The sequence below is a fragment of the Dietzia papillomatosis NBRC 105045 genome, from assembly GCF_001570845.1.
In the GTDB taxonomy this organism is placed as follows: Bacteria; Actinomycetota; Actinomycetes; order Mycobacteriales; family Mycobacteriaceae; genus Dietzia; species Dietzia cinnamea.
The window spans coordinates 1-57,148 of the sequence record NZ_BCSL01000020.1; the positions used below are offsets into that span (position 1 = coordinate 1).

The 57,148-nt window shown below is 71.8% G+C and carries 53 protein-coding genes (1 of these 53 cut by a window edge); 42 read left to right on the top strand and 11 right to left on the bottom strand.

All coding sequences use genetic code 11. From position 1 onward, the window contains the following. Positions 1-3: 3 nt before the first annotated feature. Positions 4-408 carry a ferritin-like domain-containing protein gene (locus DPA01S_RS08730; protein WP_061227738.1) on the bottom strand — a complete coding sequence of 135 codons (405 nt, stop codon included), beginning with the start codon at positions 406-408 and terminating at the stop codon, positions 4-6. Further along, positions 405-878, bottom strand: coding sequence for a hypothetical protein (locus tag DPA01S_RS08735; RefSeq protein ID WP_063935039.1), 474 nt, complete (start codon positions 876-878; stop codon positions 405-407). The genes DPA01S_RS08730 and DPA01S_RS08735 overlap by 4 nt, the downstream gene beginning before the upstream one ends. Before the next feature lie 104 nt (positions 879-982). Here DPA01S_RS08735 and rimP point away from each other — a divergent pair, with 104 nt between their 5' ends. The 22 genes from rimP (at position 983) to DPA01S_RS08845 (ending at position 26,379) form a co-directional block, all read left to right on the top strand. Beyond that, positions 983-1,525 (top strand): ribosome maturation factor RimP, encoded by a 543-nt coding sequence (rimP, locus tag DPA01S_RS08740; RefSeq protein WP_061227736.1) that lies wholly within the window; start codon positions 983-985, stop codon positions 1,523-1,525. Next, positions 1,522-2,508: a transcription termination factor NusA gene (gene nusA, locus DPA01S_RS08745; RefSeq protein ID WP_007632933.1), complete on the top strand. Its 987-nt coding sequence runs from the start codon at positions 1,522-1,524 to the stop codon at positions 2,506-2,508. The genes rimP and nusA overlap by 4 nt, the downstream gene beginning before the upstream one ends. A gap of 140 nt (positions 2,509-2,648) precedes the next feature. Further along, positions 2,649-3,032, top strand: coding sequence for a YlxR family protein (locus tag DPA01S_RS08750; RefSeq protein ID WP_082767599.1), 384 nt, complete (start codon positions 2,649-2,651; stop codon positions 3,030-3,032). Positions 3,033-3,114: 82 nt separating this feature from the next. Next, the gene (gene infB / locus DPA01S_RS16325; protein WP_082767598.1) at positions 3,115-5,961 is read left to right on the top strand and encodes a translation initiation factor IF-2; all 2,847 of its coding nucleotides are present in this window, start codon (positions 3,115-3,117) and stop codon (positions 5,959-5,961) included. Between the two features lie 111 nt (positions 5,962-6,072). Then, entirely contained in the window at positions 6,073-6,531 is a 459-nt protein-coding gene (rbfA, locus tag DPA01S_RS08760; RefSeq protein WP_007632708.1) for a 30S ribosome-binding factor RbfA, read from the top strand. Further along, the gene (locus DPA01S_RS08765; protein ID WP_061227735.1) at positions 6,528-7,505 is read left to right on the top strand and encodes a DHH family phosphoesterase; all 978 of its coding nucleotides are present in this window, start codon (positions 6,528-6,530) and stop codon (positions 7,503-7,505) included. The genes rbfA and DPA01S_RS08765 overlap by 4 nt, the downstream gene beginning before the upstream one ends. Next, a complete protein-coding gene (locus tag DPA01S_RS08770; protein ID WP_232303084.1) occupies positions 7,489-8,922 on the top strand; it encodes an MATE family efflux transporter in 1,434 nt (477 codons plus the stop codon). Before DPA01S_RS08765 ends, DPA01S_RS08770 begins: the two co-directional genes overlap by 17 nt. Then, positions 8,919-9,863 (top strand): metallophosphoesterase family protein, encoded by a 945-nt coding sequence (locus DPA01S_RS08775; RefSeq protein ID WP_061227734.1) that lies wholly within the window; start codon positions 8,919-8,921, stop codon positions 9,861-9,863. Before DPA01S_RS08770 ends, DPA01S_RS08775 begins: the two co-directional genes overlap by 4 nt. A 68-nt stretch (positions 9,864-9,931) precedes the next feature. Further along, a complete protein-coding gene (locus tag DPA01S_RS08780) occupies positions 9,932-10,594 on the top strand; it encodes a 4'-phosphopantetheinyl transferase family protein (protein ID WP_061227798.1) in 663 nt (220 codons plus the stop codon). Beyond that, positions 10,591-11,502: a tRNA pseudouridine(55) synthase TruB gene (gene truB, locus DPA01S_RS08785; protein WP_061227733.1), complete on the top strand. Its 912-nt coding sequence runs from the start codon at positions 10,591-10,593 to the stop codon at positions 11,500-11,502. The genes DPA01S_RS08780 and truB overlap by 4 nt, the downstream gene beginning before the upstream one ends. Positions 11,503-11,525: 23 nt before the next feature. Then, on the top strand, positions 11,526-12,488 hold the full coding sequence (locus DPA01S_RS08790) for a bifunctional riboflavin kinase/FAD synthetase (RefSeq protein ID WP_174521505.1): 963 nt from the start codon (positions 11,526-11,528) through the stop codon (positions 12,486-12,488). Between the two features lie 115 nt (positions 12,489-12,603). Continuing rightward, a complete protein-coding gene (rpsO, locus tag DPA01S_RS08795) occupies positions 12,604-12,873 on the top strand; it encodes a 30S ribosomal protein S15 (RefSeq protein ID WP_007632724.1) in 270 nt (89 codons plus the stop codon). Positions 12,874-13,250: 377 nt separating this feature from the next. After that, positions 13,251-15,512, top strand: a complete 2,262-nt coding sequence (locus DPA01S_RS08800; RefSeq protein ID WP_061227731.1) for a polyribonucleotide nucleotidyltransferase — start codon at positions 13,251-13,253, stop codon at positions 15,510-15,512. A gap of 112 nt (positions 15,513-15,624) precedes the next feature. Further along, positions 15,625-16,971: a M16 family metallopeptidase gene (locus DPA01S_RS08805; RefSeq protein ID WP_061227730.1), complete on the top strand. Its 1,347-nt coding sequence runs from the start codon at positions 15,625-15,627 to the stop codon at positions 16,969-16,971. Between the two features lie 34 nt (positions 16,972-17,005). Continuing rightward, positions 17,006-17,755 carry a 4-hydroxy-tetrahydrodipicolinate reductase gene (gene dapB, locus DPA01S_RS08810; protein WP_061227797.1) on the top strand — a complete coding sequence of 250 codons (750 nt, stop codon included), beginning with the start codon at positions 17,006-17,008 and terminating at the stop codon, positions 17,753-17,755. A gap of 10 nt (positions 17,756-17,765) precedes the next feature. Next, complete coding sequence (locus tag DPA01S_RS08815) at positions 17,766-18,245, top strand: hypothetical protein (RefSeq protein WP_061227729.1); 480 nt, start codon at positions 17,766-17,768, stop codon at positions 18,243-18,245. Next, positions 18,242-18,694, top strand: a complete 453-nt coding sequence (locus DPA01S_RS08820) for a flavodoxin family protein (protein WP_007629933.1) — start codon at positions 18,242-18,244, stop codon at positions 18,692-18,694. The genes DPA01S_RS08815 and DPA01S_RS08820 overlap by 4 nt, the downstream gene beginning before the upstream one ends. Positions 18,695-18,732: 38 nt before the next feature. Further along, positions 18,733-19,485: an FAD-dependent thymidylate synthase gene (gene thyX / locus DPA01S_RS08825; protein ID WP_007629931.1), complete on the top strand. Its 753-nt coding sequence runs from the start codon at positions 18,733-18,735 to the stop codon at positions 19,483-19,485. A 58-nt stretch (positions 19,486-19,543) separates the two neighbouring features. Further along, the gene (gene dapA, locus DPA01S_RS08830) at positions 19,544-20,491 is read left to right on the top strand and encodes a 4-hydroxy-tetrahydrodipicolinate synthase (protein ID WP_043567479.1); all 948 of its coding nucleotides are present in this window, start codon (positions 19,544-19,546) and stop codon (positions 20,489-20,491) included. Continuing rightward, on the top strand, positions 20,488-22,737 hold the full coding sequence (locus DPA01S_RS08835) for a ribonuclease J (RefSeq protein ID WP_061915537.1): 2,250 nt from the start codon (positions 20,488-20,490) through the stop codon (positions 22,735-22,737). The genes dapA and DPA01S_RS08835 overlap by 4 nt, the downstream gene beginning before the upstream one ends. Positions 22,738-22,741: 4 nt before the next feature. Next, positions 22,742-23,398 carry a TIGR03085 family metal-binding protein gene (locus DPA01S_RS08840; RefSeq protein ID WP_083324192.1) on the top strand — a complete coding sequence of 219 codons (657 nt, stop codon included), beginning with the start codon at positions 22,742-22,744 and terminating at the stop codon, positions 23,396-23,398. Between the two features lie 62 nt (positions 23,399-23,460). After that, positions 23,461-26,379: a DNA translocase FtsK gene (locus DPA01S_RS08845; RefSeq protein WP_084374731.1), complete on the top strand. Its 2,919-nt coding sequence runs from the start codon at positions 23,461-23,463 to the stop codon at positions 26,377-26,379. A 3-nt stretch (positions 26,380-26,382) separates the two neighbouring features. On the opposite strand, the gene DPA01S_RS08850 is transcribed toward DPA01S_RS08845, so the two are convergent. After that, positions 26,383-26,664, bottom strand: a complete 282-nt coding sequence (locus DPA01S_RS08850) for a YciI family protein (protein WP_061227727.1) — start codon at positions 26,662-26,664, stop codon at positions 26,383-26,385. A gap of 88 nt (positions 26,665-26,752) precedes the next feature. Here DPA01S_RS08850 and pgsA point away from each other — a divergent pair, with 88 nt between their 5' ends. From pgsA to DPA01S_RS08895, 9 genes are all read left to right on the top strand, one after another. Next, entirely contained in the window at positions 26,753-27,340 is a 588-nt protein-coding gene (gene pgsA / locus DPA01S_RS08855) for a CDP-diacylglycerol--glycerol-3-phosphate 3-phosphatidyltransferase (protein ID WP_061227726.1), read from the top strand. A 7-nt stretch (positions 27,341-27,347) separates the two neighbouring features. Continuing rightward, positions 27,348-27,899, top strand: coding sequence for a nicotinamide-nucleotide amidohydrolase family protein (locus DPA01S_RS08860; RefSeq protein ID WP_061227725.1), 552 nt, complete (start codon positions 27,348-27,350; stop codon positions 27,897-27,899). Positions 27,900-27,930: 31 nt separating this feature from the next. Then, complete coding sequence (locus DPA01S_RS08865) at positions 27,931-28,230, top strand: helix-turn-helix domain-containing protein (RefSeq protein ID WP_371412126.1); 300 nt, start codon at positions 27,931-27,933, stop codon at positions 28,228-28,230. 96 nt (positions 28,231-28,326) lie between these two features. Then, complete coding sequence (locus tag DPA01S_RS08870) at positions 28,327-29,154, top strand: PspA/IM30 family protein (RefSeq protein WP_061227723.1); 828 nt, start codon at positions 28,327-28,329, stop codon at positions 29,152-29,154. A 67-nt stretch (positions 29,155-29,221) separates the two neighbouring features. Next, on the top strand, positions 29,222-29,416 hold the full coding sequence (locus DPA01S_RS08875) for a DUF3046 domain-containing protein (protein WP_061227722.1): 195 nt from the start codon (positions 29,222-29,224) through the stop codon (positions 29,414-29,416). Between the two features lie 235 nt (positions 29,417-29,651). Then, entirely contained in the window at positions 29,652-30,755 is a 1,104-nt protein-coding gene (gene recA / locus DPA01S_RS08880; protein ID WP_007627535.1) for a recombinase RecA, read from the top strand. Continuing rightward, entirely contained in the window at positions 30,755-31,381 is a 627-nt protein-coding gene (locus tag DPA01S_RS08885; protein ID WP_061227721.1) for a regulatory protein RecX, read from the top strand. Before recA ends, DPA01S_RS08885 begins: the two co-directional genes overlap by 1 nt. A 26-nt stretch (positions 31,382-31,407) precedes the next feature. Then, entirely contained in the window at positions 31,408-32,976 is a 1,569-nt protein-coding gene (gene miaB, locus DPA01S_RS08890) for a tRNA (N6-isopentenyl adenosine(37)-C2)-methylthiotransferase MiaB (protein ID WP_083961574.1), read from the top strand. After that, positions 32,964-33,548 (top strand): Rv2732c family membrane protein, encoded by a 585-nt coding sequence (locus DPA01S_RS08895; protein WP_061227719.1) that lies wholly within the window; start codon positions 32,964-32,966, stop codon positions 33,546-33,548. The genes miaB and DPA01S_RS08895 overlap by 13 nt, the downstream gene beginning before the upstream one ends. Before the next feature lie 72 nt (positions 33,549-33,620). On the opposite strand, the gene DPA01S_RS08900 is transcribed toward DPA01S_RS08895, so the two are convergent. Beyond that, the gene (locus DPA01S_RS08900) at positions 33,621-35,006 is read right to left on the bottom strand and encodes a DUF349 domain-containing protein (RefSeq protein WP_061915547.1); all 1,386 of its coding nucleotides are present in this window, start codon (positions 35,004-35,006) and stop codon (positions 33,621-33,623) included. A 222-nt stretch (positions 35,007-35,228) separates the two neighbouring features. On the opposite strand from DPA01S_RS08900, the gene DPA01S_RS08905 reads away from it, so the two are divergent. The 3 genes from DPA01S_RS08905 to DPA01S_RS08915 are packed head-to-tail and all read left to right on the top strand — an operon-like array spanning position 35,229 to position 37,578. After that, a complete protein-coding gene (locus DPA01S_RS08905) occupies positions 35,229-35,885 on the top strand; it encodes a class III extradiol ring-cleavage dioxygenase family protein (protein WP_061227717.1) in 657 nt (218 codons plus the stop codon). Continuing rightward, entirely contained in the window at positions 35,882-36,835 is a 954-nt protein-coding gene (gene miaA / locus DPA01S_RS08910; protein WP_061227794.1) for a tRNA (adenosine(37)-N6)-dimethylallyltransferase MiaA, read from the top strand. The genes DPA01S_RS08905 and miaA overlap by 4 nt, the downstream gene beginning before the upstream one ends. Then, positions 36,832-37,578: an IclR family transcriptional regulator gene (locus DPA01S_RS08915; RefSeq protein WP_061227716.1), complete on the top strand. Its 747-nt coding sequence runs from the start codon at positions 36,832-36,834 to the stop codon at positions 37,576-37,578. Before miaA ends, DPA01S_RS08915 begins: the two co-directional genes overlap by 4 nt. A 116-nt stretch (positions 37,579-37,694) precedes the next feature. On the opposite strand, the gene DPA01S_RS08920 is transcribed toward DPA01S_RS08915, so the two are convergent. Further along, a complete protein-coding gene (locus DPA01S_RS08920; protein ID WP_061915550.1) occupies positions 37,695-39,875 on the bottom strand; it encodes a malate synthase G in 2,181 nt (726 codons plus the stop codon). Positions 39,876-39,993: 118 nt separating this feature from the next. Here DPA01S_RS08920 and dapF point away from each other — a divergent pair, with 118 nt between their 5' ends. Together dapF and hflX are read left to right on the top strand one after the other, a co-directional pair. Beyond that, positions 39,994-40,926: a diaminopimelate epimerase gene (gene dapF / locus DPA01S_RS08925; protein ID WP_061915553.1), complete on the top strand. Its 933-nt coding sequence runs from the start codon at positions 39,994-39,996 to the stop codon at positions 40,924-40,926. A 14-nt stretch (positions 40,927-40,940) separates the two neighbouring features. Further along, the gene (hflX, locus tag DPA01S_RS08930; RefSeq protein WP_061915556.1) at positions 40,941-42,392 is read left to right on the top strand and encodes a GTPase HflX; all 1,452 of its coding nucleotides are present in this window, start codon (positions 40,941-40,943) and stop codon (positions 42,390-42,392) included. Positions 42,393-42,464: 72 nt separating this feature from the next. Here hflX and lexA read toward each other — a convergent pair whose 3' ends face one another. Continuing rightward, the gene (gene lexA / locus DPA01S_RS08935) at positions 42,465-43,133 is read right to left on the bottom strand and encodes a transcriptional repressor LexA (protein WP_061915590.1); all 669 of its coding nucleotides are present in this window, start codon (positions 43,131-43,133) and stop codon (positions 42,465-42,467) included. A 228-nt stretch (positions 43,134-43,361) separates the two neighbouring features. Here lexA and DPA01S_RS08940 point away from each other — a divergent pair, with 228 nt between their 5' ends. Beyond that, positions 43,362-43,811, top strand: a complete 450-nt coding sequence (locus tag DPA01S_RS08940) for a hypothetical protein (protein WP_153038663.1) — start codon at positions 43,362-43,364, stop codon at positions 43,809-43,811. Between the two features lie 111 nt (positions 43,812-43,922). After that, positions 43,923-44,378: a transcriptional regulator NrdR gene (gene nrdR, locus DPA01S_RS08945; RefSeq protein ID WP_007626979.1), complete on the top strand. Its 456-nt coding sequence runs from the start codon at positions 43,923-43,925 to the stop codon at positions 44,376-44,378. Positions 44,379-44,410: 32 nt separating this feature from the next. On the opposite strand, the gene hrpA is transcribed toward nrdR, so the two are convergent. Then, positions 44,411-48,325 (bottom strand): ATP-dependent RNA helicase HrpA, encoded by a 3,915-nt coding sequence (gene hrpA, locus DPA01S_RS08950; RefSeq protein ID WP_061915562.1) that lies wholly within the window; start codon positions 48,323-48,325, stop codon positions 44,411-44,413. A 50-nt stretch (positions 48,326-48,375) separates the two neighbouring features. Next, entirely contained in the window at positions 48,376-48,564 is a 189-nt protein-coding gene (locus tag DPA01S_RS08955) for a hypothetical protein (RefSeq protein WP_061227711.1), read from the bottom strand. A 49-nt stretch (positions 48,565-48,613) separates the two neighbouring features. Here DPA01S_RS08955 and DPA01S_RS08960 point away from each other — a divergent pair, with 49 nt between their 5' ends. Next, positions 48,614-49,375: a hypothetical protein gene (locus DPA01S_RS08960; RefSeq protein WP_061227710.1), complete on the top strand. Its 762-nt coding sequence runs from the start codon at positions 48,614-48,616 to the stop codon at positions 49,373-49,375. Here DPA01S_RS08960 and DPA01S_RS08965 read toward each other — a convergent pair. Both DPA01S_RS08965 and DPA01S_RS08970 read right to left on the bottom strand, forming a co-directional pair. Continuing rightward, entirely contained in the window at positions 49,350-50,009 is a 660-nt protein-coding gene (locus DPA01S_RS08965; protein WP_061227793.1) for a potassium channel family protein, read from the bottom strand. The two genes, DPA01S_RS08960 and DPA01S_RS08965, sit on opposite strands and share 26 nt — an antisense overlap. 88 nt (positions 50,010-50,097) lie before the next feature. Then, positions 50,098-50,760 (bottom strand): potassium channel family protein, encoded by a 663-nt coding sequence (locus DPA01S_RS08970; protein WP_061227709.1) that lies wholly within the window; start codon positions 50,758-50,760, stop codon positions 50,098-50,100. 65 nt (positions 50,761-50,825) lie between these two features. Between DPA01S_RS08970 and DPA01S_RS08975 the strand changes: the two genes are divergently transcribed. The 3 genes from DPA01S_RS08975 to dxs all read left to right on the top strand — a co-directional run bounded on the left by DPA01S_RS08975 (position 50,826) and on the right by dxs (position 56,210). Continuing rightward, positions 50,826-52,865, top strand: a complete 2,040-nt coding sequence (locus DPA01S_RS08975; RefSeq protein ID WP_153038662.1) for an APC family permease — start codon at positions 50,826-50,828, stop codon at positions 52,863-52,865. Then, positions 52,862-54,214: a class I SAM-dependent RNA methyltransferase gene (locus tag DPA01S_RS08980; RefSeq protein WP_061227708.1), complete on the top strand. Its 1,353-nt coding sequence runs from the start codon at positions 52,862-52,864 to the stop codon at positions 54,212-54,214. Before DPA01S_RS08975 ends, DPA01S_RS08980 begins: the two co-directional genes overlap by 4 nt. 118 nt (positions 54,215-54,332) lie before the next feature. Continuing rightward, a complete protein-coding gene (dxs, locus tag DPA01S_RS08985; RefSeq protein ID WP_061227707.1) occupies positions 54,333-56,210 on the top strand; it encodes a 1-deoxy-D-xylulose-5-phosphate synthase in 1,878 nt (625 codons plus the stop codon). 24 nt (positions 56,211-56,234) lie between these two features. Here dxs and DPA01S_RS08990 read toward each other — a convergent pair whose 3' ends face one another. Beyond that, positions 56,235-57,148 carry the 3' portion of an HRDC domain-containing protein gene (locus DPA01S_RS08990; RefSeq protein WP_061915565.1) on the bottom strand. 325 nt of this gene lie beyond the right edge of the window, so 914 of the gene's 1,239 nt are visible here — the last part of the coding sequence; its start codon lies off the right edge, out of view; it ends in the stop codon at positions 56,235-56,237.

Genomic DNA, 57,148 nt, shown 5'->3' on the forward strand with positions numbered 1-57,148 from the left:
CCGTCAGGCGGAGGGCGGGAACCCGGGCAACGCCTCGAAGGGGGCGCCCGGGACCAACGTCCTCCACCGCGCGAGCTGCACCGCCGCCGCGCTGAGGGCGTCCACGCAGAACCGGCGCATCTCCGGCGAGTCCGAACGGCCGAGCTCCACCCGCCACGCGTCACAGCAGTCCGACTCCAGTCGGATGGCCAGGAGGACCGGGGAGGACGGGGTCTCCGGTCCCACGAGGTACCCCACCGGCGCCGGCGGGGCTCCCGGCCACAGTCGTTCCGCTTCGTCGCGGCGGGCACGGTGGGCGGCCAGTTCGCGCCGGACGGCCGCGCGGATACTCGCGTCGGCGCGGGAGAGGACGAGTCCGTACCCGTAGACCGCGGCGTCCTCCGCCGCCAGTCCCACGGCCCGGCTCATGCGAGCACCACCTCGGCGGCGGCCGTGCACGCCGCGGAGACGGCACCGGCGATCTCGGCGCGGGCCCCGTCGATCTCCGCCGCGACGTCCGCGGCCAGCGCCGCGTCCGCACGCAACCTGGCCCGAACCTCGTCGACGGGCGGGCACACCGGAGGCGGGGCCGGTGTCGCCGGCTGCTCCTCGCCCTCGCCCTCGTCCGCGGTGTCCGCCAGTCCCGCGAGCGCGTCGGCGTGCATCCGACGGGCGTCGGCGATCCGGCGCAACGCGCCGACGCGGTCCCCGTGGGTGGCGTCCGCAGCCGCCAACTCGCGGGCGTCGCGGGTGGCAGCGTCGATCAACGGGATCAGCGGGTCCGGACGGTCGACGACCGCGGGCAGCGCGCAGCCGCCGGCGACCGCGAACCCGGTGACGCAGACGGCCGCGCCCACGAATCGACGGCGGGAGAGGACCACGGGGGCGGAATGGGGCACTCCGACATCCTGCCAGGGCTCGGAGGTGGGGGCGTCGAGGCGGTACAGTGATGCGGCCCGTCCGCGTCCCGGACGGGTTCCCCGGCCCGCACTCCAGGAGCACAGTGATCGTCCCCGAGCCCGACAGGGCCCACATTCTCAGAGCGGTATCCGACCGCGGCCTCGATCTCGAGGACATCCGGGAGGACGCCCGCTCGTCCGCCTGGCGCGTGACGATCGTCGTGGACGGGGACGCCGGGGTCTCACTCGACGACCTGGCCGATCTGTCGACCGACCTCGATCCCCTCGCCGAGGGATGGGGCGGGCCCGACCGACCGGTGACCCTCGAGGTGACCAGCCGTGGGGTCGACGCACCCCTCGAGCAGCCGAGGCACTGGCGTCGGGCCCGTGGGCGCCAGGTGGATATCACCTACGTACAGGGCGCGAAGGGCCCGGCCCGCGCACGGGTCGGCGACCTGGACGAGGGCGCGGGAGTGGTCCGTCTCGTGTCCGGAGCGCGGGAGAAGAAGGTGGAGCCGGTGGCGTTGGACCAGGTGGCCCACGCCGTGATCCGGGTCGAGTTCCGGCCCGCCCCGGAGGACGAGCTGGACCTGCTGTCGGAGCCGGGGGGCCCCGGTCGTGGCGCGCGAGAAGGAGAAGACCGTTGAACATCGACATGGCAGCGCTCAACATGCTGTCCCTGGAGCGCGAGATCCCGCTGGATGATCTGGTGCAGACGCTGGAAAACGCGCTTCTCACCGCCTACAAGCGAACCGACGGAGCGCACCGCGTGGCCCGGATCGCGCTGGACCGCAAGGCCGGCACCGTCGCCGTGTTGGCAGCAGAGGTCGACGAGGACGGCAACCGCATCGGCGAGTTCGACGTCACCCCCTCCGACTTCGGGCGGGTCGCGGCCGCGACCGCGCGGCAGATCATCCTGCAGCGCCTGCGTGAAGCGGAGACCGATCGCATCTACGGTGATCTCGTCACGCGCGAGGGTGAGGTCGTCAGCGGCGTCATCCAGTCCGATTCGCGGGCCAACGCCCGGGGCATCGTGGTGGTCCACATCGGTCCGGAGAACGGCGGCACCGAGGGCACGATCGCCCCGGCCGAGCAGGTGCCCGGCGAGAGCTACCGGCACGGCGACCGCATCAAGTGTCACGTGGTGGGTGTCCACAAGGGTCCGCACGGGGCCTCCGTGTCACTGTCCCGGACACACCCGGATCTCGTCCGTGGGCTCTTCGCCCTCGAGGTTCCCGAGATCGGCGACGGTTCGGTGCGTATCGCGGCGATCGCGAGGGAGGCCGGGCACCGCACGAAGATCGCGGTCGAGTCCACCGTCTCGGGTCTCAACGCCAAGGGCGCGTGCATCGGCCCGAACGGTGCCCGGGTCCGTGCCGTGATGGCGGAGCTGAACGGCGAGAAGATCGACATCGTCGACTACGACGACGACCCGACGGTGTTCGTCGGGAACGCCTTGTCGCCGGCCAAGGTGATCTCGGTCACCGTCGCCGACGAGCAGGCGAGGGCGGCCCGGGTGGTCGTGCCCGACTACCAGCTCTCGCTCGCGATCGGCAAGGAGGGGCAGAACGCCCGCCTCGCCCACCGCCTCACCCAGTGGCGGATCGACATCCACAGCGACGCGGAGTGAGGCCCGTCGGCCGCCGGTGCCACGCGGTCGGGCGCGCCGTTCGTGTCGACACGCCATCTTCTGTAGACTGATCAGTTGTCACAGTGACTTCACGTCCACCCGTCCCCACGGGTCGGGCGGCGAGAGACCGAGGTGGCCGTATGCCGGGTCGTCAAGACCAGCGGATCGATGCCGCCGAGGACGAGGGTCCCATTCGGACCTGCGTCGGTTGCCGTCGTCGGGATAACGACTCCCGGCTGCTGCGGATCGTCCACGATCCGCAGACGGCGTCGCTCTCGCCCGATCCGCGTAGGCGGGCGGTGGGACGAGGAGCCTGGGTGCACCACGATGAGCGGTGCATCGCGACAGCACTCGACCGCAAGGCCTTCATCAGGTCGCTGCGAGTCGCCGGGAACGTGTCCCAGGACGCGGTCTCGGAGGTGCTCGAGGCCCTGCGCCCCGCGCACGACACCACCCGTCGGCCGTTCGGCCCGGCGGGGGAGCACGAGAAAAGGAACGGACCAGACACGATGAGCACACCGTGAAGCTCCAGCGATGAACGTCCATCGAATGTAGACCGAGGTCGCGCGGCCAGCCCTGCCGTGAGACCTCGCAGTGAGGAGAGCAGTGGCAGGCAAGCCCCGGGTACACGAACTGGCCAAAGAGTTCGGTATCACCAGTAAAGAACTTCTGACGAAGCTCCGCGATCAGGGAGAATTCGTCAAGTCCGCGTCGTCGACGCTGGAGGCACCGGTCGTCCGGCGCCTGCGCGAGGCGCACGCACCGGCCGGAGGTGGCGACAACGCCGCACCGGCGTCCAAGTCCGGCGGTGGGCCCGCGCCCAAGCCGGGCGCACCGACCAAGCCCGCCCCGGGCCCGCGTCCGGGTGCGACCCCGCGGTCCGCGGCGCCCGACGCGGCGCCGAAGCCGTCGGCCGCGCCCACCCCGGGTGCCAAGCCCGCGGCGCCGGCCCCCAAGCCCGCCGCGGGACCGACGCCGGGCGCCAGGCCCGCCGCGGGACCCACGCCGGGTGCCAAGCCCGCCGCACCGGGTCCGAAGCCCGGCTCGCAGCGTCCCGCCCAGGGTGCGACCCCGGGCGCAGCGGCGGCGGCGTCCCGCCCGGCTCCCGGCCCCCGTCCGGCCGGCCCGAAGCCCGGGCCCAAGACGCCGCGCGTGGGTAACAACCCGTACTCTAGCGGCACCACGCCCGCCCCGCGCCCGCAGGGCGGCCCCCGCCCGGGTCCCGGGCAGGCCGGTCCGCGTCCGGGTGGCGCACGTCCGGCACCGGGCCAGGGTGGTCCCCGTCCCCCGCAGCGCCAGGGTGCTCCGGGCCAGGGCGGCCCCCGTCCCAGCCCCGGCAACATGCCGCCTCGTCCCAACCCCGGTCAGATGCCGGGGCAGGTCGCACGGCCCGCAGCGGGCCGCGGTCGGCCCGGTGGTCCCGGCGGACGTCCCGGCGGCGGCGGCTTCCGCCCCGGCGGTGGCGGCGGCGCCCCGGCAGCGGGCGGCGGTGGCTTCCGCGGTCGGCCCGGTGGCGGCGGTCGCGGTCGCGGCGGTGCCGCGGGCGCGTTCGGACGTCCCGGCGGTGCCCCGCGCAGGGGTCGCAAGTCGAAGCGGCAGAAGCGTCAGGAATACGATTCGATGCGGGCACCGGAGGTCGGCGGCGTCCGGCTCCCCGACGGTCGTGGGCAGGTCCTGCGGCTGGCTCAGGGCGCCTCGCTGAGCGACTTCGCGGACAAGATCGACGTCAACCCGTCGCAGCTGGTCCAGGCGCTGTTCAACCTGGGCGAGATGGTCACCGCCACGCAGTCGGTCACTCCGGAGACCCTCCAGCTCCTCGGTGAGGAGATGGGGTACAAGGTCCAGATCGTCAGCCCCGAGGACGAGGACCGCGAGCTGCTCGAGTCCTTCGACCTGTCCTTCGGCGAGGACGAGGGCGGCGAAGAGGATCTCGAGCGTCGTCCCGCGGTCGTCACCGTCATGGGTCACGTCGACCACGGCAAGACCCGGCTGCTCGACAGCATCCGGTCCGCCAAGGTCGGCGAGGGTGAGGCCGGCGGCATCACCCAGCACATCGGTGCGTACCAGGTCACCGTGCCGGTCGACGACGTCGAGCGCACGATCACCTTCATCGACACCCCGGGTCACGAGGCGTTCACCGCCATGCGTGCCCGCGGCGCCAAGTCGACCGACATCGCGATCATCGTGGTGGCGGCGGACGACGGCGTGATGCCGCAGACGGTCGAGGCGATCAACCACGCGCAGGCGGCCGACGTGCCGATCGTCGTGGCGGTCAACAAGATCGACAAGGAGGGCGCGCAGCCCGACAAGATCCGTGGCCAGATGACGGAGTACGGCCTCGTGCCGGAGGAGTACGGCGGCGACACCATGTTCGTCGACATCTCCGCCAAGCAGAACCTGAACATCGATTCGCTGCTCGAGGCCGTCGTCCTCACCGCGGATGCGGCTCTGGACCTGCGGGCCAACCCGGACATGGACGCCCAGGGCGTCGCGATCGAGGCGCACCTCGACCGCGGTCGTGGCCCCGTGGCCACCGTGCTCATCCAGCGCGGCACGCTGCGGGTCGGCGACTCGATCGTCGCCGGCGACGCATACGGTCGTGTGCGCCGCATGGTCGACGAGCACGGCCAGGACGTCGAGGAGGCGACCCCGTCGCGTCCGGTCCAGGTCATCGGTCTGACCAGCGTGTGTGGCGCCGGCGACACCCTGATGGTGGTCGACGAGGACCGCACGGCCAGGCAGATCGCCGATCGACGCAATGCGCGTAAGCGCAACGCGATGGCCGCGCGCAGCCGTCGCCGGATCAGCCTCGAGGACCTGGATTCGCACCTCAAGGAGACGAGCCAGCTCAACCTCATCATCAAGGGCGACAACTCCGGTACGGTCGAGGCCCTCGAAGAGGCCCTCATGGGTATCGAGATCGACGACGAGGTGCAGCTGCGCGTCATCGACCGCGGTGTCGGCGCCGTCACCGAGACGAACGTCAACCTGGCGGCGGCGTCCGACGCGGTGATCATCGGGTTCAACGTCCGCGCGGAGGGTAAGGCCACCGAGATGGCCAACCGCGAGGGCGTCGACATCCGGTACTACTCGATCATCTACCAGGCGATCGACGAGATCGAGAGCGCGCTCAAGGGCATGCTCAAGCCGATCTACGAGGAGAAGCAGCTCGGTCAGGCGGAGATCCGCCAGATCTTCCGCTCCTCCAAGGTGGGCAACATCGCCGGTTGTATGGTGCTCGACGGCATCATGCGGCGTAACGCCAAGGCGCGGCTCATCCGCGACGGCAACGTGGTCGTGGAGGAGATGACCGTCTCCTCGCTGCGCCGCGAGAAGGACGACGTGACCGAGGTCCGCGAGGGCTTCGAGTGCGGTCTGACGGTGACGTACTCCGACATCAAGATCGGCGACGTGATCGAGACGTACGAGCTCGTCGAGAAGCCGCGCGACTGACGTCGCAGAGCACACCGTGGGGGCGGGTTCCGTATCGTACGGACCTGCCCCCGCGGTGCGCTCGTCAACACGTGACCGCCCAGCGGTCGCACCATGTCAAGGAGGATCGCCATGACCGGCAAGGGACGCGCGGGACGGCTCGGCAAGCGGATCGGCGAGATCGTCGCGACGGCCATCGAGCACGAGATCAAGGATCCGCGTCTCGAGTACGTCACCATCACCGACTCGCGCATCACCGCGGACCTGCGGGTCGCCACCCTGTACTACACGGTTCGGGGCGAGACCCTCGACGAGGAGCCGGACCTCGAGGCCGCGGAGGCGGCGTTGACCGCCGCGCGGGGGCGTCTGCGCACGATGGTCGGCAGGCAGACCGGGGTCAAGTTCACCCCGGAGCTCACGTTCGTGCTCGACTCCGTGCCCGACGCCGCGCGGCACATGGAGGAACTCCTCGCCAGGGCGCGGGCCAGCGACGAGCAGGTCCGTCGTGCGGCCGAGAACGCGCGTCCGGCCGGTGACGAGGACCCCTATCGGAAGCCGGAGGAGGACCGACCGGAGGACGACGACCGGTGACCACGGCGGTGGACGCCGCGGGGGCGGCGGACGTGTTGGGGCGGCACCGCGAGGTGACCGTGCTCTGTCACGTCCGCCCGGACGCCGACGCCCTGGGCAGCTCCTGCGGTCTGGCCCGGGCGCTGCGCGCGGTCGGCGTGACCGTCCACCATTCGTTCGACCCCGGCGTGGTCCCGGACGCGCTGCGCGCCATCCCGGGCACCGACCGGGTGATCCCGCTGTCCCGGGTGCCCGCCCACGGCGGCCTCGTGGTGACCCTGGACTGTGCGAGCCCCGACCGGGCCGGGGCCTGGGAACGGCTGGCGGAGAGCGCCTCCGAGGTGCTGGTGGTCGACCACCACGGATCGAACCCGGGTTTCGGATCGCACATGTATCTCGACCCGACCGCCGCGTCGACCGCCTCGCTCGTGTTGGAGGTGCTCGACGCCGGCGGCTACGTCGTCGACGCCGACATCGCCACCAGTCTCTACGCCGGTCTCGTCACCGACACCGGGTCCTTCCGGTGGGGCGGGTCGGACGCGCACGAGACCGCCCGCCGCCTGCTCGAGGCCGGGGCGGAGTCGGAGGAGCTCGCGTACGACCTGCTCGACGCCCGTTCCTTCACGTGGCTGCGGGTCCTGGGTGAGCTGCTCGCCACCGTCCGTCTGGACGTCGACGCCGTGGGGGGACGGGGCGCGGTCTGGCTCGCGGTCCCGTACGAGGTGATCGCCGGGGCGGACGACGACGACGTCGAGTCGCTCGTGTCCCATCTGCGGGGCGTCCGCGAGGCACGGGTGGCGGTCCTGCTCAAGGAGTACCGGCCGGGGGAGTGGGCCGTCTCGCTGCGCTCCCGGGGTGACGCGGACCGCGAGGCGATCGACGTCTCGGTCGTGGCCGGGGCTCTGGGCGGCGGCGGACACCCGTCTGCGGCCGGCTGCACCGTCCGCGGTGACCTCGACGCCGTGAGTGCGAGGCTCCGTGAACTCCTCGGCTGACCCCGCGCCCACCGCGCCGCGGTCGGCGCCGCGGCCGGAGCCGGCACCGGTGCCGGCTCCGGAGGTCGGGGTCGGGGCGATCGGCCGACGCCTGTGGTCCATCGCGCTGCCCGTTCTGCCGGTGCTGTCGGCCGAGCCCGTCTACCTGTTGGTCGACGGCATCATCGTGGGCCGACAGGGCGCGGACGCGCTCGCGGCCCTCGGCGTCGGCGCGCTCGTGCTGCTCGTGCTGGGCACCCAGATGAACTTCCTGTCCTACGGGACCACCGCCCGGTCCGCGCGGCTACACGGCGCCGGTCGGCGCGCTGATGCGGTCGCCGAGGGCGTGCAGGCGACGTGGATCGCCCTCGGCGTCGGAGCGCTCGTGGTCGCCGCGGTATCGGCGCTGATGGGCCCGCTCACCCGCGCCCTCGCCGCCGACGCCGAGGTGGCCGCGGGCGCCGCCGAGTGGCTGCGGGTGGCCGTGTGGGGTATCCCTTGCATCCTCGTCGCCTCGGCCGGCCACGGATGGATGCGCGGCGTCCAGCGCCTGCGCACCCCGCTCGTGCTGGTGGCCGTCGGGATCGGCGTGTCGACCGTCGGCTGCGTGGTGCTGGTCCCCGGACTGGGACCCGCGCCGGAGATGGGTCTGGTCGGCAGCGCCTGGTCCAACCTCGCCGGTCAGCTGCTCATGGCGGGCGGCTTCCTCACCGCGTTGGTCCTCGAGCACACGGGTTCGCTGCGTCCCCGCCGGGCCGTCATCGTCAGCCAGCTGCGGATGGGCGTCGATCTCGTCATCCGTACCGCGTCGTTCCAGATCACCTTCGCCGTGGCCACCACGGCCGCCGCCGCGGCGGGCGTCAACTCGCTCGCCGCCCACCATCTCGCGCAGCAGTTGTGGTCGCTGTACTCGCTCGTCCTGGACTCCGTGGCCATCGCCGCGCAATCGCTCGTGGGCGCCGCCCTGGGCGCCGGTCTGGCCGCGCACGGTCGGGCGCTGGCCCGGGCCGTCGTCGTGTGGTCACTCGGTCTGGGGGTCGCGCTCGCGCTGGTGACCGTGCTCTTCCGTGAGCCGCTGGCGACCCTGCTGGCCGGCGACGCCGGGGTGGCGGACCGGCTGGTGGTGGCGCTGATCGGCATGGCGGTCGTCGTCCTGCCGGCGGCGGTCGTGTTCGGTCTCGACGGGGTCCTGCTCGGCGCCGGGGACGCGGCGTACCTGCGCACGAGCACGGTGATCGCCGCGTTGTGCGGGTTCCTGCCCGTTCTCCTGGCGACCCGGCACTTCGGGTGGGGCCTGACGGGGATCTGGTGGGGGATGGGTGTCTTCGTGGGGATGCGCCTCGTCGCCGTGGGGATGCGGGTGCGCGGTGACCGGTGGGTGGTCCTCGGCGCGCGCACCCCGGAGGCCGCCGGAGCCGACGCGGAGGCCGCCGGATGACCGCGGGTACCGGCGCGGAGGCGGGTCCGTCGCTACGGGCGGTGTCCGACCTGCACGTGGGCCACCGCGGGAACGCCGACGTGGTGGACGACCTCCAGCCCGGCCACCCGGGCGACTGGCTGATCGTGGCCGGAGACGTCGCGGAGAAGACCCGCCACGTGGTGGACGCCCTGGAGCGTCTGGCGGCCCGGTTCGAGCGCGTGATCTGGGTGCCCGGCAACCACGAGCTGTGGATCGGGCGCGATGACGAGGGGATGTCCTCCACCACGAAGTACGACCGGCTGGTGGAGGCGTGCCGGGCGATCGGCGTGGACACCCCCGAGGACCCCTACCCCCTGTGGACCGGCCCCGGCGGGCCGGCGTGGGTGGTGCCGATGTTCCTGTTCTACGACTACAGCTGGACCCCCGTGGCGGGGCAGGCCCGCGCGGAGGCCCTGGCCGGGGCGCGCGAACGCCGGGTGGTGGCGTCCGACGAGTTCCTCATCGACCCGGGCCCGTTCGGCGACGCCGTGGCGTGGTGCCGGGAGCGTCTCGTGGCCACCACGACCCGGCTGGCGCGCCTCGACCCCGCCCATCCGACCGTGCTGATCAACCACTGGCCGCTGTTGCGCGAGCCCACGCGCGTACTACGCCACCCCGACTTCGCGCTGTGGTGCGGGACCGAGCAGACGGCCGACTGGCACCGCCGCTACCGGGCGACCGCGTGTGTCTACGGGCACCTGCACATCCCGCGCACGACCGTGCACGACGGCGTGCGCTTCGAGGAGGTCTCGCTGGGCTACCCGCGGGAGTGGGGGGCCCGTGGGCGTCCGGAGCCGCTGACACGCCAGATCCTGCCCGCCCCGGACGCGCCGCAGGTGCGGTGGGTGCGCGGCGGCGACGGCATGCCGCGGCTCGCCCGGCCCGGGGAGAGCGCTCCGGAGCTCGAGGAGGAGCGGTGACGGCCGATTCGTTCCCCGGTGACCTGTTCCCCGACGACGTGGCAGTGGTGACCGACACGGAGCTCGGCATGGACGACGCCGCCCTGCTGGCGTCGTTGTACCCGGTGGAGGTCGAGCAGATCGGTGCGGCGGTGGAGCGGCGGCGGGTCGACTTCGCCGGGGCGCGGGCCTGTGCGCGGGCGGCCATGACGCGGCTCGGGGTGCCGCCCGGTCCGGTGCTTCGGGGCGCGCGGGGCGTGCCGGTGTGGCCCCCGGGGCTCGTGGGCACGCTGACGCACACCGACGGTCTGCGCGCGGCCGCGCTGGCCCGGGCCGGTCGGGTGCGATCGGTGGGATTGGACGTCGAACGGCACGAACCGCTCGCCGACGGGGTGCTCGAGGCGGTGTCGCTGCCGGAGGAGGCGGCGTGGGTGCGTGCCGCGCGCACGGAGATGCCGTCGGTGGCGTGGGACGCGCTGCTGTTCACCGCGAAGGAGGCCACGTACAAGGCGTGGTTCCCGCTCACCCACCGGTGGCTGGGGTTCGCCGACGCGCACATCACCCTGGTACCCGACGGGGACGACGACGAGGTGGTCCGGGGCACGCTCGTCTCGCGGATCCTCGTCGACGCGCAGACGGTGGACGGCGGCCCGGACGCGACCGAGTTCCACGGCCGCTGGGCCGTCCGGGGCGGCCACGTGGCCTCGGCGATCGTGCTGCGGCCCGCGGGTGTCGATAGCGTGGGGCCGTGACGCCGCGCAGACCCGACCCCCGTCCCGCCCCCGAACCCGGCCTGGTGGTCGTGGACAAGCCCGGGGGGATGAGCAGCCACGACGTGGTGGCGCGACTGCGCAGGTTCTTCGGCACCCGCAAGGTCGGACACGCCGGCACCCTCGACCCCATGGCCACGGGTGTGCTCGTCGTGGGCATCGAACGCGCCACCAAGATGCTCGGCATGCTCGCGCTGGAGACCAAGTCCTACGAGGCGACCATCCGCCTCGGCGAGACCACGACCACCGACGACGCCCAGGGGGAGACCACCGCGACCGTGGACGCCTCCGCGGTGACCGACACCGCGATCGACGCGGCCGTGGCCGACCTGACGGGGGAGATCGACCAGGTGCCGTCGGCGGTCAGCGCGATCAAGGTCGACGGGAGGCGGGCCTACGACAGGGTGCGGGCGGGGGAGGAGGTCGAGCTCCGGTCCCGGCGGGTCACCGTCTCCCGGTTCGACGTGCTCGAGCGGGTCCGCGCCGGGGCGGTGATCGACCTCGTCGTCGTCGTCGACTGCTCCACGGGGACCTACATCCGCGCGCTCGCCCGTGACCTCGGCGCCGCGCTCGGCGTCGGGGGCCACCTCACGGCGCTGCGCCGGACCCGGGTCGGACCGTTCGGCCTCGATGTCGCCCGCACGCTCGACGAGCTGGAGGCCGCGCCGACCCTGTCCCTCGACCTCGACGCGGCCGCCCTGGCCGCGTTCCCCCGCCGCGACATCGACGCGGACGCCGCCGAGGGGCTCCGCCACGGACGGTGGCTCGAGGCCCGGGGTGACACCGGCGTCGTCGCCGCCGTGGGCCCGGACGGTCGTGTCGCGGCGCTGGTCTCGGAGTCCGGACGCCGCGCCGCTCCGGTCGTGGTCATGCGCCCGGCGGGGCTGTGAACCCCGCGCGTAAGGTGGTCGCCGTGCAGCTGTGGCGGACGTTCGACGAGATCGTGATCCCCGACGGCGGGACCTCCGTCGCCCTCGGGGTGTTCGACGGACTCCACCGGGGGCACCGCGCCCTCGTGGACCGCGCGGTCGGAGCGGGTCGCGAACTCGGTGCCAGCCCGGTGCTGGTGACCTTCGACCCCCATCCCGTCGAGGTCGTCCGGCCGGGCACGCACCCGTCCGTCCTCACCCCCCTCGCCCGGCGCGCCGAGCTCGCGGGGGGATTCGGCGTGGACGCCGTCTTCGCGCTGCCCTTCGACCGCGAGATGGCCTCGTGGGAGCCCGACGAGTTCGTGGACCGCGTCCTCGTCTCCGGGCTCCACGCCCGCGCCGTCACCGTCGGTCGCAACTTCACGTTCGGTCGCAGTGCCGCCGGCACCCCCGAGACGATGCGTGCCCTGTGCGCGGAGCGGGGGATCGCGTGCGAGGTGGTCGACCTGCTGGAGTCCGGCGGCGAGACCGTCTCCTCGAGTCGGATCCGGCGCCTGCTGTCGGAGTCCGACGTCGCCGCCGCCGCGGAGATCCTCGGCCGCCCCCACCGCGTCTCGGGCGTCGTCGTGCACGGCGCCGGGCGAGGGGGTCGGGACCTGGGCTACCCGACCGCCAATCTCGACCTGCCCGAGCACACCGCGGTCCCCGCCGACGGCGTGTACGCGGGCTGGTTCACCGTCCTCGACGACGGCCCGGTGGACGGGTCGATCGTCCCGGGGCGCCCGTACGCGTCCGCGATCTCCGTCGGCACCAACCCGACGTTCGGGGACGCCGCGCGCAGTGTCGAGGCGTTCGTGCTGGACGAGTCCGCCGACCTGTACGGCCGGACGGCGGCCGTCGACTTCGTCGACCACGTGCGCGACATGGAGAAGTTCTCCTCCGTGGACGAGTTGCTCGTGGCGATGGACCGCGACGTCCGACGCACCCGCACCGTGCTCGGGGCCTGACCGCGCCCGAATTGGGACCGCCGCCCCCGGCTGGTAACGTAGCCGGTCGGCCCTGCTGCGGTCCGCGGCGGCGGTGGCCTCACATTTTCGCGGACTGGAACAACCAGGAGTCATCATGGCGCTGAGCACCGAAGAGAAGAAGGCCGTTCTGGCCGAGTACGGGGTCCACGAGACCGACACCGGGTCCCCCGAGGCCCAGGTCGCGCTGCTCACCCGTCGCATCCAGCAGCTTACCGAGCACCTCAAGACCCACCAGCACGACCACCACTCGCGTCGTGGCCTGCTGCTGCTGGTCGGCCGTCGTCGTCGGCTGCTCAAGTACATCGCCAAGGTCGACATCGCGCGCTACCGCTCGCTGATCGAGCGCCTCGGCCTGCGCCGCTGACACCGGCCCGCCCGGACCCGTCGACGATCCCCGCCCTCAACGTGAGGGCGGGGATCGTCCGCATCCGGGCGGCGCGGCTTCCCTCGCGTCGGGGGGCGGTGCCCGCGCGCCCCGGTGACCCGGGCGTTTATCCCTGATAGCCTCAGGTGCAGCCGGTGCGCACGTGCCGGGGTGGTCGACAGGTCCGATTGGCGGTCCTCGGTAGTGGCCGCCGGAACCCGACGCACGCGGGGTCGTTGAGAGCCGCGTGAGTGCCGTTCCGGCCGCTTCGATCGAAGGCCGAGGTCGTACCGGGACCCCCTTGACACGTGACCGGCGGCCCCGGCGGACCCGGATCCGCCGCGAGGCCCCATCGCCCCCGATACGACAGGAAACACATGTCACAGATCACGGCCGTCGAGATCGAAGACGGCGTCTTCGAATCCGTCGCGACCATCGACAACGGCGACTTCGGCCGCCGCGAGGTCCGTTTCGAGACCGGCCGGCTGGCCAAGCAGGCCGCCGGCTCGGTCGTCGCCTACCTCGACGACGACACGATGCTGCTGTCCGCAACCACCGCGGGCAAGCACCCCAAGGACCACTTCGACTTCTTCCCCCTGACGGTGGATGTCGAGGAGCGGATGTACGCCGCCGGCCGCATCCCCGGCTCGTTCTTCCGTCGTGAGGGTCGCCCCAGCACGGACGCGATCCTCACGTGCCGTCTCATCGACCGGCCGCTGCGCCCGACCTTCGCGGACGGTGTCCGCAACGAGGTCCAGGTCGTCGTGACCGTCATGAGCCTCGATCCCAAGGACCTCTACGACGTGGTGGCCATCAACGCCGCCTCCGCGTCCACCCAGCTGTCCGGGCTGCCCTTCTCGGGTCCCGTCGGCGGCGTGCGCGTCGCGCTCATCCCCACGGCCGCCGACCCGGCCGGCCAGTGGGTCGCGTTCCCGACCTCCGAGCAGCTCGAGGGGGCCGTGTTCGACATGGTCGTCGCCGGCCGCGTCGTCGGCTCGGGTGACGACGCGGACGTCGCGATCATGATGGTCGAGGCCGAGGCCACCGACAACGTCATCGAGAAGATCGCCGGCGGCGCACAGGCGCCCACCGAGGAGGTCGTCGCCCAGGGGCTCGAGGCCGCCAAGCCGTTCATCGCGGAGCTGTGCGCCGCCCAGCAGGCACTGGCCACCGCCGCGCCCGGGACGCCGCGCGAGTTCCCGCTGTTCCCGCCGTACGCGGACGACGCGTACGCCGCCGTCGCCGAGGTCGCGGAGACCAAGCTCGCCGACATCATGCGCATCGCGGACAAGCAGGACCGCGAGGTCGCGACCGACGAGCTCAAGGCGTCCGTGCTCGACGAGCTCGCCGACCGCTTCGCCGACCGCCTCGGCGAGATCGGTGCCGCGTTCAAGTCGCTGACCAAGAAGATCGTCCGCCAGCGGATCCTCACCGACCACTTCCGGATCGACGGCCGCGGCGTGCGCGACATCCGCGCGCTGTCCGCCGAGGTCGAGGTCATCCCGCGCGCCCACGGATCCGCGCTGTTCGAGCGCGGCGAGACCCAGATCATGGGCGTCACGACGCTCGACATGGTCAAGATGGCCCAGCAGATCGATTCGCTCGGGCCCGAGACCAGCAAGCGCTACATGCACCACTACAACTTCCCGCCGTACTCCACCGGTGAGACCGGCCGCGTGGGCTCGCCCAAGCGTCGCGAGATCGGCCACGGCGCGCTCGCCGAGCGTGCCCTCATGCCGGTGCTGCCCAGCGTCGAGGAGTTCCCCTACGCCATCCGCCAGGTCTCCGAGGCGCTCGGGTCCAACGGTTCCACCTCCATGGGCTCGGTGTGTGCGTCGACGCTGTCGCTGCTCAACGCCGGCGTGCCGCTCAAGGCGCCCGTCGCCGGCATCGCGATGGGCCTCGTCTCCGACGAGGTCGACGGCGAGACCCGCTACGTGGCCCTCACCGACATCCTCGGTGCCGAGGACGCGTTCGGCGACATGGACTTCAAGGTCGCCGGCACCGGGATGTTCGTCACCGCGCTGCAGCTGGACACGAAGCTCGACGGCATCCCGTCAGAGGTCCTGGCCGGTGCGCTCACGCAGGCCCGTGAGGCCCGCCTGACCATCCTGGACGTGATGGCCGAGGCGATCGACGAGCCGGACGAGCTGAGCCCGCTCGCGCCGCGCATCATCGCGATCAAGGTCCCCGTCGACAAGATCGGCGAGGTCATCGGGCCCAAGGGCAAGATGATCAACTCGATCACCGAGGAGACCGGCGCGTCCGTCTCGATCGAGGACGACGGCACCGTGTACATCGGCGCCACCGACGGCGAGTCGGCGCAGGCCGCGATCGACAAGATCAACGCCATCGCCAACCCGCAGCTGCCCAAGGTCGGCGAGCGGTTCCTCGGCACCGTGGTCAAGACCGCGCCCTTCGGCGCGTTCCTGTCGCTGCTGCCGGGCCGTGACGGCCTGGTCCACATCTCGAAGCTCGGCGGCGGCAAGCGCGTCGGCAAGGTCGAGGACGTGGTGAACGTCGGCGACAAGATGCAGGTCGAGATCGCCGACATCGACAACCGCGGCAAGATCAGCCTCGTGCCCGTGGGCGAGGACTCCGACAACGGCTCCGACGCGGACGCCGGCGGCGACGACTGATCCCGTGCCCGGCGCCCCCGGAGGGGCCCGGGCACATCCGAGGCACGCACCCCGCGCGGGGTGCGTGCCTCGTTCGTTCGAGCCGCGAGAAGCAGACCGACGATGGAGGGCCGTGAACCCAGAGATCCGCGTGGACCGGACGATCCCCGGCGTCAGAGTGGTGACCGAGGAACTCCCGTGGTGCCACACCGCCGCGGTCGGCATCTGGATAGGCGCCGGGTCGGCGGACGAGGGCCCCGACGAGCACGGCGCGGCCCACTTCCTCGAGCACGTCCTGTTCAAACGCACGACCACCGCGTCCGGGCGCGAGCTGTCCGAGCGGATCGACCTGCTCGGGGGCGACCTCAACGCCTACACCGGGCGCGAGCACACGTGCTACCACGTCCAGGTCCCCGCCGAGGGGCTGGACACCGCCGTCGACGTCCTGGTGGACGTGGTGGCCAACGGGTCCTGCGACCCGGAGGACGTCGAGGTGGAGCGCGACGTGGTGCTCGACGAACTGGCGGGTCGGGCGGACGATCCGGAGGACCTCGCGTGCGAGCTGGTGGCCACCGCGGCCCTGGGACGCGATCCGCTCGCCCGCCCGGTGATCGGCACGGAGGAGTCGGTCGAGGCGCTCGACACCGACACCCTCAGAGCGTTCCACCAGCGCATCCTCGGCTCCGGAGACGTCGTGGTGGCGGCCGCGGGACGCATCGACCACCACGCGCTCGTCGCCCGGATCGCCTGCGGACCGCTGCCCGTGGCGGTGGCGCGGAGTCTCCCCGGCGCGGATGCTCCCGCCCGGCCGGGCGGGAGCCCGCGGTCCATCGTCACGGCTCGCGGGCGGCTCGCCGTCGACCGCGCTGACCCCGGCTGGGCGACCGCTCCGGTGTTGGTCGGCGAGGACGAGGACTCCGAGCAGGCACTGCTCGCGCTGGCCCGCCGCACCCCCGCGCGGGGTCACGGCGACCGAGCGGCCGCCCAGATCGGCACCGCGGTCCTGGGCGGCGGGCTGAGCTCGCGCCTGTTCCAACGGATCCGGGAGGAGCTCGGTCTGGCCTATACGGTCTACGCCGGCATGGACCAGTTCCACCCGACCGGGCTGCTCACCGTGGTCGCCGGCTGCCCCGTCGACCGCGTCGGATCGCTGCTCGGGGAACTCGGCGACGTCGTCGACGGGATGCGCACGGCGCCGCCCTCGTCCGACGAGGTGGACCGTGCGATCGGGCACCTCACGGGCTCCATCAGGCTCGGCCTGGACGACCCCCTGTCCCGGATGACGCGGATCGGACGACACCTGCTCGACCGCGACCGGGTCGTGACGGTCGAGGACTCCGTGGCCCGGCTGCGGCGGGTCACCGCCGGTGAGGTCGCCGACTACTGGGGCGCCGAGTCCGCACCCTGGTGCCTGGCCGCCGTCGGACCCGGCATGCCGGACGACGGCGCGGCGGGATTGCTCGCGCGCGTCGGCGGATAGTCTGGGGAGGACGACGATGACCACGGAGGAGACGATGACGGTGACGAAGGTCGGGGTGCTCGGGGCACGCGGCAAGGTGGGTTCGGCGATCTGCGAGGCCGTTCGCGCGGCCGGGGACCTGGAGCTCGTCGCCGAGGTCGACCAGGGCGACCCGCTCAGCGCGCTCGTCGACGCGGGGGCCGAGGTCGTGGTCGATTTCACCCATCCCGATGTGGTCATGGGCAACCTGGAGTTCTGCGTCGCCAACGGCATCCACGCCGTGGTCGGCACGACCGGGTTCACCGACGAGCGCCTCGAGGCCCTCCGCGGTTGGCTCGCCGACAGTCCGGACACCGGGGTGTTGGTCGCACCCAACTTCGCGATCGGCGCGATCCTCATGATGAGGTTCGCCGTGCAGGCGGCGAAGTACTTCCCGTCCGCCGAGATCATCGAGCTCCATCACCCGAACAAGGCGGACGCGCCGTCCGGCACCGCGTACCGCACGGCCGCCATGATGGGCGCCGCGCGGGCCGAGGCGCGGCTCGGTCCGTCGCCGGACGCGACCTCCACCGCGCTCGACGGTGCCAGGGGAGCCGACGTCGACGGCGTCCGCGTCCACTCCGTCCGGCTGACCGGCCTGGTCGCGCACCAGGAGGTGCTCCTCGGGACGCAGGGGGAGACCCTGACGATCCGTCACGACTCGCTGGACCGGTCCTCGTTCGCCCCCGGCGTCCTGCTGGGTGTCCGCTCGATCGCCGGAGCCCCGGGGCTGACCGTGGGACTCGACGCCTTCATGGATCTGTAGGTCGCCCACAGTGGACAGAGTCGTCAAACCCCTGGTCATGGCCCTCACCGCGGCGGGCCTGGTGGTGGCCTTCCTCTACCTGCTCTACCTGGGGTGGTCGATGTTCCGCGCCTCGGAGCACCTGTCCGTCCGTGGTCTCGGGGTGGGGATCCTCCTGCTCGCCGTCGTCGGGGCGTGGGCCACCTGGGCGATCGTGCGCAACGGGCTGGAGCTGCAGAAGATCTCGGCCGCGGCCGCCGCCGAGGGCGTGGAGCTGGACCTCACCGGGCTAGACCGGCGCCCCTCCGGCCGTCTCGAGCGTGACGCGGCCGACGAGCTGTTCGACCGCGTCAGCGCCGAGTACCAGGCGGCGCCGGACGACTGGCGGTCCACCTACCGTCTCGCGCGCGCCTACGACCACGCCGGTGACCGCGTCCGGGCGCGGGAGATGATGCGCACGGCCATCTCGCTGCACGAGGCCGAATCGGCGCCGGGAGGGGACCCGCGATGAGCACCGTGTTGCTCGTCCACCACGCGCCGTCGCCGCGGCTGCGTCGCATCCTGGAGGCCCTCGAGACCGGGCTCGCCCATCCGGAGCTGGAGGGCATCGCGGTGGAGTCGGTACCCGCCCTGGCCACCACCGACGACCACGTCCTGCGAGCCGACGGCTACGTCCTGCTCACCCCGGCGAACTTCGGGTACATGTCCGGTGCGCTCAAGCACTTCTTCGACCGCACCTATTACACCTGCGAGGGCGCGGTCTCCGGCCGCCCCTACGCGTTGTGCGTGCACGGCGACAACGACACAGCGGGTGCGGTCACCTCCGTCGAACGCATCACGACCGGCTGGGGCCTACGTGCCGTGGGCCCGGCCGCACAGCTCACGGGCGAACCCACACGCGAGGACCTCGACGCCGTCGCCGAGGTCGCGGCCACGGTCGCCGCACACCTGCTCGGCTGAACCGCCGGGCGCACCACGTCACCACGAGGAGACCCATCATGTCCGAGCTCGTCCGGCGGCAGGTCCGCATGGTCGCGCACACCGAGTTCCTCCCACCCGACGAGGTCGGCTGGGAGACCGACGCGGAAGGGGGGTCCGCGCTCGCGGAGTTCGCCGGCCGGGCGTGCTACCAGAGCTGGGACAAGCCCAACCCGCGCACCGCGACCAACGCGGGGTACCTCCGTCACATCCTCGAGGTGGGGCACCTGTCGGTGTTCGAGCACGCCAGCGTGACCTTCTACATCACCGGTATCTCACGATCCTGTACCCACGAGCTGATCCGGCACCGACACTTCTCCTACAGCCAGCTCTCCCAGCGGTTCGTCCCGGAGCACGACTCGAAGGTCGTCCCGCCCCCGGCGATCGCCGACGACCCGGAATTGGTCGAGATCTTCCGCCGGGCCACCGACGCCTCACGCGACGCCTACGCGGAGATGCTCGCGAGGCTCGAGGAGAGGTTCGCGGACGTGCCCAACCCGATGTTGCGGCACAAGCAGGCCCGGCAGGCGGCCCGGTCGGTGTTGCCGAACGCCACCGAGACCCGCATCGTCGTGACCGGCAACTACCGCTCGTGGCGGCACTTCATCGGGATGCGCGCCACCGAGCACGCCGACACCGAGATCCGGGGCCTCGCGATCGACGTCCTGCGGCAGCTGCGCGAGGCCGCGCCGGCCGTGTTCTCGGACTTCGAGATCGCCACCCTCGAGGACGGATCGGAGATCGCGGTCAGCCCGTACGTGCTCGAGGGATGAGCACACCCGCCGGGTCGGAATCGGGATCCGGACCAGGCTGCGGGTACCCTGGGAGACCATGACACACGTGACCACCGGGGGGCCGACACCGGCCGGTAGTGGCCGGGCCCCCGCCGAGACAGGGCGCCCGGCGCCGTTCGGCACGGTCGTCACGGCGATGGTGACCCCGTTCGGGGCCGACGGCTACGTCGATCTCAAGGCCGTCGCACGTGTCGCGCGACATCTCGTGGACTCCGGATGCGACGGCCTCGTCGTGTCCGGGACCACGGGCGAGTCGCCCACCACCACCGACGCGGAGAAGATCGCGGTCCTCGAGACCGTCCTCGCCACTGTCGGGGACAGGGCGACGATCGTCGCGGGCGTCGGGACCTACGACACCGCGCACTCCGTGCACGCGGCCCGACAGGCCGCGGCCTCCGGGGCGCACGGACTGCTCGTCGTGACCCCGTACTACTCCAAGCCCACCCAGGCGGGCCTGGACGCCCATTTCCGCACCGTCGCCGACGCGACCGACCGGCCGGTGATGCTCTACGACATCCCCCCACGGTCGGTCGTCCCGATCCAGGCGGAGACGCTGATCGGTCTGTCCGCACACCCGAACATCGTGGCCGTCAAGGACGCGAAGGGTGACTTCCACGACGCGGTCACCGTCATGTCGCATTCCGACCTCATCTACTACTCGGGGGACGATCAACTCAACCTCCCGTGGCTCGCCGTCGGGGCGAGCGGCTTCGTCAGCGTGATCGGCCACGTGGCCGCGCCGCGTCTGGTCGAGCTACGCCGCGCGTTCCTGTCCGGAGACATCGAGACGGCCCGCCGGATCAACCTCGGACTCCTCCCGCTCTTCGACGCCCAGCGGGCGCTCGGGGGCGTGTCGATGTCCAAAGCAGCACTAGAACTTCTCGGGATCCCGGCCGGTGTGCCGCGACTCCCGCAGTTACCACCCACCGACGAGCAGCGAGGGGCCCTCGAGGCACTGCTGCTCAGAGCAGGAGTCACCAGATGACGGAAAGTTCCTCCACCGGCCGCGGACGCGGCCGTACCCGACGCGCCGCGGGCCGCCCCTCGGGCGAGCCGGCGCCCACCACCGCGGTGCAGTTCACCGAGCCGATCCCGGCCGCGGACACCCCTGCCGCCGAGTCGGCACCGACCCGATCCGGCAGGGACAAGGCTCAGCAGGACAAGAGCCAGCAGGACAAGGGCCAGCGCGGCGGCCAGCTGGGCAGGTCCGACCAGGGCAACGGCGGCCAGAACAAGGGCGGCCAGAACAAGGGCGAGCAGGACAAGGGCGGCCAGAGAAAGGCCGACCAGGGCAGGGCCCAGCAGGACTCGTCCAGGGGCGGCTCACGGGGTCGCGGTCGCGGTTCCGCCTCCGGCGGTCAGGAGGGTAGCGGCCAGAAGTCGGGCGGCCAGAAGCCCGCTGGTCAGAACGGCGGGAACCAGGACTCCGGCGGTCAGAACGGCGGACGCGGGCGCGGCGGCCGCAGCCGGGGTCGCGGACGCGGCGAGACCTCGACGGCCGAGTTCGGTGGCGTCAAGACCATGCAGGGCGGGGACATGACGGTCCGTCTGCCCAGCCCACCGAAGCCCCGCAAGGGTGCCCTGCGGATCGTCGCGCTCGGCGGCATCTCCGAGATCGGCCGGAACATGACGGTCTTCGAGTACGACTCGAAGTTGCTCATCGTGGACTGCGGCGTCCTGTTCCCGAGCTCGACCGAGCCCGGAGTCGACCTCATCCTCCCGGACTTCGGGCACATCGAGGACCGCCTGGACCAGGTCGAGGCGCTCGTCCTCACCCACGCCCATGAAGACCACATCGGGGCGATCCCGTTCCTGCTCAAGCTGCGCCCGGACATCCCCGTGGTGGGCTCCAAGTTCACCCTCGCGCTGGTGGCGGCCAAGTGCCAGGAGCACCGCATCAAGCCGGTGTTCCGCACGGTCGACGAGTCCAGCGTCAGTGACCTCGGCAAGTTCCAGGTCCGGTACTTCGACGTCAACCACTCGATCCCCGAGTGCCTGGGCGTGGTCATCAAGGCCGGCGACAACACGGTGATGATGTCCGGCGACATCAAGCTCGACCAGCTGCCCACCGACAAGCGCCCCACCGACCTGCCCAAGATGTCGCGGTTCGGCGACGAGGGTGTCGACCTGCTGCTCCTGGACTCAACCAACGCGACCACGCCGGGCATCAGCCCCTCCGAGTGCGGAGTCCGGCCCGCCCTGCAGCGGCTCATCGCCGACGCGCGCCAGCTCGTGGTGGTCGCCTGCTTCGCCTCCAACGTCTACCGCGTCCAGTCCGTAGTCGACGCGGCCGCCGCCACCGGCCGCAAGGTCGCGCTGACCGGTCGGTCGATGCTCCGCAACATGGAGATCGCGCTCGAGATGGGGCTCCTCACGGATCCGGACAGGGTTCTGGTGGACATGGACACCGCCGCCAAGCTGCCCTCCGAGAAGGTCCTCGTGATGACCACCGGTACGCAGGGTGAGGCCATGGCCGGACTCTCGCGGATGGCCCGCCGCGAGCACCGGCAGATCAACCTGTCAGAGGGTGACACCGTGCTGTTCTCCTCGTCGATCGTCCCGGGCAACGAGGAGTCCGTCTTCGGCGTTCAGAACGGACTGTCGCAGATGGGCGTGAACGTGGTCACCAGTCGCGAGGCGGACATCCACGTGTCCGGCCACGGGTACTCCGGCGAGCTGCTGTTCATCTACAACGCCGTTCGCCCGAAGAACGCCATGCCCGTGCACGGCGAGTGGCGGCACCTGCGGGCCAACAAGGCGCTGGCGATCGCCACCGGCGTGGCCGAGGAGAACGTCGTCCTCGCCCAGAACGGCGTGGTGGTGGACCTCGTCGACGGCAAGGCCTCCGTGGTGGGCCAGGTGCCGGTCGGCAACCTGTACGTAGACGGCCTGTCCACCGGCGACATCGGGGACACCGTGCTGGCGGATCGCACGGCCCTGAGCGAGGACGGCTTCATCGTCGCCACCGTCGTGGTGGACCCGCGCACGGGACGGCCCGTGAGCAAGCCGCAGATCATCGGCAAGGGCTTCACCGACGAGCCGGGCGCGCTGGCCCCGGTGGTCGAGCTGGTGGAGAACGCGCTGTGGGATCTCGCCGGCGAGGGCGAGACGGATCCGTACCGGATCGCCCAGGCGGTCCGTCGCGCCGTCGGCCGCTGGGTGTCGGAGAAGTGGCGCCGCAAGCCCATGATCGTGCCGACCGTCATCACGTCCGCCGTAGCCGAGGTCTGAGACCGTGGGTCCCGACCGTCCGAGCCTGGCCCAGCGGGAGCGGAGCGCTCTCGTCGAGACGATGCGCGCCGTCGGGCCGGACGCCCCCACGCTGTGCGAGGGATGGACGACAAGGGACCTGGCCGCCCACCTCGTCGTACGAGAGGGGCGGCCTGACGCCGCGGCCGGGGTCGTGGTCCCCGCGTTCGCGGATCGGCTCGAGCAGATCCGGCTCCGTGAGGCCGAGAGACCGTGGGAGGAGCTCCTGTCCGCGATCGCCGCGGGCGCGCCGTGGTACTCGCCGTTGCGCTACGCGGACCGCGTGGCCAACACGGCCGAGTACCTGGTCCACCACGAGGACGTCCGACGCGGCGGACCGGGGTGGACCAGGCGCGGGTTCGACCTCGAGGACCTCGAGCGGGTCTGGACGCTGGCCACCACCGTGGCGCGCACGTTCCTCCGCAAGGTCGACGCCCGCGTGGATCTGCGCACCCCTTCCGACATCGGCTCCGCGAAGATCGCACCGGTCTCGACGGGCGCCGCGTTGGCGCCCTTGGTGAGCGTCTCCGCCGATCCGGTCGAGCTGCTGCTGTGGGCGTTCGGTCGAGACGAGGTCGAGGTCGACATCTCCGGAGCGCAGCGGGGGATCGACGCGCTGCGGGCCGTTCCGCGAGGCCTGTAGAAGAGCCCCCCGCCCGTGTGGCTGCTGTTACCGGTGGTGCCTGAGACGATAGAGTGACGGTCATGGCATCCACCTCGAGCACGCGATCCTCCCGTGCCCCCGGCGGCCGACGTCCGGCTCCGACATCGGGAGCGAAGCGATCGACCACGTCCACCTCGTCGTCGTCACGGGGTGGCGGTTCCCGGCGTGGAGCGGTGGTCTCCACGCCCAAGAAGGGCACGCGTGGCGGCGCGCGGACGGCATCCCCGGCGCCCGAGCGGACCTCCGGTGCGTTCGGCGCCGTGGGCCGCGGCCTGCGCGGGGGATGGTCGGCGGTGGCCAAGGGAGTCGGGCACGGTGTCCGTGGCCTCGGAGGAGGGGACGACGACGACAAGGTGATCCCTCCGCACCGCCGGGACGGCCTCGGGCTCGTCCTCATCGGCATCGCTATCGTCTTCGCCGGCGCCGTGTGGTTCGGCGCGGCCGGGCCGGTCGGGGACTGGATCGACACCGGGATCCGCACGATCGTCGGCACCCCCGGCGCGTTGCTACCCCTGCTGCTGGGCGGGTGGGGCGTGCTCGTCATGGCGCGTGAGCCGCGACCGGACGTGCACTCGCGCTGGCTGGTCGGCGCCACTATCACCGCTCTGGGCGTCCTGGGCCTGTGGCACCTCGGCTCCGGCTCGCCGACCGATCCGGGCGGCGTGCGCTCCGGCGCCGGCGTCCTCGGCCGGATCGTGGGCGGCACGCTCGAGGCCGGGTTGTCGGTGTTCGTCGCCGTCCCGTTGCTCGTCCTCCTCGTGGCGTTCGGCGTCCTCGTGATCGTGGGTAGGCCGGCTCGCGAGATCCCCGGCATCGTCCGTGGCTTCTTCGGCTGGGACGGCAGTGGCGACATCGTCGACCACGACTACGACGACGCCGAGGGGGACTGGGACGACGAGGCGACCACCGCGTATCCGATCGCCGAGACCACGGGGCAGGAGGACTCCGGGCGTGCGGCCACGCGGCGCAGCTCGCGGCGGCGCGTCGCCGCCTGGTCCGACACCCCCACCACGGGCGAGACCGTCGAGATGCCGCGGGCCTCTCGCGGCGCCGCACAGGCACGGGACACCTCCGACGCGGACCTCCCCGGTGACGGCGCGACGCTCGACGACGAGACCCCGGCGCCGACCCGCACCCGGCGCGCCCCGCGCCGGACCGAGGTCCTGCCGGCCGGCGAGGACCCGGCGGCCGACCCCACGTCGGCGGCCGACCCCGCGGCCCGTGCCGCGGCGGAGGAGGCCCCCACCCGAGTGGCATCACCGCGGACCTCCGCACCCACGCCCGCGGCCCGTGCGTCCGCGCCCGCCCCGGTGACGCCCGCGGTGGACACCTCGGCCGTGCCGCAGACCAACACGCCGTCGACGCACACGGCCGCCGAGAGCGACACGGAGCGGCTCTCCTCGCAGACCCAGCTCCTCAGCGGCATCGACTACGCGCTGCCGCCGGTCAGCCTGCTCACCGCCGGCGACCCGCCCAAGGCGCGGAGCGAGTCCAACGACCAGATGATCGAGGCCATCCAGGGCGTTCTCGAGCAGTTCAAGATCGACGCCGCCGTCACCGGTTTCACCCGCGGCCCGACGGTCACCCGCTACGAGGTGGAGCTCGGACCGGGCGTCAAGGTCGAGAAGATCACCGCACTGCACCGCAACATCGCGTACGCGGTGGCGACGGACAACGTGCGACTGCTCGCGCCGATCCCCGGCAAGTCCGCCGTCGGTATCGAAGTGCCCAACCTCGACCGCGAACTCGTCCGGCTCGCCGACGTCCTCACCGACCCCAAGACCGCGAGCAAGCACAACCCCATGCTCATCGGTCTGGGCAAGGACATCGAGGGCGACTTCGTCACTGCCGACCTCGCCAAGATGCCGCACCTGCTGGTCGCCGGCTCGACCGGCTCCGGTAAGTCGAGCTTCGTCAACTCGATGCTCGTGTCGCTGCTCACGCGCGCCACCCCGGACGAGGTCCGTCTCATCCTCATCGACCCCAAGATGGTCGAGCTCACGCCGTACGAGGGCATCCCGCACCTCATCACGCCGATCATCACGCAGCCCAAGAAGGCGGCCGCGGCCCTGGCGTGGCTCGTGGAGGAAATGGAGCAGCGCTATCAGGACATGAAGTCCACGCGGGTACGGCACATCACCGACTTCAACGAGCGCGTGAAGTCCGGGGCCATCACCGCGCCGCCCGGCAGCGAGCGGGTCTACCGCCCGTACCCGTACATCGTGGCCGTCGTCGACGAGCTCGCCGACCTCATGATGACCGCACCGCGCGACATCGAGGACGCGATCGTCCGCATCACCCAGAAGGCGCGCGCCGCCGGCATCCACCTCGTGCTGGCCACGCAGCGGCCGTCGGTCGACGTGGTCACCGGCCTGATCAAGACGAACGTGCCGTCGCGGCTGGCGTTCGCCACCTCGTCACTGACGGACTCGCGCGTCATCCTCGACCAGGCGGGCGCCGAGAAGCTCATCGGTATGGGTGACGGCCTGTTCATCCCGATGGGCGCCTCCCGCCCCATCCGTATGCAGGGCGCGTTCATCACCGACGAGGAGATCCACGAGGTCGTCGACTACGCCAAGAACCAGGCCGAGCCGGAGTACGACGAGTCCATCACCGCCGCGAAGGACGACGGCAAGAAGGACATCGACTCCGACATCGGGGACGACCTCGACGACCTGCTCGCCGCGGTCGAGCTCGTGGTCTCGAGCCAGTTCGGCTCCACCTCGATGCTCCAGCGCAAGTTGCGCGTGGGGTTCGCCAAGGCGGGCCGCCTCATGGATCTCATGGAGTCCCGCGACATCGTGGGCCCCTCGGAGGGGTCCAAGGCGCGCGAGGTCCTGGTCAAGCCCGAGGAGCTGGCGTCGGTGCTGTGGATGATCAAGGGCGGGACCCCGCCCGAGGACGATCCCGGCGAGCAGCCCGCCGAACTCGACGCGCCGGCCGAGACGCCGGTCGGATAGCGGTCAGGAGAAGGCGCCGAAGACGGGCCTCCACTCCCGCACCGTGATCTCCGAGACCATCCCGCGTAGGCAGTGGGGGTCGTCGTTCACGAGGGAGCGCGCGGCCTCGTCGTCGTCGGCCTCCACGAGCAGCAACGCGCCTGAACCGTCGACGAACGGTCCCACGGACCGGATGGCGCCGGCGGTGACCTGCGCGTCCAGCCACTCACGGTGGGCGGGTTTGTTGGCCTCGCGCTCCTCGCTCTGGGCGGCCTCGTAGCGGTAGGTGACGGCGAACAGCGGCATGGGTGGCTCTCCCTCGGGGGTCGGCGGTGACGGGCGGGGGTGCGCCCGGGGCCAAGGGTATTCCCCGGGGTCTCGCTAAGGTGTGGGGGTGACTGCTTCCACGCGCGAGGACGGGCGACCCGCCGCCGACGTCCCCGTCCTCAACATCGCGAACGTCCTCACCGTGCTGCGGATCCTCCTCGTGCCCGTCTTCGTCGTGATGTTCTTCGTCGCGGGCGCCCAGGAGCCGTGGTGGCGGGTGGGCGCGTTCGTCGTCTTCGCCGTGGCCATGCTCACCGACTACGTGGACGGCTACCTCGCGCGGCGGCTCGGCCTGGTGACCGACTTCGGCAAGATCGCCGACCCGATCGCGGACAAGGCGCTCATCTCCGCCGCACTCATCTCGCTGTCCCTCGTGGGCGAGCTGTTCTGGGCGGTGACCGTCGTGATCCTCGTCCGCGAGGTGGGTATCACGCTCTGGCGCCTGTTCGGCGTCGACTACGTGGTGGCCGCCAGCAAGGGCGGCAAACTCAAGACCGTGACCCAGACCCTCGGCGTGGGAATGCTCATCCTGCCGCTGCCGCACTGGGTGTGGCCCGCCGAGTGGGTCGTCATGGGCATCGCCGTGGCGCTGACCGTGTACACGGGCGTGGACTACCTGGTCAAGGCCAGGCGGGCCGCGCTCGTGCGGAGCTGAGACCGGTATGGACGCCGTACCGCCGTCGCCGGACACCGCCCCACCGTCACCGGCCGCCGCGGCGGCCGTCGCCGCGCTCCGCGACCGCGGGTGGACGCTGGGCACTGCCGAGTCCCTCACCGCCGGGTTGCTCGCCGCGACCGTCGCCGAGGTTCCTGGCGCGAGTGCCGTGCTGCGCGGGGGACTGGTCGTCTACGCGACCGCCCTCAAGCACGAGCTCGCCGATGTGCCCACCGACGTCCTCGAGCGCCACGGCGCGGTGTCCCCGGAGACCGCACGCGCCCTCGCCACGGGCGCGGCACGACGCTGCGGGGCGGAGGTGGGCGTGGGACTGACCGGCGTCGCCGGGCCCGACACCCAGGAGTGCAGACCGGTGGGCACCGTGTACGTGGGCCTGACGACCCCGGACCGCGCGGCGTGGTCGGTGCCGCTGTCCCTGTCGGGCGGCCGGTCCGCGATCCGCCGCGCGGCCTGCGAGTCGGCGTTGGCGCTGGTCGTCGCCGCGGCCGGTGGGGATACGGGGGGCGACGACGGCGACGGGAACGAATCCGGGAACTGACGCGTTGTACCGAGTGATGCCGAACATCCAGATGACCACACTGCCCCGACCGGACCAGCCCGGAGCGACTCCGCTGCTGCGCGAGACCCTCGGTACCGTCCTGCGCGGGCTTCGCGGGGAGACGGGTCGGACCCTGCGTGACGTGGCCGACGCCGCGCGGGTCAGCCCGGGCTATCTCTCCGAGATCGAACGCGGCCGCAAGGAGGCCTCGAGCGAGCTCCTCGCCTCCATCTCGGGGGCGCTCGACGTATCCCTGGGCGAGATCCTCATCCGCGCCGCGCTCGAGGTCTCGCCTCCCGGGACCCTCGCGGAACCCGTACTCGCGGCCTGACAGTGCCGCCGCGTCGCCCGGTGGTCGCACACGGGCGTCGTTCGGTACCGTGGAACAGACCCGTCGTCCGAATCGGCAGAAGGACACTACGCAGCGATGGCCAATCCGTTCACCAAGGCATGGCGCTACCTCATGGCGTTGTTCGATTCGAAGATCGACGAGAATGCTGACCCCAAGGTTCAGATCCAGCAGGCGATCGCCGACGCGCAGCGCCAGCACCAGCAGCTCTCGCAGCAGGCCGCGGCGGTGATCGGCAACCAGCGTCAGCTGGAGATGAAGCTCAACCGGCAGCTCGCGGACATCGAGAAGCTCCAGGGGTCGACCCGCCAGGCGCTGCAGATGTCCGAGCAGGCGCGCAACAACGGCGACATGCAGAAGGCCACCGAGTACGAGAACGCCGCGGAGGCGTTCGCCGCGCAGCTCGTGACCGCCGAGCAGAACGTCGAGGATCTCAAGGGTCTTCACGACCAGTCGCTCCAGGCCGCCGCGCAGGCCAAGAAGGCCGTCGAGCAGAACGCCATGGTTCTGCAACAGAAGGTCGCCGAGCGCACCAAACTGCTCAGCCAGCTCGAGCAGGCCAAGATGCAGGAACAGGTCAGCGCCTCCCTGCAGTCGATGTCGGAGCTGTCGTCGGGCGGCAACACCCCGAACCTCGACCAGGTCCGCGACAAGATCGAGCGTCGCTACGCCAACGCCCTCGGCTCCGCCGAGCTCGCGCAGAACTCCGTGCAGGGCCGGATGCTCGAGGTCGAGCAGGCGTCGACCCAGATGGCCGGTCACAGCCGCCTCGAGCAGATCCGGGCGTCGATGAAGGCCGAGGGCGGCCAGCTCGGCCAGGGCTCCGGTGCCGCCGGTCAGATCGGCCAGGGCCAGTCCCAGCCGGCCACCCCGCCGCAGCAGCAGGCGCAAACCGAACAGCAGTGATTTCTGGGCAACGGGCCGTCGGCGAGCGTGCCGGCGGCCCGTTGTCGTCCGCAGGGGAGGGTGAGACGTGACGCTGACCGAGTTCCAGGCACGCACGGTCGAGGCGTTCGGTACGCTGCGCGCCGACCATCTGGTGCGCTCGCACCACCTGGCGGCGTGCGGCGGTAGGACCGCACGCGAGGCAATCGACGCGGGGGAGTCCGTCAAGCGCGTGTGGCTCGCACTGTGCGACGAGTTCGAGGTGCCCGAGCATCTGCGCTAGGCGGATCCGCGGGGCGTGTCCCTCGACCTCGAACACCCGTTCGGCTACACTCAAGGGTATGTGATGGCGGGTCCACCGTCCACAGGGATCCACAGGGCGTGCCTCCTCCACAGGGGGAGGTCGCCGGATACGGCGCGAGGGGTTCGTGTCGTACCCGGCAGCTAACGTCCGCGAGTGAAGACCACACAGACCGATCGGCCGGAGGCCGGGGGTCGGACCGAGAACGGAGCATGAGATGGCAGGCAAGGCCAAGGCGGGCTCGAGCAAGCCCGGAGCCGCCCAGAACCGCGAGCAGGCGCTGGAGCTGGCTCTGGCGCAGATCGACAAGGCCTACGGCAAGGGCTCCGTCATGCGGCTGGGCGATGACACCCGGCCGCCGGTCCAGGTCATCCCGTCGGGCGCGCTGTCGCTCGACGTGGCACTGGGCGTGGGCGGGTTCCCCCGGGGCCGCGTCGTGGAGATCTACGGCCCGGAGTCCTCGGGTAAGACCACGGTCGCGTTGCACGCCGTGGCCAACGCCCAGGCGGCCGGAGGCATCGCGGCGTTCATCGACGCGGAGCACGCGCTCGACCCGGAGTACGCCCGCAAGCTGGGCGTGGACACGGACAATCTCATCGTCTCGCAGCCCGACACCGGTGAGCAGGCGCTGGAGATCGCGGACATGCTGGTCAAGTCCGGCGCGATCGACATCCTCGTGATCGACTCCGTCGCGGCGCTGGTGCCGCGTGCGGAGATCGAGGGCGAGATGGGTGACAGCCACGTCGGCCTGCAGGCCCGGCTCATGAGCCAGGCGCTGCGCAAGATGACCGGCGCGCTGCACAACACCGGCACCACCGCGATCTTCATCAACCAGCTGCGCGAGAAGATCGGTGTGATGTTCGGTTCGCCGGAGACCACCACCGGCGGTAAGGCCCTCAAGTTCTACGCGTCCGTCCGTCTGGACGTCCGCCGCATCGAGACCCTCAAGGACGGCGCCGACGCGGTCGGTAACCGCACCAAGGTCAAGGTCGTCAAGAACAAGGTCGCACCGCCGTTCAAGATCGCCGAGTTCGACATCCTGTACGGCGAGGGCATCAGCCGCGAGGGCTCGCTCATCGACATGGGTGTGGACAACGGCTTCATCAAGAAGTCCGGCTCCTGGTTCACCTACGGTCAGGACCAGCTGGGCCAGGGTAAGGAGAACGCTCGCCGCTACCTCAAGGACAACCCGTCGGTGCGGGACGAGATCGAGCGGAAGATCCTCGACAAGCTCAACATCGGTGCGGGCGCGGAGATCGCGGAGATCGAGGCGGAGTCCGATGAGGACGCTCCGATCGACGTGGTGCCCGTCGACTTCTGATGCCGGGCCGCTCCACGCGGTCGGGCCGGTCCGGCGGGCCGGGCCCGGCCGGCGGGGGCATCGACGCGGACGGGTTGCGCGCCGCCATCGCCGCCGTGGAGTCGCGGCCCTCGAGCACCGCGGACCTTCCCCCCTTGGCACCGGAGGCGCACGAAGCCGCCACGTCCGCCCTGCGGCTGCTGCGACATCGGCCGCGCAGTGAGCACGAACTCCGTCAGCGGTTGATCGCCAAGGAGTTCGCGCCGTCGGCCGTCGACGAGGCGCTCGATCGCGTCCGTGCGTGGGGCCTGCTCGACGACGCCGAGTTCGCCGCCGAGTGGGTCCGCGGACGCCGGCGCCGCCGCGGCCGCTCGCGCGGGGCGCTCGAGCGGGAGCTGCGCGACAAGGGCGTGGCCGAGGGACACATCGCGAACGCGGTGGCCGATATCGACGAGTCCGACGAGCGTCGGCAGGCGACTGAACTCGCGCGCGCCCGGCTCGGCAGACGCCCGGCCGCCGCGCTCTCCGGGCCCGAGGCGCAGGGCGAGCGGCGGCGGCTCGTCGCATTCCTCGCCCGGCGGGGTTATCCCACGGGGTTGGCGATGTCCGTCGTGGACGCCGAATTGGCGGCCCACGCCTCGCCCTGAGTACCCTGGCCTGCGTGGATTCTCTCGTGACCGACCTGCATCCGGCGGCGGAGAACGCCCCCGCCGAGGGCGTGGACCGCCGCACCTACCAGGTGCGCACCTTCGGATGCCAGATGAACGTCCATGACTCCGAACGGCTCTCCGGGGTGCTCGACGCCGCCGGCTACGTGCCCTTCGAGGGCGACGCCGACCCGGCCACCGGCAGCCTGCCGGACCTCGTTGTGTTCAACACTTGCGCGGTCCGTGAGAACGCCGACAACCGGCTCTACGGCACCCTCGGCCATCTGCGGCCGTGGAAGGACGCCAACCCCCGACTACAGATCGCCGTCGGCGGATGCCTGGCGCAGAAGGACAAGGACGCCGTCGTCTCGCGGGCGCCGTGGGTCGATGTCGTGTTCGGCACCCACAACCTCGGGCACCTGCCGACCCTCCTCGACCGCTCCCGGCACAACGAGCGGGCCGAGGTGGAGATCGCCGACTCCCTGCAGCACTTCCCCTCGACCCTGCCGGCGACCCGTGACTCCGCCTACGCCGGCTGGGTCTCCGTCTCCGTCGGCTGCAACAACACCTGCACGTTCTGCATCGTGCCGTCCCTGCGCGGCAAGGAGGTGGACCGCCGCCCCGGCGAGGTCCTCGCGGAGATGCAGGCCCTCGCCGACGAGGGCGTACTCGAGGTGACGCTGCTCGGCCAGAACGTCAACGCCTACGGACGGTCGTTCCACGACCCCGACGAGCCGTCCGACAAGGGCGCGTTCGCCAAGCTCCTCCGCGCGGCCGGCCGGATCGAGGGCATCGAGCGGATCCGCTTCACCTCGCCCCACCCCGCCGAGTTCACCGACGACGTCATCGAGGCCATGGCCTCCACCCCGACCGTCTGCCCGCAGCTGCACATGCCGCTGCAGTCCGGCTCCGACCGCGTCCTGCGCGCCATGCGGCGCTCCTACCGCTCCGAGCGCTTCCTCGGCATCATCGACCGCGTCCGCGCGGCCATGCCGCACGCCGCCATCACGACCGACATCATCGTCGGCTTCCCCGGTGAGACCGAGGAGGACTTCCAGGCGACCCTCGACGTCGTCGAGAAGGCCCGGTTCTCCAGTGCCTTCACCTTCCAGTACTCGCCCCGCCCCGGCACCCCGGCGGCCACGATGGAGGACCAGATTCCCAAGACCGTGGTCCAGGAGCGGTACGAACGGCTCATCGCCCTCCAGGAGCGGATCACCCTGGAGGAGAACCAGGCGCAGGTCGGGCGCGTCGTCGAACTGCTCGTCACCGCCGACGAGGGCCGCAAGGACGCCGCCACCGCCCGCATGACCGGCCGTGCCCGCGACGGTCGCCTCGTGCACTTCGCGCCCGTCGGAGAAGCCGCCGACCGGGTGCGCCCCGGCGACGTCGTCACCACCCGCGTCACCGCCGCCGCCCCGCACCACCTGCTCGCCGACGACGGTGTCCTCAGCTACCGCGCCACGCGCGCCGGGGACCGCCACGAGGAGGGCCGCAAGCCCGAGACGCCACCGATCGGCGTGGGGCTGGGGCTGCCCACCCTGCGCCGCGAGACCGCCCCCGCCGCCACCATCGAGAAGGGATGCCCCACGTGAGCACCGACGACGACCGACGCGACCCTATCGCAGGGATCATGGAGGTCACCCGCAACGCGGAATCGGAACTGCGCTCGAAGGACCGCATCCTCGGACGCACGCTCGTGATCGGCCGGGCCTACCTCGCCTCGGCCGTCCTCATCGTGCTGCTCGCCGCAGCGCTCGCGCTCCCGCACAGCGACGGCGTCCGCGGATTCGACGTCCTGTTCTTCACCGACGTGGCCCGCGAGCAGTACACGTCGCTACCGTCCCACCTGTTCGTCCTCCTGTACTCGGTGGGCACCATCGTCTTCGGCGCCGTAATGATCCTGACGCAGAAGTGGTGGGCCGCCGGAATCGCGTGGAGCACGGCCTGTGTGGCCGCCGTGTACGGCGTGCTGGCGATCTGGCTGCGCCAGTCCGGCCGCGGGCCCAACGCGGACTTCCAGGACTTCGGCGGGCCGGGCTTCGGCCTCTACCTCAGCGAACTGCTCGTGCTGGCGCTGGTCGCCACCCTCGCCGCGGTGCTGTGGTCGCGGACTCCCGAGCAGCGACAGCTGGAAGAGGACGCGCGGCACGGCGACGGGGCCTGACCACACCCGCGTAGACGCCGGGAGCCCGGCCGGGGTCACCGGCCGGGCTCCCGGCGTCTGTTCGTGCCACCGTCAGCGGGTGTCGACCGCCTTCTCCGCGGCCTCGGCCCACTCACGCCACTGCGCGGCCTGCGCACGCGCACTCTCGGCGTCCCTGACCTTGCCCGCGGCGTCCGCCTTGGCGGCCTGCTCCTCGAAGTCGCGGACCCGGTCCCAGAACTGGCCGGCACGCGCCTTGGCCTCAGGATCCGTGCGGCGCCACTCGGTGTCCGCCGCGTCCGCGACCGCCTTCTCCAGCGCACGGATACGACCCTCGAGGCGACCCATCTTGTCGCGCGGGACCTTGCCGATCTCCTCCCACCGGGCCTGCAGGTCCCGCAGCGCGGACCGGGCGGCGGCCAGATCGGCGGCCGGGTCGATCCGGCCCTCGAACTCGGCGAGCAGAGCCTCCTTGGCCTCGGCGTTCGCCTCGAACTCCGCGTCCCGCTCGGCGGCCGCAGCATGCCGCGCGTCGAAGAAGGAGTCCTGGGCGGCCTTGAACCGCTTCCACAGCGCGTCGTCCGCCTCACGCGGTGCGCGGCCCGCGGCCTTCCACTCGTCCATCAGCTTGCGGAAGGCCGTCGCCGTGTCGTTCCAGTCGGTCGACCCGGACAGCGCCTCCGCGCGCTCGACGAGTTCCTCCTTGACACGCTTCACCGAGGCCCGGTTGCGATCCAGCTCCGCGAAGTGGGAGCCGCGCCGGCGGTTGAACGCCTCGCGCGCCTTGGAGAAGCGCTTCCACAGCGCGTCGTCCGTCTTGCGGTCGATCCCGCGGATCGTCTTCCACTCCTCGAGGATGTCCCGGAGACGGTCACCCGCGGCCTTCCACTGGGTCGAGGACGCGCCGATCTCCTCGGCCTCGGCCGCCAGGGCCTCCTTGCGGGCGATCGCGGCCGCACGCTGCTCGTCCTTGCGCTGACGGGCCGTCGTCTCGACCTCCGCGGACCGTTCGATCACCGCCGCCAGACGCGCCGCGAGCGAATCCAGATCGCCCACGGCCGCGGCGGTCGGGATCTGCTCCGCGAGCGCCTCGGCCGAGGCGCGGGTCTTGCGCGCGTCCTGAGGGTGCGACTCCAACCGCGTCTCCAGCAGAGCGACCTCGGCCGCCAGATCGTCGAAGCGGAGCCCGAAGTGCGCCAGGCCCTCCTCGGGCGCGCCCGCCTGCCACGAGCCCACCTGGCGCTCGCCGTCACCGGTGCGCACGAACACCGCGCCCGTCTCGTCGACCCGACCCCACTGCGACGGGTCGGACCCGCGCGCGACCCGTGGGTCGGCCGCAGGGGTCGGCCGCGGAGCCACCTTCCGGGCCAGCGCCGCGGGCGACGGCCCGCCCGGCCGTGGCCCGGGCCGCGGACCCGGTGTCGGGGTGGCCCCGCCGTCGTTCGCTCCGCCCGTGGCGGTGGGTGACTGCTCGGTCATCTCGTCCTCGTTTCCCTCTGCCGCGTGTCACGGCACCGTCGCCGGGATCGCACCGGTCGTCGCCTCGCCGCCCCGGCTCGGACCGGCGCGGCATCCTCCTAGTGTGTACCAACCGTCGCGCGGGTGTCCGCCGTATCCCCGGGTACGCCCCACCGGGCCCACCCGGCGTCACGGGGCGGCGTCCTGCGACGGTGTCGTACGCGGTCAGTAGGGTTTCGAGGTGTGAACACGTCAGTCGTCCTGGTCCCCGGTGCACCCGCGCTCGTGCCCGTGCTCTCCGGGAGCGCGGCCGCCGACTCCGCACGCCAGGTGGACGAGATGGTCCGCGTGCTCCGGCGTGCCGCGGAGGACGCGACCGCGGTCAGGGTCGTGGGCGCGGACAGCGGCGGACGCTCACTGGGCGACGTCCGCTCGACGCTCGCCCGGTGGGGGGCCGACGTGCCGGTCGGACGGCCCGGTGCCCCGCCGGCGCCGCACGAGGCGGTTCCCGATGCCGCGCTGATCGCGTGGTGGCTGCTGGACCGCGCACAGATCGGCCTGACCAGGGGCTTCACCGGCGTGACCGGGCCCTCGCCCACCACGCCGCAGGTCGCGGCGGACGACCTCGTCGTCGTCGTCGCCGACGGACCCGCCTCCCTCGCGCCGCGCGCCCCCGTCCCCGAGGACCCGCGCGGCGTCGCCCTGGACGCCCGGCTCGGCCGGTGGCTCCGGGACCCCGGCGAGCTTCCCGACCACGGGGCGGCCGTCGCCGAGGAGATCGGGTGGTGGAGCCGTCCCGCCTGGCTCGTCCTCGCCGACCTCGTGGGCGGGCGCGCCGCGCGAGAACGGCTGTCCTGGGCGCCGTTCGGTGTCGGCTACCACTGCGGGTGGTGGTCATGACCGGCCCGGCCCCCGTCGCCGTGATCGGGCCCACGGGCACCGGCAAATCGGAGCTCGCGCTGGATCTGGCCGAACGCCTCGGCGGTGAAGTCGTCAACTGCGACGCGATGCAGCAGTACCGCGGCATGGACATCGGCACCGCCAAGCTCAGGCCCGAGGAGCGTCGCGGCATCCCGCATCACCGACTCGACGTCCTCGATGTCACCCACACCGCGAGCGTCGCCGACTTCCGCGATGAGGCCGAGCGGGAGATCGCCGGGATCCGCGACCGGGGACACGTGCCGATCCTGTGCGGTGGGTCGATGATGTACATCCAGGCGCTCGTGGACGGGTGGAGCATCCCCGACACCGATCCCGAGGTGCGTGCTCGCTACGAGCGGCGGCTGGAGGAGATCGGCGTCCGCGCCCTGCACGACGAACTCGCACGGGTCGACCCCGAGGCGGCGCGGACCATCCTGCCCACCGACCCGCGGCGCACCGTCCGCGCACTGGAGGTCGTCGAGCTCACGGGGCGGCCGTTCTCCGCGTCCCGACCGACCATCGGCGAGCCGCGATTCGGCACCCGTCTGATCGGCCTGCGGTGCGCGCTGCCCGAGCTCGACGACCGGCTGGCCGCCCGGACCTCGACGATGTTCGCCGACGGGCTCGTCGAGGAGGTGCGGGGCCTCGTCGGAGTCGGGCTCCTCGAGGGCGTCACGGCCCGCCGGGCGATCGGCTACGCCCAGGTCCTCGACGAGATGGACGACGCCCTGCGCATCGACGACGACGGGCTGGCCCGTGCGGAGGAGCGGACGGTCATCGGCACCCGCCGCTACGTCCGCCGTCAACGGTCCTGGTTCGGCCGCGACCACCGGATCCGGTGGATAGACACCGACACCCGCGACCGGGCCGACGACGCCCCGCGCCCGCTGGACGCGGCGCTGCGGATCCTGGGCGAGGGATCCCGATGACCGCGCCCGGCGGCGGGCGGTCCCGCGTCCAGTCCGTCGACCGCGCGTTCTCGCTGCTCGACGCCCTGTGCCGCCGCGGCGGGCGCGCCAGCCTCGGTGAACTGGTCGCAGACACCGGTCTGGCCGCCGCGACCGTCCACCGGCTCTGCGGCACCCTCGCCGAGAGCGGACACCTCCGCCGTGACGCCGGCCGCGGCTACCTCCTCGGCCCCCGCCTCCAACGGATCGGGGACGCGGCCGAGCGCGCGACCGCCGCGTGGGCGGAGCCCGTGCTGCGGGCCGTCGTCGAGGGCACCGGGGAGACCGCCAACCTCGCCGTCCGGGAGGGCGACGGTGTTGTCTACCTCGCCCAGGTGCCCTCGCCCCACTCGATGCGGATGTTCACGGAGGTGGGGCGGCGCGTCGAGGTCCACTGCACGGCGGTGGGCAAGGCCCTCGTGGCGGGCGATGACGACGCCGAGATCCGCGCCATGTTGGAACGGGCCGGCATGCGCCGCTACACCGATTCGACCCTCGTCGAGGTCGGTGCACTGATCGAGCAGATCCACGAGGTCCGACGCCGGGGCTTCGCCACCGACGAGTCCGAGCAGGAGGAAGGGGTGCGGTGCGTGGCCATCGCCGTGGGCACGGGCGACGCCGCGTTCGCGATCTCCGCGTCCGGGCCCGAGGCCCGGTTCACCCGGGACCGCAGGGACGCCGCCGTCGACATCCTCAGGGCCGCGGTGGAGGGCCTCCTCGGCTGACCGACCGTGCCGGCGTGGCGCCGTCCCGATACAGGAAATCCGCTACCCCCGGCCCGGATTCGCTACCTCTGCAGGGGTAGCGGATGCCGAGGGGGAGTAGCGGATTCCCGCAGGGGTCAGAGCCCGTTGGCGGTCTTGAACTCGCGGCGACGGCGGTGCAGGATCGGCTCGGTGTAGCCCGACGGCTGCGTGGTGCCCTCGAGGATCAGCTCGCGGGCAGCCTGCCAAGCGATTGAGGACTCGACGTCCGGCGCCATGTTCCGGTAGGCGTCGTCGCCCGCGTTCTGCTTGTCGACGACCTCGGCCATACGGCGCAGCGAATCTTCCACGAACTCTGCCGTGACGATGCCGTGGCGGATCCAGTTGGCCAACAGCTGCGAGGAGATCCGCAGGGTGGCTCGGTCCTCCATGAGGTTCACGTCGTGGATGTCCGGCACCTTCGAGACGCCGATACCCTGCTCGACCCAGCGGACGACGTAGCCCAGGATGGTCTGGCAGGAGTTGTCGACCTCCTCCTTCTTCTCCTCGTCCGACCAGTCGGTGTTCGGGGCGAGCGGCACCGTGAGGATGTCGTCGACGCTCGCGCGACGACCGCCGGCGAGGAGCTCCTCCTGGCGGGCCAGGACGTCGACGCGGTGGTAGTGGGTCGCGTGGAGGGTCGCACCGGTCGGCGACGGGACCCAGGCGGTGTTGGCGCCGGCCTGCGGCTGGCCGATCTTCTCGGCGAGCATCTCCGCCATGAGGTCGGTCTTCGCCCACATGCCCTTGCCGATCTGCGCGCGGCCCCGCAGACCACACGCCAGGCCGGTGTCGACGTTGAAGTCCTCGTAGGCGTTCATCCAGCGCGCGGACTTCATCTCGCCCTTGCGGATCATCGGCCCGGCTTCCATGGAGGTGTGGATCTCGTCGCCGGTGCGGTCGAGGAACCCGGTGTTGATGAACACGACACGCTCCGTGGCCTCCGCGATGCAGGCGGCGAGATTCACCGACGTGCGGCGCTCCTCGTCCATGATGCCGACCTTGAGAGTGTTGGTCGGCAGGCCGAGGAGCTTCTCGACGCGGCCGAACAGCTCGGTGGTGAACGCGACCTCGTCGGGCCCGTGCTGCTTGGGCTTGACGATGTAGATCGACCCGCTGCGGCTGTTGCCGCGCTCGTTGCCCTCCGCGATCCCGTGCATGCCCGCCAGCGCGGTGATCAGCGCGTCGAGGATCCCCTCGGGGAGCTCGTTGCCCTCGGCGTCCAGGACCGCGGGGTTCGTCATGAGATGGCCGACGTTGCGGACGAACAGCATCGAGCGCCCGTGGAGGCGGACCTCCCCGGAGCCGTCCGGAGAGGTGTAGACGCGGTCGTCGTTGAGGACGCGGGTGAACGTCTTGCCGCCCTTGCTGATCTCCTCGGAGAGGTCACCCTTCATCAGGCCGAGCCAGTTGCGGTAGCCGAGCGTCTTGTCCTCGGCGTCGACAGCGGCGACGGAGTCCTCGAAGTCCATGATCGTCGTGACGGCGGACTCGAGGACCACGTCCTTGACCCCGGCCGCGTCCGTCGATCCGATGGGGGAGTCCGGGTCGATCTGGATGTCGATGTGCAGTCCGTTGTTGCGCAGCAGCACCGAGGAGGGGCTGGCGGCATCCCCGAGGTATCCCACGAACTTCTCCGGGTCGGCCAGTCCGGTGGTCGCGCCGTCCGCGAGCGTGACCCGCAGCGCGCCGTCCACGACCGCGTACCCGGTGGTCCCCACGTGGCTGCCGGAGGCCAACGGCGCCGCGTCGTCGAGGAACTCACGAGCCCACTCGATCACCTTGTCGCCACGGACCTTGTTGTAGGAGTCGCCCTGCTCGGCGCCATCGGTCTCGGGGATGGCGTCGGTGCCGTAGAGGGCGTCGTAGAGCGAACCCCAACGGGCGTTGCCCGCGTTGATGGCGAACCGCGCGTTGGTGACCGGCACCACGAGCTGCGGACCGGCGACGGTCGCGATCTCCGCGTCGACGTTCTCCGTGGTGACCGAGACCGACTCGGGCTCGGGCACGAGGTAACCGATCTCGCGGAGGAACTCCTTGTACGCCCCCTGGTCGATCGGCGCCGGGTTCTCGTGGTGCCACGCGTCGATCTTCGACTGCAGGTCGTCCCGCACCGCGAGCAGCTCGCGGTTCCGGGGACCCAGGTCGGCGAAGATCTCGGAGGCACCGGCCCAGAACGCGTCGGGGTCGACCCCTGTGCCCGGGATCGCCTGGGTGTTGACGAAGTCGTAGAGGACCTCGTCGACCTGGATACCGCCGACGGTGATGCGTTCGGACATCGATGCTCTCCTCAGGTAGGGGATCGTTCTCCCGACCGACTCTAATGTCCTCGTCGTGGCGCTTCATCCGCTATTTCCGCAGTGCGGAACGCCGGTCGGCCGCGAGTACGATCACGACATGACCCTGGACCACAACACGCCGACGGCCACCGACGGCATCGCCTTCCTCAAGGGCCACGGCACCCTCAACGATTTCGTGATCCTGCCCGATGACCACGCCGAGCTCGACCTCGACGAGACGCTGGTCCGCGCGCTCTGCGATCGACGCGGCGGGATTGGTGCCGACGGGATCCTCCGGATCGCCACCGCCGGCGCCCTCGTCGATCGCGGGGTCCTTCCCGCGCTACCGGACGGGGTCGACCCCGCGGACTGGTTCATGGACTACCGCAACGCGGACGGTTCGATCGCCGAGATGTGCGGCAACGGAGTCCGGGTGTTCGCCCACGCTCTGGTGGCCACGCACCGGGCCGACATCGGAACGATCGCCATCGGCACGCGTTCCGGGCCGCGGCCCGCGACGATTGTGTCCCGCTCCGGCGACGACGCCGTGGTCCGGGTCGACATGGGCGAGCCGCGACTGCTCGGACTCTCCTCGGCAGAACTCGGCGGCCGCACCTTCGCGGGCGTGGCCGTCGACATGGGTAACCCCCACCTGGCCTGCGTCGTGCCCGGGCTGGACGCCGCGGCTCTGGCCGCCCTGCCGGTCGCCGACCCCCCGACCTTCGATCGCGACTTCTTCCCACACGGTGTCAACGTGGAGATCGCCACGCCCCTGACCGGGGGCCGGGTGACCATGCGCGTGCACGAACGGGGAGCGGGGGAGACGATGTCATGCGGGACCGGCATCGTGGCGACGGCGGTCGCCGCACTGGCCGACGCCGGACGCGGCAGCGGAGACGTCGTCGTGGCGGTACCGGGCGGGGAGGTCGAGGTCCACCTGGCCGACGGCGGTTCGACCCTCACCGGTCCGTCCGCGCTCGTCGCCAGCGGCCGGTTCCACGGCGGTGCGTATCACACGCCCGCATACGCGACACACGCGGCCCCGATGTGAGATGATGCTGGGGAATGACTATTGATCACACGGCCGTTGAGCGGCCGACACGCGACCTCGATCCATCCATCGGCGAACTGCAGCTCGAGGAGAGATCCTCGCTGCGCCGGGTGGCGGGTCTGTCAACCGAACTCCAGGACGTCAACGACGCCGAGTACCGCCAGCTCCGACTGGAGCGGGTCGTACTGGTCGGCGTGTGGACCGAGGGGTCCGCAGCCCAGGCGGACGCCGCGATGGCGGAGCTCGCCCAGCTCGCCGAGACGGCGGGCTCCGAGGTCTGCGACGCTCTCATCCAGCGCCGCGACAAGCCGGACGCGGCGACCTTCATCGGCTCGGGAAAGGTGAGCGTTCTCAAGGACGTCATTGCCGCGACGGGTGCCGACACCGTCATCTGCGACGGTGAGCTCACCCCGGGTCAGCTCCTGGCGCTGGAGAAGGCGGTCAACGTCAAGGTCATCGACCGGACGGCGCTGATCCTCGACATCTTCGCCCAGCACGCGACCAGTCGCGAGGGCAAGGCGCAGGTCTCCCTGGCGCAGATGGAATACATGCTCCCCCGTCTCCGCGGGTGGGGCGAATCGCTCTCCCGCCAGGCGGGTGGCCGGGCCGGCAGTAACGGCGGCGTCGGTCTCCGTGGCCCCGGTGAGACGAAGATCGAGACCGACAGGCGCCGCATCCGCGAGCGGATGGCGAAGCTGCGTCGCGAGATCAAGGGCATGAAGCAGTCCCGCGACACCAAGCGCTACCGCAGGCGCGCCACGCCCGTTCCGTCGATCGCTATTGCCGGATACACCAACGCCGGCAAGTCGAGCCTGCTGAACCGGATCACCGGTGCCGGCGTCCTCGTGCAGAACGCGCTGTTCGCCACCCTCGATCCCACCACCCGCCGCGCCGACCTCCCCGACGGGCGATCGGTCGTGTTCACCGACACGGTCGGCTTCGTCCGACACCTGCCCACGCAGTTGGTCGAGGCGTTCCGATCCACGCTCGAGGAGGTGGTCGACTCCGAGTTGTTGCTCCACGTCGTGGACGGTTCGGACGCGTTCCCCCTTCGCCAGATCGAGGCGGTCCGCAAGGTGATCAACGAGGTGGTGGAGGAGCAGAACGCCGAACGCCCCCGCGAGTTGGTGGTCATCAACAAGATCGACGCGGCCGACCCGGTGGTGCTCACCGAGCTGCACCACGCACTGCCGGACGCGGTGTTCGTCTCGGCGGCCACGGGGCAGGGTGTCGACGAGCTGCTCGAACGGATCGTGCAGATCGTGGCCTCCGGTGACCGGGAGATGATTCTCGAGGTCCCGTACACCCGGGGTGACGTGGTCGCACGAGTCCACACGGAGGGCGCGGTCGTCGAGGAGGAGCACACCGACCGTGGTACTCGCCTGGTGGTCCGGCTGCCCGCCTCGGTGGCCGGTGAGCTCGGCGAATTCGTCTCGGACAGCAGTACGCGCGACGGGGCCGCCTGACCGGCCCCTGCGACGACGACGCCGCCTGACCCGATCGATCCCGGGCAGGCGGCGTTGTCGTCGAGGGCCGGTTCAGAGCTTGCGGAACACCGTGACGACCTTGCCCAGGATCGTGGCGTGCTCGCCCGGGATGGGACTGAAGGACGGGTTGTGGGGCAGGAGCCAGACCCCGGTGGAGTCCTTGCGGAAGGTCTTCACGGTCGCCTCGCCGTCGATCATCGCGGCGACGATATCGCCGTTGTCCGCTACGTTCTGCCGCCGCACCACGACGTAGTCACCGTCGCAGATCGCCGCGTCGATCATCGACTCACCGACCACTCTGAGCATGAACAGGTCCCCGGACCCGACGAGGTCGGTAGGGAGGGGGAAGACCTCCTCCACGGCCTGCTCGGCCAGGATGGGGCCACCCGCCGCGATCCGGCCGAGGACCGGGACGTAGACCGGCTCGACCGCTCCGCTCGGACGTCGGACCTCGCTGGTGGGCGACCGGCGACCCCGGGTCTTCTGCCCGGGCACCCCGTGGACGTCGACAGCCCGCGGCTTGTGCGGATCCCGCGTCAGGAACCCCTTCTTCTCCAGGGTCCGCAGCTGGTGCGCTACCGACGACGTCGATTGCAGGCCCACCGCGTCCCCGATCTCGCGGATGCTCGGCGGATAGCCGCGCTCCTTGACCGTGTCGTGGATGTGCAGCAGCACACTCTTCTGGCGGTCTGTCAGTGAGTCGAAGTCGGGCTTCGGCATCTCGGGTCCCTTCGGCGAATGGATGTTCGACGTCGTCATCTGTGTACACCCTATCGCCCCCGAGCGGGGAGCGCCACACACATGTTCGAAGTTTTTCGTCGCGGGATGGTGACCGTGTCGCAGTCGCGTGATACAACTCTAGGCGTATCGGGATTCGAACAGACGTACACAGAGATCCATACGGATGTGCGAATCCGTTTCGCACACCGTATCGAGCAGGGAGTGGACATGACCATTCTGGAGATGCACTCGCACACCGACTCCACCGCGCGGTGGACGGAGATCTGCGCGGCAGAGCACCGCGCACCCGCACAAAGCGCGGACGGTGTCCGCCGGGATCCCGACCGGTCCGGTGAGCGTCAGACCCGTGGGCGTACCGGGACCCGACCCGGCGCGCGGCCGGTGGGCCGTCGCGACTCCGCCTCGCCCAACCGCGGCGCCTCCGCCGACCGGGTCGCCACCCTCGCACCGGCGCCCTCCCGCACACCGGCTCCGCGGCGGATCGTCCAGGCCCGCCCGGTGGCGTCCGACAGTGTGCGCGCCTGCCGCGTCGAGTCGTCGGCTCCGACCCGTGTCGTCGATGACGTGCCCGCCTGGGCACTCCTGGCCTGCGGCATCGCCTTCGGGATACTCATGCTCCTGGCCGTGGCGTTCCTCGGCGGGCCCGCCTACGCGTGACCGGCGCACCTGCCTCCTAGAATGAGTCGGGGACGGTGGTCAATCGTCCCCGCGTCCCGTGGTCCACGTCCCGGGAGGCGTGAAGTCCGGTCGACGAAGGGCCACACGGGAATGTACTGCCCTACATGCCACAACGAGGACTCCCGGGTGATCGACTCACGATCGGTCGACGAGGGTCAGGCCATCCGGCGCCGTCGGGAGTGCCCGGAGTGCGGGCACCGCTTCACGACGCTCGAGACGCCACTGCTGACGGTCCTCAAACGCAACGGCGTCACCGAGGCCTTCAGTCGCGACAAGGTGGTCCGGGGAGTTCGCCGGGCCTGCCAGGGCAGGTCGATCGATGAGGACGCCCTGCGGCGCCTCGCCCAGCAGGTCGAGGACACCGTCCGCGCTCGCGGCGCGTCCGAGGTGCCCGCCCACGAGATCGGTCTCGCGATCCTCGGCCCCCTCCAGGACCTCGACGAGGTGGGCTACCTACGCTTCGCCTCCGTCTACAAGCAGTTCAGTTCGGCCGACGACTTCGAACGCGAGATCATCGCACTCAGAGACCGCCGCGCGAGCCGCTGAGCCGCCGCGCGAACGTCTGACCCGCCGGGCGGTCAGCGCCGGGCACGGGGAGCGAGCGCGGACGCCACCGCCTTGTCGATGCGCTCGGCCGATACCGGGCGGGCCGTACCGAGGGACTGGGCGAACAGCCCCACCCTGTATTCGGCCAGCAACCACCGCAGCTCGCGGGCCGAGCGCGCGCCGCCGGGCCGACGGCGCAGAGCCGCGCACGCCTCCTCGACGGTCTCCTCCGACCGCGCCAACCGGGCTGTCAGATTCCGATGCCGGGCGGGGGACTTCTCCGCGAGATCGAGTCGGACACCGACCGCCTTCACGTGCCGCTCCAGGTGCGGCAGCACGTCGACCGGATGACGCGCCAGGAAACCCTTACCCACCAGGAACTCCAGTGACGGGGCCACCGCCTCGGCGACCTCGGCCGGGGCCTCCGTCACACGCACGGACACCTCCTGCGCCGCCACCAACGCCGGCACGACCGTCGAGATCGCGGACGCCACGGCCCCCGGCACCTCCGCCCTGGCGGCGTCCCGCAGTTCGGTGAACTCCGCCACCGTCAGCACCGGCACACCCTTTCGTCGCGCGATGATCCTGCCGCACGCCGCCAGGGCGGCGTCCGAGACCAATGCCTCGACGCCGCCGTGCGGGTACTGGGTCAGGGCCAGTCGCTGCTCGACCGGGCGACCGCGCAGGATCGAGGAGGCGGAGACGAGATCGGACGAGATGAGCGTGAGGACCGCCGACGCCTGCCTGGTCCGGCGTTCCTCCTCCGTCGCGCACGCGACCCGGTGGACGCCGTCCGCATCGACGCGCAGGGCGGGGTAGACCGTCACATCCACACCGTCCACCGTGCCGGTGACCGACGGGGCGAGATCCCCGATGGTGTCGGCACTCCACTGGCGGAACGGCCCGTCGTCGGGCACGAGCCGGGTGTTGAGGGTGGCGCGCACCTTGTCCTGCAAACGCGTCCGCAGCGCCGCCAAATCCGTTCCGGACGCGACGACCTTCTCGCCGTCGACCACCTCGAACCGCACCCGCAGGTGATCGGGGAGCTGCGCGGGGTCGAACTCCCGCGGGTCGACCGTCGTCCCGATCCGCGCGGACAGCGCCTGCGCCAGAGCCACCGGCAGAGGGGCGGAGCGCGGGGTGACGTCGCGGGCGAGCAGGGCGGCGTATTCCGCGGGCGGCGAGCAGAGCCGCCGGAGGTACTTGGGGAGGGTGCGCAGCATCTCCGTGTAGAGCTCCTCGCGGAGACCGGGGACCAACCACTCGAAACCGGCGGTGGTCACCGAGGACAGTTGCGGCAGCGGGATGCGGACGGTGATGCCGTCGGCGGCGCCACCCGGATCGAACTCGTAGTGCAGCTCGAACCGTCGGTCGCCCTGCTGCCAGAACGGCGGGAAGTCGCCCGCGTCGGGAGCGGCCTCCGAGGTGCGGATATCGGCGGGGGTCAACCGGATCGCGTCCGGGTCGCGGTGGCCGCGCTTCTTCCACCACGAGTCCAGGTGACGGCCCGAGGTGATGTCGCCGGGGAGCCGCTCGAGGTAGAACGCCACCAGGGCCTCGTCGTCGATCACCAGGTCACGGCGACGGCTGCGGGTCTCCAGCTCCCTCGCCTGCGCCACGGCCTCGGCGTTCTCGCGGATGACCGGGACTCGCGTGTCGAGGCGGCCCTCGACGATCCCGTGGCGGACGAGCATCTCCCGCGCCAGGGGAGCGTCCACCCGGGACAGCAGCACGCGGCGTGCCTCCACGACCGTCAGCCCCAGCAGGAGCACCTTCTCGTAGGCCATGGCGGCGCCGCGGGCGTCCGACCAGTGCGGCTCGGAGTACTGCGTGCGGGTGAGGTGGCCGCCGAGCTGCTCGATCCACGCTGGGTCGATGCGCGCCACGTCGCGGGCCCACAGCCGTGAGGTCTCCACGAGCTCGGAAGCCATCACCCACCGCGGTGGCTTCCGGGCCAGGTCCGAGCCGGGGAAGATCTGGAAGCGGATACCGCGGGTGCCCCGGAACTCGCGGGCGTCCTCCTCGCGCATGCCGACGTTGGTGAGCAGGCCCGTGAGGATCGCCTTGTGCAGGTCGTCCTCGGAGGCCTGGCCGGACGGCGGGTGCCAGCCGCGTTCGCGACACATGCTCCGCAGCTGGGCGTTGAGGTCCTGCCACTCGCGGATGCGCAGCCAGTGCAGGTACTCCGCCTTGCACATCTTGCGGAACGCACTGCCGGAGAGCTCGCGGCGCTGCTCGGTGATGTAGCGCCAGAGGTTGAGGTATCCCAGGAAGTCGGAGGTCTTGTCGGTGAAGCGCCGGTGGAACTGGTCGGCCTTGTCCCGCTCCTCCGCGGGCCGCTCCCGGATGTCCTGCACGGTGAGGGCGGCGACCACCACGAGCACGTCCCCCAGCGCCCCGTTGCGGTGGCCCTCCACGACCATCCGGGCCAGTCGTGGGTCGAGGGGGAGCGCGGCCATGTCGCGGCCCACCTCGGTCAGGCGCGGGCGCTCGTCGTCGTCGACCGTCAACGCCCCCAGCTCAGTGAGCAGGGTCATGCCGTCGCGGACCGCCTTGCGGTCCGGCGGCTCGACGAAGGGGAAGTCGTCGACGGGACCGAGGTCGAGATCCGCCATCGACAGGATCACCGAGGCGAGGTTGGTGCGCAGGATCTCGGGGTCGGTGAACTCCGGTCGTGCCTCGAAGTCCTCCTCCGAGTACAGGCGGATGCAGATGCCGTCGGCCACGCGACCGCATCGCCCGGCCCGCTGCGCGGCGGAGGCCTGGGAGATCGGTTCGATCGGAAGTCGCTGGACCTTGGTACGGGTGGAGTACCGCGAGATGCGCGCCAGTCCGGTGTCGACGACGTAGCGGATGCCGGGGACGGTCACCGAGGTCTCGGCGATGTTGGTCGACAGCACCACCCGGCGGGTGGAGTGGGCGCGGAAGGCGCGCTGCTGCTCCGCGGCGGTGAGGCGCGCGAACAGCGGGAAGATCTCCGTGTTGCGGAATTTCCGGCCACGCAGCACCTCCTCGGCGTCGCGGATCTCACGCTCGCCCGAGAGGAAGACCAGAACGTCGCCGTCGTCCTCGCGCAGCAGTTCCGCCACGGCGTCGGCGAGCGCGTCGAGGGGGTCGAGGTCGATCACCCGGTCCCCGTGCTCGACCTGGAGCGGCCGGTAGCGGATCTCCACGGGGAAGGTACGTCCGGAGACCTCGATGACCGGGGCGGGGCGACCGTCGGGGCCCGCGAAGTGGCGGGCGAACCGTTCGGGGTCGATGGTCGCGGAGGTGATGATGAGCTTGAGGTCCGGGCGCCTCGGGAGAATCTGCTTGAGGTAGCCCAGGAGGAAGTCGATGTTGAGACTGCGTTCGTGTGCCTCATCGATGATGATCGTGTCGTAGGCGTGGAGCAGCCGGTCGCGGCGGATCTCCGCGAGCAGGACGCCGTCAGTCATGAGCTTGACCGAGGTGTCGGGTCCGGTGCGGTCGTCGAAGCGCACGGCGGAGCCGACGGGGCCGCCGATCTCCACGCCGAGTTCGTCCGCGATCCTCTCGGCCACGGACCGGGCGGCGAGGCGCCGCGGTTGGGTGTGGCCGATCATGCCGCGCACGCCGCGCCCGAGCTCGAGGCAGATCTTGGGGATCTGGGTGGTCTTGCCCGAGCCGGTCTCGCCGGCGATCACGACCACCTGGTTCTCGCGGATGGCCTCCGCGATCTCGTCCTTGCGCGCGCTGACGGGGAGCTGCTCGGGGTACTCGGGAGCGGGGATCGCCTCGGCGCGCCGCCGGACGCGCTCGGCGGCCTCGTCGACGCGGCGGGCCAGGTCGTCGAGTTGGTCGGCGCGGGCCCGGCGGATCCGGGGGCGGAGCCGGTGCGCGTCGAGGGTGCCGACCTCGTCGAGCCGGACGAGCAGATCGTGGCGGGCCCGGCGGAGCTCGGGTGGGGCTGAGGTGGACGACGGCATGGTGCCCGCCAGGATATCGGCACCCGGACCGGGTCGGCCGGACGGCGTCGTCAGTCGCCGGCGGCGTCGCGCCTGGCCTGGATCCGCGTGTAGCGCTCGTGGAGTCGTTCGCGGATCTCGTCCGGCTCGTAGGAGCGGCGGCGCCGTTCGGACCTGGCGGCGAGGATCCCGGAGGCCGCGACACCCGCCAGTCCCGCCGCACCGATCATCTTGAGCCACTGTCGTCCCCGGGGAGCCATGTAGTCGAGCCTAGGCCGACCGGCCGGGCCGCCCTGGCAGGATCGCCCCATGGACATCGACACCGTGCCGCTGGCCGCGGCGGCCGACCGTACGCGCACCGGCGACCTGTGGCTGTTCCGCGGCCGGACGACGGCGGACCGGCTCATCCAGACGCTGACCAACGCGCCGGTCAACCATGTGGGCGTCGCGGTGGTGCTCGAGGACATGCCGCCCCTGCTGTGGCACGCGGAGATGGGCAGGGCGCTGCCGGACGTGTGGACGGGCCGCCGCCAGCGCGGGGTGCAGTTGCACGACCTCGAGGCCGCGGTGCGTCAGTGGACGGGCCCGTACGGGCAGCGGGCGTGGTTCCGGCAGATCTCACGGGAGGTCGGGACGGAGCAGGAGGAGGCGCTGTTGGAGACGATCGCGCGCCTGGACGGCGTGTCGTTCCCGTCGGCGGGTCGCCTCACCGCGCGGTGGGCGCGGGGACGCTGGGCGTCGCGGGGCCGGCGGTCGTCGGGCGGAGTCGTGGCCGGGAGGCCGGGGGTGGCGTCGGGGGACGACGACGAGGTGGGCGGCGGCCGGCTCCTGGACCTGATCCCGCGGCGCGGGCGGGTCTCGCCCGGTCCCGCGATGCGCATGGAGGCGGCCTACTGCGCGGAGGTCGTGGGCCTGACCCTGGAGGCGATGAGCGTGCTCCGGCCCGCCGGGGACGCCAGTTGGTACGACCCGGGGAGGTTCTGGAGCGGGGACGACCTGCCCCTGGCGCCGGGCTGGGACTACGGGCGGGAGATCGCCGTGACGGTCAACCCCCCAGGATCGCCTCGCTGACGTCGGCCTCGACCGCCTCGGGGGCCACCACGAGCAGTTCGTCACCGGGCTCGAAGGGCACGTCGGGCTCGGGGACGATCACCCGCCCTCCTCGCAGGATCGCCACGAGCGCGGCGTCGCGGGGGATCCGAACGCGGGACACGGGGCGCCCGGCCAGTGGGGTCTGCGGGGGCAGGGTCACGCTGACGAGGTTCGCGCCGCCGCGACGCAGCGTCATGAGCCGGACGACGTCGCCGACGGACACCGCCTCCTCGACGACCGAGACGATGAGTCGGGGGGTGGAGACCGCCACGTCGACCCCCCAGCGGTCGTCGAAGAGCCACTCGTTGCGGGGGTCGTTGACCCGGGCCACGACGCGGGCGACCGCGAACTCCGTCTTGGCGAGCAGGCTCACCACCAGATTGGCCTTGTCGTCCCCGGTCGCGGCGACGACGACGTCGGCCTCTTCGATACGGAGCCGCTCGAGGACGCTGAGCTCGCACGCGTCACCGACCTGCTGGTCGGCGTCCTCGACCGGGTCGGCGGAGAACACGCTGGGACGCTTGTCGATCAGGGTCACCGTGTGGCCGCCCGCGAGCAGTTCCCGGGCGATGGACCGTCCGACGACCCCGGCGCCGGCCACGACGATCCGCATCGAGCTGGTGCGGAACGCCCGGGACGGGGCGTCGGCGAGCAGGCCGGAGCCGTCGGCGTAGTCGTCGACGGTGGGGTCGGGAGTCGGGTCAGGCATCGGAGGGGCCTCGCTGCAGCAGGTCCTCCAGGCCGCGCACCGCCTCCGAGGGCAGGGTGAGGTGGACGACGTCGTCGGACTGGACGAGCGTGTCCTCGTCCGGGATGCGGCATTCGCCGAAGCGGGTGACCGCGGCGACGCGCCCACCGACCTCCGCGGCGAGCCGGTCGACGGGCAGGCCCACCCATCCCGGCGGTGCGTCGAGGGCCACGAGGGAGACCCTGTCGGTCTGGTCTCGCCACTCCACCGGACTCGTCCCGGCGGTGACGTACCGGACGAGCCGGCCGGTCGCCCAGGGGACGGTGGTGACGGTCGGGATGCCCAGACGTTCGTAGACCTCGGCGCGACCGGCGTCGTAGATGCGGGCGATCACGCGCTCGACACCGAAGGTCTCGCGGGCCACACGGGCCGCGATGATGTTGGAGTTGTCCCCGGAGGACACGGCGGCGAACGCGTCGGCGCCGACGAGTCCGGCGTCGGTGAGCACCGCTCTGTCGAAGCCCTGGCCGGTGACGGTCTGACCGCCGAACCGTTCGGGCAGTCGGGCGAAGGCCGCGGGGTCGCGGTCGATCACCACCACCGCGTGGCCGGCGGCGTCGAGCTCGGCGGACAACGCCGCCCCGACGCGGCCACAGCCCATGACGACGACCCTCATCGCGAGTCCCACTCCTCACGGCGCACCCTCGTGCCCCAGGGACGTCACGCTACTCACATCCGCGGATGCTGTCCGCCGCGGCGCGCGGGTCCTACGATGTGTCGGTGTCCAGGATCTCCAGGGTCTCCGTGGGAGCCAAGCGCCTGTTGGTGGGGCGCCCCTTCCGCAGCGACACCATCGGCACGATGCGCCTGCGCAAACGGATAGCCCTGCCGGTGTTCGCCTCCGACGCGTTGTCGTCGGTGGCCTACGCCCCGCAGGAGATCTTCCTCGTGCTGTCGATCGCCGGGATGTCGGCGATCGCGTTCACCCCGTGGGTCGGGGTGGCGGTCGCGTTCGTCATGGTCGTCGTCATCGCCTGTTACCGGCAGAACGTCCACGCCTACCCGTCGGGGGGCGGTGACTACGAGGTGGCCACGGTCAACCTCGGTCCCCGCGCCGGCCTCGGGGTTGGTGCGGCGCTGCTCATCGACTACGTCCTCACGGTCGCCGTCTCGATCTCCGCCGCGGCGGCGAACATCGGCTCGGCCATCCCGTTCGTGCAGTCCCACGCCGTCTTCTTCGCCGTACTCGCGATCGCAGGACTCGCCGCGCTCAACCTCCGGGGGATCCGGGAGTCCGGGGCGATGTTCGCGGTGCCCGTCTACGCGTTCCTCGCGTCCATGATCGCGCTCATCGTGTGGGGCCTGGTGCAGGTCGAGGTCCTCGGCCGCGACCTGCGCGCGGAGTCGGCGGGGTTCGACCTCGTCCCCGCGGAGGGCGCCGAGGTGACCGGCCTGGCGCTGGCGTTCGTCGTGGCCAAGTCCTTCGCCTCGGGCTGCGCCGCGCTCACCGGTGTCGAGGCCATCCACAACGGGGTGCCGGCCTTCCGCAAGCCCCGCGCCCGCAACGCGGCGATCACCCTCACGATCCTGGGCGTGCTGTCGGTCTCTTTCCTGCTGGGCCTCATCGCGCTGGCGCGCAGGCTCGGGGTCCGTATCGCCGAGAACCCGGCCACCCAGCTCGTCGGCGCCCCGGAGGGGTATCAGCAGAAGACGATGATCGCGCAGCTCGCGGAGCCGGTCTTCGCCGGGCTGCCGATCGCGTTCTACGTCGTCATGGTCGTGACCGCGACCATCCTCGTGCTGGCGGCCAACACCGCGTTCAACGGCTTCCCCGTGCTGGCGTCGGTCCTGGCCCGCGACAAGTACCTTCCCCGGCAGCTCGCCACCCGCGGCGACCGGCTCGCATTCTCCAACGGCATCGTGCTCCTGGCGATCGCGGCGATCGCGCTGGTGATCGCGTTCGACGCCCGGGTCACGGTCCTCATCCAGCTGTACATCGTGGGTGTCTTCGTGGCGTTCACGCTGGGCCAGCTCGGGATGGTCCGCCACTGGACACGGCGGCTGCAGCACGAGGAGATCCCGGCGGTGCGTCGGCGGGCTCGCCGGTCGCGGGCGGTCAACGCGGTCGGGTTCGGCCTCACCTCGGGTGTCCTCGTCATCGTTATGTCCACCAAGTTCTTCTCCGGCGCCTATATCGCCGTCCTCGCCATGGCGGCGGTCTTCGGCGTGATGAGGCTCATCCACCGGCACTACGACGCGGTGGCGCGTGAACTGGACGACTCCTCCCGCGAGGTCGTGCTGCCCAGCCGCACCCACTGCCTCGTCCTGGTCTCCAAACTGCACCTGCCGACCCTGCGGGCCCTCGCGTACGCCAGGGCGACCCGCCCGGACACCATCGAGGCCCTGACGGTGAACATCGACACCGCCGAGACGCGCACCCTCGTCAGGGAGTGGGAGAGCCGGGGCATCTCCGTTCCGCTCAAGGTCGTCGAGTCCCCGTACCGTGAGATCAACCGCCCGGTCGTGGACTACGTCAAGCGGCTCCGGGACCAGTCGCCGCGGGACGTGGTGATCGTGTACATCCCGGAGTACGTGGTGGGCCACTGGTGGGAGCAGCTGTTGCACAACCAGAGCGCGCTGCGCCTCAAGACCCGCCTGCTCTACGAGCGTGGCGTCATGGTCACCAGCGTGCCGTGGCAGCTGTCGTCCTCGCGTGGCCGGGCGGAGCAGGCCCGCAATGAACCGATCGTCGGGCGTTTGGGCGGACCGGAGGCGAGATGACACACGAGCACACGACCGACTGGACGGGCCGCGTCCTGCGGCTGGAGGTGGCCGGCCCCGCGCACGGCGGTGAGTTCGTCGCCCGGCACGAGGGACGGGTGGTGTTCTGCCGTGGCGGCATCACCGGGGAGACGGTCGACGTCCTGGTCGAGGACGACCCGGGCCGCGCCTTCTGCCGCGGCACCGTGCAGTCGGTGATCGACGTGTCCCCGCACCGGGTGGAGACCGCCTGCCCGGCGGCCGCCGCCGGAGCCGGGTGCTGTGATTGGAGCCACATCGAACCCGCCGCGGCCCGCGGCTTCGCCGGCCGGATCCTCGCCGAGCAGGCAGTCAGGATCGGCCGGATCGACCCGCGCGCCGACGAGATCCCGGTCGAGGCCCCCGCGGGCGACGCCACCGCGACAGGGTGGCGCACGGTCGCCCGGTGGGTCACCGGCCCGGATGGCCGTCCCGGCGTCCGTCGGGCGCGGTCGCGGGACCTCGTGATGGAGCCCTGCGTCCAACCCGATCCGCGCATTCTCGACGCGGTGACCGTCGCGGACGTGGGCCCCGGACGCGAGCTCCTCGGGCTGCTCGGTGACGACGGGACGGTCCACGTCGCCCACCGGCCCGCGGTGCGTGACGAGCCCCGCGGGCAGGGCTCGCGCGCGCGTCGATCCGCCGCGACCCGGGCCCGGGCGCGGCGCTCCCGGGCGGCGGACTGGGAGTTCGTCACCGGCGGACCCGACGTCGTGCGGCGCGTGGGGGAGCGGGAGTGGCGGTTGCCCCCCGAGGCCTTCTGGCAGGCCCACCGCAGCGCGGCGACCCACTACGCGTCGGCGGTCCGCACGGCCGTGGCGCAGGCCCCGGGACTTCCGGACGAGCCCGTCGTCTGGGACCTCTACGGGGGCGCCGGACTGTTCGCCGCGGCCGTGCGGGAGGCCGTTCCGGGCGCGGACGTGACGGTGGTGGAGTCGTCCTCGGCCTCGCTGGGGGCGGTGTCGACCACCTCCGGATCCGGCGACCCGGACACGGCGTCCGCGGCCGGCCCGGGAGTGCACACGGTGCGCTCGAGGGTCGAGACGTTCCTCGAAGACCACGCGTTGGACGCCGACGCCCGCCGGGCGCCCGACGTCGTCGTGCTCGACCCGCCGCGCGGGGGCGCCGGCATCCCCGTCATGCAGCGCCTGGCGGAGGTGGCCCGGTCACGGATCGTCCACGTCGGTTGCGACGCCGCGAGTCTGGCCCGGGACGTCGGCGCGCTCGTCGCGGCCGGGTGGACGCTGACGGACCTGCGTGGCGTCGCTGCGTTCCCCGGTACCCACCATGTCGAGGGGATCGCGGTGCTGGATGCCCCGGTCGCGCGCTGAACCGCCACGGCGGTCGGCGGCCGACCGACCGACCGCGGGCGAGCCGGAGGGCCCTCAGCCCGTAGACTGGCGATTCGACCCATCGGGGTGTCGGACAGGGAAGGGGCAGTCGACAGCAATGAGCGTGCTCGATCAGGTGAACGGCCCCTCGGACCTCAGGGGGCTCGGACCCGACGAGTTGGGCCGGTTGTGCGGCGAGATCCGCGAGTTCCTCATCCGCAAGGTCGCTGCCACGGGCGGGCACCTCGGACCCAACCTGGGCGTCGTCGAGCTGACGGTCGCCCTGCACCGCGTGTTCGACTCGCCGCGCGACCCCATCGTCTTCGATACCGGGCACCAGTCATACGTGCACAAGATGCTCACCGGGCGCCGGGATTGCTTCGACGGCCTGCGCACCCGCGGGGGCCTCTCCGGCTACCCGTGCCGGGCGGAGAGCGAGCACGACATCGTCGAGTCCTCGCACGCCACCGCGTCGCTGTCGTACGCGGACGGGCTCGCCAAGGCCTTCGCGCTGCGTGGCGAGCGCGACCGGACCGTCGTCACCGTGATCGGGGACGGGGCGATGACCGGTGGCATGGCGTGGGAGGCCCTCAACAACATCGCGGCCGCGAAGGACCGGCCCATGGTGATCGTCGTCAACGACAACGGGCGATCGTATTCACCGACGATCGGCGGTCTCGCCGAGCGGCTGGGTGCCCTGCGTCTGCAGCCCGCGTACGAGAAGGCGATGGACCGGACGAAGAGCGCCCTGACCGCCCGCAAGGATGTCGTCGGCAAAGCGGTCTACTCGGTACTGCACGGCATCAAGGCCGGCGTCAAGGACGTCGTGTCTCCCCAGGAGCTGTTCGCCGACCTCGGCCTCAAGTACATGGGTCCGGTCGACGGGCACAACCTCGCCGCCACCGAGGCGGCACTCCGACTCGCCAAGGACTTCGGGGGCCCGGTGGTGGTCCACGTGGTCACCCGCAAGGGCATGGGCTACGTCCACGCGGAGAACAACGAGGCCGATCAGATGCACGCCACCGGGGTGATCGACCCCGAGACCGGCAAGCCGCTGTCGACCTCGTCGTCCGTCGACTGGACCTCGGTGTTCTCCGAGGAGCTCTGCGCGATCGGCACAGAGCGTGACGACGTCGTGGCGATCACCGCCGCGATGGCGGGGCCCACCGGGCTCGCGGCGTTCGGCGAGCGGTTCCCCGATCGGATGTTCGACGTCGGTATCGCCGAGCAGCACGCGGTTGCCTCCGCGTCCGGGCTGGCCCTGGGCGGGATGCATCCCGTGGTGGCCGTCTACTCGACCTTCCTCAACCGGGCCTTCGACCAGCTCCTCATGGACGTCGCCCTCCTCCGTCAGCCCGTGACCCTGGTGCTGGACCGTTCGGGCGTGACCGGCCCCGACGGCGCCAGCCACAACGGGATGTGGGACCTGTCGCTCACCGGCATCGTCCCCGGCGTGCGGGTGGCCGCGCCGCGCGATGCGCTCACCCTGCGCCAGGAGCTCCGCGAGGCCGTGGCCGTCGACGACGGCCCCACTGTCGTGCGCTTCCCCAAGGGCTCCGTGGGCGAGCCCGTGCCGGCCCTGGCCACCTCCGAGGACGGCGTGGACCGCGTTCACGGCCCGGGTGATGCCGAGGTGCTGGTGGTGGCCGTGGGCCCCATGGTCGCTCCGGCCGTGGCCGCGGCCCGCGCGCTCGAGGCCGAGGGGATCTCCGTGGACGTGGTCGACCCGAGGTGGGTCTACCCCGTGCCGGCGTCGATCGTCGAGTCCGCCCGCGGCCGCCGCCTGGTGGTGACGGTCGAGGACAACGGACTCCACGGCGGGGTCGGGTCCGCGGTCTCGGCCCGCCTGGACGGTGCCGCGGTGCAGTGCGACCGTATCGCACTGGGCATCCCGCAGGAGTTCCTCGACCACGGCTCCCGCGCAGAGATCCTCTCCGAGGCCGGCCTGACCGCGGAGGGGATCGCCGAGAGCATCAGGGCCCGCCTGGCACTGTGACCGCGGCCCGGCCGACCAGGCGGGTCAGCTCTCCGCCCGGAACCGGCGCACCGCCTCGAGCAGGGGGCCGGTCGTCAACTCGATCTGCCACTCGCGTGCTTCTTCCTCACGCAGAACCTCATGGAGCAGTTCGGCGTCGTCGGCGGGAGTGGTGGTTGCCGCACGCCAGACCCACAGCCGCAGTGTCGAAGGCTTGAGGAGCAGCCCCTGGTCGATGCCCAGGTCGTCGGCGAGAGCGGCGATCGCCTCCCGCGCGACGTCCAGGAGCGCGGCGGCCTCTGGCTCGTTGCGCTTCCAGGACGCGTGCGGGGGATGCTCGGCGGGCGGCCCCTGACGTGACGGCAGGTCCTCGCGGCCGAGCCCGTCGGCCCATTCCAGTGCGGCCAGCCATTCGCCGACCAGGCGTCTGCGTTGCGGGCCGTCGAAACCGTCGATCGCCAGTAGCGCGGACCGGCTGGTCGGGCCTACCCGTGCGGCCTCGATGACGGCGGCGTCGGCCAGCAATCGCTTGGGGGCGATGTCCCGCTCGGCGGCCACGCGGTCGCGGGCCATCCACAGCTCCCGCGCGCGGGCCAGCTGGCGGGCGTCGCGCAGACTCGACAGGCGCGTCAGACGTCGCCAGGGGTCGGCGGCGGCCGGGGCCGGGACCGAGTCGACGAGGTGCCGACACTCCGCCTCGAACCACTCACGGCGGCCCAGGGCGTCGAGTCGGGGCAGCACCTCGTCCGCCAGTTCGTGGAGGAACAGCACGTCGTAGGCCGCGTAGTCGAGCCACGCGGCGGGCAGCGGCCGGCGGGACCAGTCCGCGGCCGAGTGCGCCTTGGCCAGCCCGATCCCGAGGTGCTCGGAGATCATGGCGGCGAGGTTGACCCTCTCGATCCCGAGGAACCGGCCGGCGAGCTCGGTGTCCACCAGCGACGTGGGATGGATGCCGAGCT

Coding starts and splice junctions, on each gene's coding strand:
- DPA01S_RS08730 (WP_061227738.1), bottom strand. CDS start 408: ATGAGCCGGGCCGTGGGACTGGCGGCGGAGGACGCCGCGGTCTACGGG.
- DPA01S_RS08750 (WP_082767599.1), top strand. CDS start 2,649: ATGCCGGGTCGTCAAGACCAGCGGATCGATGCCGCCGAGGACGAGGGT.
- rbfA (WP_007632708.1), top strand. CDS start 6,073: ATGACCGGCAAGGGACGCGCGGGACGGCTCGGCAAGCGGATCGGCGAG.
- DPA01S_RS08775 (WP_061227734.1), top strand. CDS start 8,919: ATGACCGCGGGTACCGGCGCGGAGGCGGGTCCGTCGCTACGGGCGGTG.
- DPA01S_RS08780 (WP_061227798.1), top strand. CDS start 9,932: ATGGACGACGCCGCCCTGCTGGCGTCGTTGTACCCGGTGGAGGTCGAG.
- rpsO (WP_007632724.1), top strand. CDS start 12,604: ATGGCGCTGAGCACCGAAGAGAAGAAGGCCGTTCTGGCCGAGTACGGG.
- DPA01S_RS08800 (WP_061227731.1), top strand. CDS start 13,251: ATGTCACAGATCACGGCCGTCGAGATCGAAGACGGCGTCTTCGAATCC.
- dapB (WP_061227797.1), top strand. CDS start 17,006: ATGACGGTGACGAAGGTCGGGGTGCTCGGGGCACGCGGCAAGGTGGGT.
- DPA01S_RS08820 (WP_007629933.1), top strand. CDS start 18,242: ATGAGCACCGTGTTGCTCGTCCACCACGCGCCGTCGCCGCGGCTGCGT.
- thyX (WP_007629931.1), top strand. CDS start 18,733: ATGTCCGAGCTCGTCCGGCGGCAGGTCCGCATGGTCGCGCACACCGAG.
- dapA (WP_043567479.1), top strand. CDS start 19,544: ATGACACACGTGACCACCGGGGGGCCGACACCGGCCGGTAGTGGCCGG.
- DPA01S_RS08835 (WP_061915537.1), top strand. CDS start 20,488: ATGACGGAAAGTTCCTCCACCGGCCGCGGACGCGGCCGTACCCGACGC.
- DPA01S_RS08845 (WP_084374731.1), top strand. CDS start 23,461: ATGGCATCCACCTCGAGCACGCGATCCTCCCGTGCCCCCGGCGGCCGA.
- DPA01S_RS08850 (WP_061227727.1), bottom strand. CDS start 26,664: ATGCCGCTGTTCGCCGTCACCTACCGCTACGAGGCCGCCCAGAGCGAG.
- DPA01S_RS08860 (WP_061227725.1), top strand. CDS start 27,348: ATGGACGCCGTACCGCCGTCGCCGGACACCGCCCCACCGTCACCGGCC.
- DPA01S_RS08865 (WP_371412126.1), top strand. CDS start 27,931: ATGACCACACTGCCCCGACCGGACCAGCCCGGAGCGACTCCGCTGCTG.
- DPA01S_RS08870 (WP_061227723.1), top strand. CDS start 28,327: ATGGCCAATCCGTTCACCAAGGCATGGCGCTACCTCATGGCGTTGTTC.
- recA (WP_007627535.1), top strand. CDS start 29,652: ATGGCAGGCAAGGCCAAGGCGGGCTCGAGCAAGCCCGGAGCCGCCCAG.
- DPA01S_RS08885 (WP_061227721.1), top strand. CDS start 30,755: ATGCCGGGCCGCTCCACGCGGTCGGGCCGGTCCGGCGGGCCGGGCCCG.
- DPA01S_RS08895 (WP_061227719.1), top strand. CDS start 32,964: ATGCCCCACGTGAGCACCGACGACGACCGACGCGACCCTATCGCAGGG.
- DPA01S_RS08900 (WP_061915547.1), bottom strand. CDS start 35,006: ATGACCGAGCAGTCACCCACCGCCACGGGCGGAGCGAACGACGGCGGG.
- miaA (WP_061227794.1), top strand. CDS start 35,882: ATGACCGGCCCGGCCCCCGTCGCCGTGATCGGGCCCACGGGCACCGGC.
- DPA01S_RS08915 (WP_061227716.1), top strand. CDS start 36,832: ATGACCGCGCCCGGCGGCGGGCGGTCCCGCGTCCAGTCCGTCGACCGC.
- DPA01S_RS08920 (WP_061915550.1), bottom strand. CDS start 39,875: ATGTCCGAACGCATCACCGTCGGCGGTATCCAGGTCGACGAGGTCCTC.
- dapF (WP_061915553.1), top strand. CDS start 39,994: ATGACCCTGGACCACAACACGCCGACGGCCACCGACGGCATCGCCTTC.
- hflX (WP_061915556.1), top strand. CDS start 40,941: ATGACTATTGATCACACGGCCGTTGAGCGGCCGACACGCGACCTCGAT.
- lexA (WP_061915590.1), bottom strand. CDS start 43,133: ATGCCGAAGCCCGACTTCGACTCACTGACAGACCGCCAGAAGAGTGTG.
- DPA01S_RS08940 (WP_153038663.1), top strand. CDS start 43,362: ATGACCATTCTGGAGATGCACTCGCACACCGACTCCACCGCGCGGTGG.
- nrdR (WP_007626979.1), top strand. CDS start 43,923: ATGTACTGCCCTACATGCCACAACGAGGACTCCCGGGTGATCGACTCA.
- hrpA (WP_061915562.1), bottom strand. CDS start 48,325: ATGCCGTCGTCCACCTCAGCCCCACCCGAGCTCCGCCGGGCCCGCCAC.
- DPA01S_RS08955 (WP_061227711.1), bottom strand. CDS start 48,564: ATGGCTCCCCGGGGACGACAGTGGCTCAAGATGATCGGTGCGGCGGGA.
- DPA01S_RS08960 (WP_061227710.1), top strand. CDS start 48,614: ATGGACATCGACACCGTGCCGCTGGCCGCGGCGGCCGACCGTACGCGC.
- DPA01S_RS08965 (WP_061227793.1), bottom strand. CDS start 50,009: ATGCGGATCGTCGTGGCCGGCGCCGGGGTCGTCGGACGGTCCATCGCC.
- DPA01S_RS08970 (WP_061227709.1), bottom strand. CDS start 50,760: ATGAGGGTCGTCGTCATGGGCTGTGGCCGCGTCGGGGCGGCGTTGTCC.
- DPA01S_RS08975 (WP_153038662.1), top strand. CDS start 50,826: ATGCTGTCCGCCGCGGCGCGCGGGTCCTACGATGTGTCGGTGTCCAGG.
- DPA01S_RS08980 (WP_061227708.1), top strand. CDS start 52,862: ATGACACACGAGCACACGACCGACTGGACGGGCCGCGTCCTGCGGCTG.
- dxs (WP_061227707.1), top strand. CDS start 54,333: ATGAGCGTGCTCGATCAGGTGAACGGCCCCTCGGACCTCAGGGGGCTC.